Raw genomic sequence first — 56328 nt, forward strand, 5'->3', positions numbered from 1 at the left:
GTTGTAGGACATTGCCCGCTAACTAAGACTCCCCTCGCAAAAGTGACACGCTCCCTTTCTTTCCCGGTTTGATGCACAGTACATCAAACTACAATAAATTGACCAATAATTTTGTATCTTGTAAGACAATTCAAAAAAGTAAGGATAATCAACGCAGATTCAACCAATTTCCTAAATCTTCTACATTAGAAAAATCAAAAATACCCTCCCCTAATGCTTCAATTTCTTCAATATCTAATCCTTGAATTTGCTTTTTTATTTCGGGTTCAATAGTTCCTAATTTCCGTTCGATTAAACGAATCACTAAATTTTTTTCCCTGGTAATTCCTTGCTCAATTCCTTGCTCAATTCCTTGTTGCATCCAACTAGTGACAATTTCCATAACATCCTCTTGTTCTTGGGGTAAAAAAGTTTTTAATTCTGATTAAAAAATGTTTTCTTCAATTGGATTTAAAGTTAGATAAGTATCAATAAATCCTGAAATTAACTGCATTCTAGCTGGATCTAATTTTAATGTTACTAATAACCTTAAACATTGAGCTTTTACTTTAGGTCGATCTTCTTCTGCTATTTTCATTTTAGCCATTAATGCTGATGCAATGGGATTGGTTTGATTGATAAAATCTCGCCAATTAAACTGGTTAAGCTGCACCACACGATAATTAAATTCTAACACTTTAAAATCAGGAAATTCAACTTTGTACTGATTTTCTGCTACTTTTTGAGGATAATCATAGGAGAAAATAACAATGGGATAAATGGGTAAGGCGAACTTTTCATGAAGACGAGCAAAATAAGAGAACATTCGCTTATTAAAATTCCTTTGGGAACTAGATTGTGCTTCAACATGAATCAAGAAAAAAGAAGGCTGGTTTTTAAACTTCACCTGAGCAATTAAATCCGTTTCATATCTTTCCCCTTCTGTGACATCGCTGAAAATTTCTTTATCCAAAAATTTAACAGAACTTTCATCAAGATAGGCTATGATTTGAGGAAAAAATAAATCGATGAATTCAACAAAAAAAGTTGAGATTAATTCCTTGAATAAGCGATCATGATCAATCATTCTATTTAATTTCCTACACGATCTTGTAATTCTTGACTCATATAAGAGCGATCGCCCAATTTTTTTAACATAGGACCGTGTAATCCAAATTGAATGACACTAACCGATGCGGCTAACATATCTATTCGGTCACGATAAAGTCCCAAATCAATACCCAATAAGTGACACAAAATAATTCTAATAGTGGTTTTATGAGAAACAACCAAAACCTTCCCATCAGGATATTTTGTTTCAATTTCCGATATAACCAACATAGCACGGCTACCCACTTCCACCGCCGTTTCTCCATCAGGAGGAGGGTTCCAAGCCGGTTCCGTCATCCAGTTGATATACTCATCTAAATAATGCTCCTTAACCCAGTCACGGCTTTGATTTTCCCATCCACCAAAATTCATTTCTTTGAGTCCATCTTTGAGCTGCATTTCTACACCTATTGCTTCACAAAGAGGTTGTGCTGTTGAAATAGTACGCCGCATCGGACTAACATAAATAGCAGACCAATCAAAAGAACCATAAGCACCAGCAAAAGCTGTTGCCATCTCTTTTCCTTGAGGAGTTAAATCAGGATCAAGGGTTCCACAAAAAGTATCAGTAAAGCTATTTTCCGTTTCTCCGTGGCGCAAAAAATATAACGTTAAACTCATAACAAACAATCCCAATTGACCCAGTGAAAACAATTGTATCCGATTGTTTCAAGGCTAATGCAGATTCCTTATTGTACAGCTTTTCCACAAAAACCTAAAATAGAAATAGTATCTGGTTCTGGATCTTCTTCATATCTAAGTGAATTTGAATCAATGAACTCCCATTATTGACATCTGTATATGGTCAATTAAGTAATGATTCACGCTGAAACAATTGGCTAAAGCAAGAGTTGGGGATAAGTTAGTCAAATTGTTGTTCAAAGAACTCCTTGTAGCTTATGGTAGACATCAGCTTAAATAGCCCCAAAAAAAGGAAGCCATCCGCCTCCCTTGTTGGTGGTTATTTGGGAAAAACAATCATAAAGTAACAATAGATTTTTATAGGGAGTATTGGGTTGTGACCTTTCAAGAGTTTTGTTTATTGTTAGTTTCGGTTCTAACCAGTGCAGTAGGTCAGTTGTTCCTAAAACTAGGGGCTACTAAATTAGGAAAGGTGGACGGTAGTAATGCAGTTAGTCACATTATTAACATCGTCTTAACCCCAGAGCTAATTTTAGGACTATCTTGCTATGGGTTAGGGGCGATCGCTTACATTCTTTTATTAACTCGTGTTAATCTCAGTGTTGCAGGCCCATCGGCTTCCATCATTTATGTTTTTTCTGTTTTGATTGGTTATTTTGTCTTTAAGGAAACCATACCAATTCATAGAGCTTTCGGTCTAGGTTTTATTGTTTGTGGTGTTCTTCTTGTGGTCTGGAAAGGAAATTAATCTTTAGCAGGTGACAAATTCTGGGGTGTGGGGAATATTTTCTGTTTTTGGCCTTGCAAAATCTTTAACAGCTGTGCTATATTAGTTAATCGTTGAGAAGAACAAGGGCTTGTAGCTTAGTGGATTAGAGCGTGTGGCTACGAACCACAAGGTCGGGGGTTCAAGTCCCTCCAAGCCCGTATAAATCAAAAAACATGAGTAATTTTCAGGTTATTCGTACAGAGAATGCTCCTTCCCCTGTTGGTCCTTATAATCAAGCTATTGTGGCTCAGGGGAGACTTATGTTTATGGCAGGACAAATCCCTCTAGACCCCAAAACAGGGGAACTGGTTGGAGACAATGATATCAGTAAACAAACCCTGCAAGTCATGAAGAACATCGAGGCTATTCTAGAAGCCGCCGGAGCGAGTTTGGAAAACGTGGTTAAGACCACGGTTTTTCTCAGTGACTTAGGTAATTTTGCCACGATGAACCAAGTTTACGGTCAATATTTTGATGAAGCAAACGCCCCTGCTAGAGCTTGTGTTGAGGTATCTCGTTTACCCAAAGACGTTTTAGTAGAAATCGAGTGTATTGCTCTCATTCCCTAAATAGTCCCAACCATGAACAAGTTGGGGTTTACTGACCTAGATTAAATCAAATTGATGGCAAATAACCCCACAAACTGCCGCAAAAACTGTGATTCCTAAAGCTAAGAAAGGACTTTGTCCTTGGTGAACTGCAAAAGAGGTAACAACTCCTGCACCCAAACCAGCAGTTAAAGCAGCACTGAGATAGTCTTTGTCTGTATTTTTCTGATACATATACTTTTCGATTTTTTTAATACAAAGGATGATTTCGGCGTTGCTCAAACTTAACATTCTCTGAGAGTCAAAGGTCAGAAAATGTGATTAATCGCAATCAAGCTTTAAGTTTAGTCATATTTCTTAACAATAGCCAAGGTTCATCGAATCGAGATACATTGGATCAAGGAATGCTTATAAACCCTGACGAAAAATATGTCCAATACCTATACTGTTGAGATTCATCATCAAGGAACAACCCAAACCATAGAAGTTCCTGAAGACAAAACCGTGTTAGCTGTAGCTAGAGAAGCTGGTTTGGACTTACCAATTTCCTGCGAAGCTGGGGTTTGTACCACTTGCGCAGGGAAGCTATTAGAGGGGAGAGTCGAACAAAGCGATGGAATGGGTTTAGGTTCTGAGTTACAAGAAGAAGGATATGCTTTATTGTGCGTTTCTCATCCTCTTTCTAACTTAAAAGTTGAAACTGAAAAAGAAGAAGAGGTTTACAGTAGACAATTTCCGCAGCCCTAACTAATCGTATTATTGATAATAAGGGGTTTAATTTTCTTAAACTCCTTAACTATATCAACAAGAGATTAGACTCTATTTCTTGTTTAACTTTTGGGCTAATATTACCCTGTCCCTGTAAACATTCTACTAAGAAAGAATTACCCTCATAAAAGTGATTTAATAGTTCTTTTTCCTGCTCATTTAGTTGCCAATTGTATCCAATTTTACGATAGTAGATCAATAAATTACGAAATTGATAAATCCATTCTTCTCCTTGGGTTTTCCACCAATTAATAATATAGTTTGGTTCTTGTTGAAGGTCAGGAAGTTGTTTCTTAAGCTGTGTAAAATCCTCCAAAAAGTCTTTATCTAACTCAAATTTTTCGTGTATCTCTAAACTTAAACGCAAACTCAGAAAGTGTTTGATGTCAGGTTTTTTTGCTAAATCAAAACTATCTATAAAAGAACGAATTAAACTAGAATCAAGTTGAATTTCTTGGCTCAATTTACTCTGATAAAAGAATTGGGAATCTAGAGATAAAGCTAAGTTAAAATCTCGGCGACTAGATAAGGTGAAATAAAAAGCTCTTGTAGCGGATTTTGAGCAAGACAAATTAATAGACTCGATTTTCTTGTTGAGATATTTCAAATATTCCTTGAGCTTGATATTTTCTCGGCTGAATTTATCTAAGTATGATTTCATTTTTAAGAGTAAAATATCCGCTTGGGGTAGCATCTCAACCGTTAATAAAATAACTTCCCTCCAGGTTGGATTCATGATATTTTCGGCTAAATTAGTTAACTTATTATCTAGATCTTTACCATTGCTGGCTATAATGTGCCTAGAAGTAAAATATTCTTGAAAAGTGAGATGGGAAAAAGAGTATATGTTTTGGGCTTTTTCTACTAATATGCCATGCTGTATCTCAATAGACTTTAAAATAGCTTCACTAGTCAACCATAGGGATTCGAGGTCTTTTTTGAAGTTACAATGATTGCACAGATAATCTTCAATAATTTCTTGAACTTCGCGAGCTTCAAAAAAATAACGACCTTTAGTAAAAGTTACCTCTGCAATTTCACATAATAGTTTTCTCTTGTCCAATAAAGGTAAATCGTGATAAAAATCACTCCGTTCAATTCCTCTAGAACTGTCCCAACGTTGTAATAAAATATCTAATCCCGTTTCGTATAACTTAGCTTTTTGGCGAGGGAATGAAGACTTTTCTTTAAACACATAACATAAGAGATTTAGCAAAATTGGGGTAGTAGCTAATTCTCGAATGGATTGGTTTTCAGGAAGATTTAGTTGCTCTAAAAATTCCTCTGCTTTTTTCTGGCCTTCTGCTGGGGTTTTGCTAATTGCAACAAACCATTTTCCTACAAATTCATCAATATTGTTTTGATCAAAATTTGCCATTTCTACGTAATTGAAACGTTGGAAGTGAAACTGTTGTGCTGATTTTCTGGAAGTTATTACTATGGGATTTCTTGAGAATTTTCGAGAAAATGCTTGAATATTTTTGCACAGTTTCTCCCTATTCTTTTGTGGTACTTCGTCCAAACCGTCCAACAATAAGAAAAATGCTCCCGCTTCCAACAAAACATTACTTTGCTGAGCAGATAACCCATAACACTTTCCATAATCAGTTAAATACTTTTGTAGATTTAGTAACTCCTCTCCTTCTTGTTCCCATTCGCTTCTTAGTTGAATAAAACAAGGAATTAAATCTCTCGGATATTTTTTTTGAACACACTGTAAAGCTATGTATTGTAAAAAAGTGGTTTTTCCTGATCCTGGTTGTCCCAGAATGACTAGCTTATTTTGTTGAGTTACCACTTCCATACCTAATATAGCATCAGAACCTGGTTTAGATAAACGTAAAGTATTGTCCTGATTCAGAGAACCTTCCAAGTCGGATACCTCTAACCAACGTTGATAACTTGGTTCGAGATGTAAACTAGTGGTGGTGTATATTTTTTCTAGAGGAGGTTGACTCACCTGGAAAGAGGACTGTAAAACACTGCACTGTGTTATGATGTGGTCTTTGACCTCCAAGCTCATGGTAGACACTAGCTCAGATATATCAAGACTGTTGGTGATTGCTCGAGAATTTCCTGTGGAAAGAATTTTATCGGGGAGATCAGCGACACTTTCCCAGTCTAAGTTTAATTTAAAGCAAATTTCCTTAAAAACTGGACGAGAAACAGGACGAGCTGATAAAAACTTCCAAATGCTTTGGCGGCTGGATAATCCCACTTCTCCTGCTAAACGTTCTTGAGTCCAACCTTTGGACGCTAGGATTTTTTTCGCCTCCTCTATTCCAGATAAACTAGCTGATAATGATCGATTACTCATTCTAAAGGTAAAGAAACTAAAAAAATATTCTCAAGTTATCGTAAACAAAAAACAAGATCCGAATGTTCCTGCTTATATGACTTTATGATATCTGTTTCGTAGATTACTTAATCAAAACCACTCAATCAATGATCATTATCACTGGAAAATCATGATCTAAACAGTAATGATACTGAGTTATGAACACTGTTGACAGGATAAGTCTTCAAATGACATGGAGGAGTATTTGAAGATTTTGACCACTCACCCCATGAAGAGAAGTCAGTGAAAATCTCAAGAAACTAACGTTACTCGGTTCATAACATAAATTTTTCTATACTTTTATGTATCAGGTGAAAATAACTTTCTTAATTTTTTTTTTAGAAATGCTCTTGATAAAATACCCATTCTTGTGTTAAACAAGTAACTATAGGGGAGATGATATTCCCTAATTTAGTTTAAATCTAAGAAAAAACTGATTAATGTGTTGCTTGTTGATTGTTTATCTATCCGTAAATCACCTCTCAGGGTATATATAGCGTTTCTCGGACTCATGAGGTACACCTAACTTCTGCCTCCTGCCCCCTGCCTTCTGCCTCAAAGAGATAACTTCTGTACCTCACAAGTATGGGAACTGCTATACTTACATCTCCTATGTTTTGAATCTAAAAGTAACCTGAAGTGGTTGATCCTCTGTTTATAATCAAATCTTTTTATTATCCCCTTCTCATTTTGTACAATGCACTACAAAATTTATGTCATCAAATCATCATAAAGGTAAAAAGTATAAAATTTAGCAAATTTCCTCAAATATAAACAGTTATTATTCCCTAAAAACGGTTTTTCTAAATATCAAAACTTTATAAAAGTCCCTAACCTATATATCTGTAATATAATTTTATGAATTTGAGTAACCTTACACCTAATAAAATAACCTTAAGATATTTAGGGTTAACCAGTCTTGGTTTACTCCTAGCACAATTGCTGTTTGGAGTTATTCAGATTCGATGGCGATATTATCAACGAGTGGAAAATTTAACAACTAAGATAGAAGACTTAAGCCAAGAAGTTAGCATTATATCGGAAGATTCTAATTTCCAATTAGACGATGGAACCCTAGAAAGGTTGATGAGACAATCCAGTGTAGGAAAAGATCTACTATATAGTATCGTTGTGAACGAACAGGGAGAACCGACTACCAGCTTTTTTAATCAAGATAATTCCTCTATTGCTGTCACCCTTTCTCAATTTAGAAAAGGTAAAGTAGAATCCCAGTTAGAACCACTTCTCCAAAAACCTCATATTAGAGAAATACGACGACCGATTATTGTTGCTGGACAATCTTTAGGGGAAGTGCGTATTGCCTATACTCTAGAATCAATTCAAGAAAGTAATCTTAAATCAGCCACCAAAATTTTAATCGCTTCGTTTATTGTTAGTGGTGTTTTGATTTTGATTATGTTCGTCATGTTTAGACGAGAAGTACAATTACCATTGGGGCGGTTAGTGAGCAAAACCCAATCTTTGCTACCGAAAGAAAAACGCCCGAAGCTAAACCAATGGGATGAACTGTACCAATTAGAAAAATTAATCGCTAGTGTAGGTGATTATTTCCAGGATATTCAAGACTTACAGAAAAAAATGGCACAGCAAAAAGCTTCAGAAAAAGCTTTAGAAGAACTTAATCTGGCTAAAAGTGAATTTTTATCCATGATTGGTCATGAAATTCGCACCCCTTTAAACGCTGTGACTGGGATGACAGGATTGTTGTTAGATACGCAATTGAACGAGCAACAACAGGAATTTGTGGGAATTATCCGGGACAGTGGCAAAAATTTGTTAACGATGATTAACAATATTCTCGATTTTTCCAAAATTGAAGCCAACAAACTAGAGTTAGAAGAAGCACCTTTTGAACTGGGGCCCTGCATCGAAGAAGTTTTGCGCTTGTTTGTCTCTCAAGCCTCACAAAAGAACCTAGAATTAGCGTATTTAATCGAATCGAATACACCCAATGCCATTGTGGGGGATAGTACCAGGTTGAAACAAATTCTCGCCAATTTGATCGGTAACGCAGTCAAATTTACCGAGCAAGGAGAGGTGGTAATTTATGTCAATGCTACCCCCCTTAACCACACAGAAGAAGAACAAGAAAACCCCAATTATGAACTGAGGTTTGCCGTCAAAGATACCGGGATTGGCATTCCTGCTAATCGCAGTCATCGTCTCTTTCAACCCTTTAGTCAGGTGGACACTTCTACCACCAGACAATACGGAGGGACCGGACTGGGATTAGTTATTAGTAAGCGGTTGAGCAAACTAATGGGGGGAAAGATGTGGGTTCATAGCATAGAAGGTAAGGGTTCAACTTTCAACTTTACCCTTTGTGCCAAAGCTACCCCAAGTTTTTCTCCAGTCACCTCCCAAGAAGGGGAAGGCGCACTAATGGGTAAACGGATGCTCATTATTGACGATAATCTTACCAATCAAAAGATTTTAATTAATCAGGCTCAATCTTGGGGAATGTACACCTGTACCGTGGACTCCGCCGAAAAAGCTCTAGAATGGCTCCGACGGGGTAACTTGTGTGAAGTGGCTATTTTGGATATGAATATGCCAGAGATGGACGGTTTAGAGTTGGCTCGTGAAATTCGCAAACAATCTAAATGTGCTACTTTACCTTTAGTTATGCTCAGTTCTATTACCAAGGCAGAAATGGCCTCTCAAAACAGTCAGGGGGAGTTTGCTTCGGTGCTGATTAAACCAGTGCAGAAATCCCAACTTTACTACGCTCTGATGGATATTTTTGCAGGAACCCCCATTAAAGTTACCAGAAACAAGCCGGAATCTTATTTAGAAGAATCTTTGCTCGGCGAAACTCACCCCTTAAAAATTTTGGTTGCTGAGGATGTAGTGGTTAATCAACAGGTGGTTCATCTACTGTTGGAAAAACTGGGTTATCGCGCAGACATCGTTAGCGATGGACGGGAGGTATTAGAAGCCCTAAAAACTCGTTCTTATGATGTAATTTTGATGGATATTCGGATGCCAGAAATGGATGGATTAACAGCAACTCATTATGTCCGAGAGATTCTACCTCCTGATAAACACCCTTTCATTGTTGCTATGACAGCAGAATCCATGCAAGGTGATCGGGAAAAGTTTTTAGCCGCAGGAATGGACGACTATATCCCTAAACCCATCCGTATCGAAGAGTTAAAAAGAGCTCTTAGTCTTTGTCAACCTTGCTCGGAGTCTGTGGTGATCGATGAGAAAATTTTTGACCAATTACGGAAAATGGCAGGGAAACAGACTAACGAGATTATCGAGGGATACTTACAAGATGCTTCTTTAACCCTTGAAGGGATGAGAAAAGCTGTTGAAGATAAGGATACCGAGCAACTTCGTCAAGCAGCTCATGCACTGCGATCGCCTAGCGGAAGTCTGGGAGCTACTTATTTAAGCGATTTGTGTAAGGAAATGGAGGAAGTTGCCCGTCAGGGAGTCCTTAAGGGATCATCTGATAAAATGTCCAGAATTGCGATCGAATATGACAGAGTATCTGAAGCTTTGCAAAAAGAATTACAGCGAGAATTCACTGCTACTTAACAAACTGTTATTCAAAGAACTCACAGCAGCTTATCCTAAACACAGGGAAAAGTAACCACGAAAAATGTTTACATTAATCTTAAAAAAAAAGCAAGAAATATCAATAAGCCATAAAGACATTGCTTAAATAGAATCAGTGCGACATCACCATAGAGAAACTGTAATAGAAGCATACAGTCTATAAAAACAGACTAGAAGCATATTTTACTGATAAATACTATGGCTAATAACCTTCATATTTTCTGGTTAATAAGTCAATATAGAAAGGTTAGTTACCTATTTTTGTGAACACTTATCGACTCTATTTAACGCCGTGACACCGACTATTAGTGATGCTAACGTAAAAGCCGCTTTAATTGCCATCGAGTCTGAGACAGCTACTTTAGCAGAAAAAGTAGAAATGTTGATAGAAATGGCTACTGAGTTGCAAAAAAAGCCCAAAACTAGCCAACAACTCGAAGACGCTGTTTTACTTTACCGCAGAGGTTTAGAACTATCCCCACCTGATCTGCCTTTGTTAAAAGCTAGATGTTTATCGGGTATGGGGACAGCTTTAAGAACTATTCCTAGCGAAAGCTCAGCATTATTACTGGAAGCTAAAACCGCTTACGAAACCGCCTTACCTATTCTAGGAGAACACGCAGCCCCTGAAGAAATAGCGGAAACCCAAATGAACTTGGGTGTAGTATTGCAGGGTTTGGTAAACTTTGGTGAAGCTACCATGCAAGATGCCATACAAGCTTATCAAAAAGCTACCAAAGTCTTCACAGGTGAGAGTTATCCTCAAGAATTTGCTATTTTGCAGAATAACATTGCGATCGCCTATTTGTCCTTACCTTTAAGTCCCGATCAAGAAAAAATGCGTCAGGGTATGGCAGTACAATCCTTTGAAGCGGCTTTGAAATGGGTGACATTAATCGATCATCCCAGCGAATACGCCATGCTACAAAACAATTTAGCCAATGCTCTACAGTATCTTAATACTTCCCATCCCATCGACAACAATTTGAAAGCATTAGCAGCTTACGATGAGGCCTTAAAGGTAAGAACCCGACAAGATACCCCGATAGAATACGCTAACACTATTGCCAATAAAGCCAACGTTTTATTCAACTTACCAGATGATATTGAACACCCAGAAGTAGGAAACCCTAATAATCTAAAACAGTCTCAGGCTTACTATCAAGAAGCGAGACAAATATTTAGGGACTACGAACAATGGGAACGGGTAGATATTGTCACAGAAATGTTAAAAGATATAGACCAAGAATTAGCAGCCTTATCTCAATAACTCTACAAAATATTGAGGTTATAAAGTTTGTACTCTAGTTAATCTTAGGAGACTTTTCTCTATGCATGATTTGATGGTATACGTCACCAATAATCCAAGTATTCAAGACTTTTTTGCTAATTTAGTCGCTGGAGAAATTACCTTAATTACAGGAATTTTCTGGTTATTATTTGCTGGTTTTATTTCTATGATTGCAGGGGCCGTTGGTGGCATTCTCTTAGCAGGAAAAGATTTAGGCTACGAATTAGCAGGTATTTTAGGTAGCTTATTGGGACCAGCAGGTGTGCTTCCTGTGGCTACTATCGGTTTAGTTGTTCTCAAATTTGTTTAGGAGTTTTTGGTTATGTTAGATTTAGCTTGGTACTCAACAAAGTTATTTTTCAAAGGTAAATTATTCCGTAACCCTGGTTATTTTTATCGTCAATTAACTTTAGGGGTTTTGATTGGTTCTTTGTTATTAGTTGGATTAGGTGAAACAGGATTAAATCTTGCTTTTGTTATTACCATTTCCAGTCTAGTAACAGGTATGATGATGCCATTTTTACTCAAGGATTTGAAAATGCAGTAATTAGTCAAGAGTTGACAGTGAATAGTTATTAGCTATTCACTACAATATTTGAAACTTTAAATAATAAAATAATGACACAATTAACAACAGAAAAAAGACAAAATTTAGACGAACTGATTGCAGAAATTAGTCGCTATGAAGAAATTGTTAATCAATGGGATAAAAATCAGCAAATTGTAGTTGAAAGGTTAAAAGAAGCCATTGAAAGCTTACATAAAGAAGCTTTAACCCGTATTATTAAAACCGTAAAAAAAGAAGCATTACCAGCCTTACGGGAAGCAGTACAAGACGAATTAGTCTATGGAATTCTACGCTACCACGACTTAATTAAACCCCCAAAACCTCCCCTAGAAAAACGTATCCAACAAGCATTAGAAACAGTAAGACCGGGGTTAAAAAGCCATCACGGTGATGTAGAATTAATTGGTATTAAATTACCAGATACTGTAGAAGTTAAATTAATTGGAACTTGTAGCAATTGTCCTGCCTCTACCTTAACGATGAAACAGGGTATAGAACAAGCAATAAAAACATATTGTCCTGAAATTACAAAAGTTGTTTCTGTTAACCATACTGTCTCTTATACAGGGGAGAGAATTGATAGTCCTTTTGCTACTTCTCAAGATCTTGGTTGGTTTGCACTAGCTAGAGTCGATGAAATTCCTAATCTGGGAATTTTACCTCTAGAAATTGAAGGGTTAAAGTTGATTTTAGTCAGAAAAGATAACATAGTTAAAGGCTATCGTAATAGTTGTATGCACTTAGCGATGCCTTTAGATACAGGGGAAGTAGAAAATGGGGTTTTAACCTGTTTACATCATGGATTTAAGTATAATTTAGATACAGGAGAATGTATTACCTCTCCAGGGATATTTCTCGAAGCTTATCCAGTGAAACAGGATGGAGAAAAGGTATTAATTAAACTGGCTTAAATATGAATTGTAGTTTTAAAACAGCCATTTAAAACTGAATAAATTTATATATAATGTCTCTGATTTTCAATCCTTTTTTCTCTTTACAGTAAAGGTTTAATTCCCTAAGAAATTAAACCCTATAGTAATTAGTAATCAGTTGTGAGAAATTAAGTCTGAGGTGTAAGATAATAGTAAGCAACGGTAACTGATAACCGATAAAAAGATATCTCATCAATTATCCCTGATTAGGATATGAACCTACCCCCATCTTTCGATGTTATTTTGGTAGATTTCCTTGAGAATATCGACAACATTATAAGTAAATTCCCAACTAGGATAGTGATTTTTGAATTTTTGAACATCACTAATCCACCAAATATGATCACCAATGCGATTAGTTTCAACATATTCCCAATCTAGTTTTTTATCACTAATAGCCTCACAATGTTGAATCGCTTCTAACATCGAACAATTACTATAACGACTTCCTCCAATATTGTAAACCTCTGCTACTCCAGGGTTTTGATAAAAATGATAAAACGCATTCACCAAATCAAAACTATGGATATTATCTCGGACTTGTTTTCCTTTGTAACCAAAAACCTGATATTTACCCCCTGTCATGGTACATTTCATCAAGTAGGATAAAAAGCCGTGAAGCTTGGTTCCCGAATGACTCGGACCAGTTAAACATCCACCACGAAATGAAGCAGTTTTCATGTTGAAATAACGGCCATATTCTTGGACTAACACATCTGCCGCAACTTTAGAAGCCCCAAACAAAGAATGTTTACATTGATCAATACTCATAGACTCATCTATCCCTTGATTATAGGAATGACTAGAATCGATTTCCCAACGAAATTCTTGCTCTATTAAGGGTAAATTATTTGGGGTATCTCCGTACACCTTATTAGTAGAACAGAAAATAAACACCGCTTCTGGACAAATTTGACGGGTGTGTTCTAATAAGACTAGAGTTCCATTAGCATTGACACTAAAATCCATGTGGGGATCTTTCGCAGCCCAGTCATGAGAAGGTTGAGCTGCAGTATGAATAATTAGCTCGATGTCAGTGCCGTAGGTTTTAAAAATTTCTGCGATCGCTTCTTGATCGCGGATGTCAGCCCCATAGTGGATATAGCGATCGCCATATTCTTCTGTCAGACGAATACGGTTCCACTCAGTTGAAGCATCTTCGCCAAAAAAAACGCGACGCATATCATTATCGATGCCTACCACAGTATAGCCTCGATTGCAAAAGAACTTCACTGATTCAGAACCAATCAATCCGGCTGACCCAGTTACTAAAACGATTTTCATTGCTATTTAATATAAAATTTAGAAAGCGGATGGTTAGCAGTATAGTTGACTTGTGCGAAAATAACAATAATCAACAACCCTAACCTTTTTGGTTAGGGTTGAGAGAAATAATCATCTTGTCATTAATTTAACGAAACATACTACTAACAGAAGTATCCTCATGAATACGCCAAATTGCTTCCCCTAAGAGATTAGCCACAGACAGAACTGTTAACTGTGGAAAACGGTGTTCTTCTGGAATGGGAATGGTGTTGGTAACAATTACTTCCTCTAATACCCCACTGGATAGGCGAGAAATAGCAGGACCTGAAAATACCGCATGGGTAGCACAGGCATAAACTTGTCTTGCTCCCTCTTCACGGAGTAACTTCGCTCCTTCGGTTATGGTTCCGGCAGTATCTATCATATCGTCCACCAAGACGGCGGTTTTACCCTTGACATCCCCAATAACATTCATTACTTCAGCCACATTATGGGACTGACGACGTTTGTCAATGATAGCCAGAGGTGCATCGTCTAATTTTTTAGCAAAAGCTCTTGCTCTGGCCACTCCTCCCACATCGGGAGAAACAATGACAATATCTGAAAGGTCTTTTGTCGCAAAATAATTGAGTAAAACTGGGGTACTGTAAATATGATCAAAAGGAATATCAAAATAACCTTGTATTTGTGCCGAATGTAAATCCATTGCCAAAACCCGATTGGCACCAGATTCTACAATTAAATTAGCCACTAATTTAGCGGTAATAGATTCTCGTCCGGCGGTTTTGCGATCAGCCCTAGCATAACCATAATAAGGAATCACGGCAGTAATTTGCCTAGCTGATGCCCTGCGACAAGCATCAATCATGATTAATAATTCCATAAAATGGTCGTTAACTGGATTACAACAGGGTTGAATCAAATAAACATCGCATCCTCGTATAGATTCTTGAACTTGGATGTATAATTCCCCATCAGCAAAACGTTTACGAATCATCGGCCCAATGTCCATCCCCAAATAACGGGCAACTTCCTGGGCTAGAGGCATATTAGAAGATCCACAAAACAGACTGAGACGGTTATTATCTGACAATGAAGACACCGGCAGATGTTGCATTAATATTGGAGTATGACTCACAGCAGACTCTTGACCCTCAACTCATGGCAATTCTATCATCTCAGGTTTTCCCATTGTCTGAGCATATTTATTACTATTTTAATCATACCTAGATTCCAGTTAGAAGAGAGAAATTACAGAGAAATTTTGGATTTTCTCGAAAATAAGTACAAATGATAATATTCTGGACTAAATCTTAAAAACATCAGTAGTTCATTTCCTGATCACCCTGACCGTCATAGGATAGATTAGTAACCGTCCATTAATTCAATACCATTTTTTTCCCTAACAAACTCATCGGGAGCAATTATAATGACTCAAGCCAATTCTAGTTTAAACGTTGATGAGGCTCTCAAAATTCTCAAAGATTATAGCTGTCTTCAGATTAAAATTGTGGATTTTGAAGCCGATAAACACAAGTTACGTCAAGCGATAAAAGTCGTCTCTAGTCTATGCGAAACAGAAAATATTGGTATTTGTGCTGATAATTTCCAGGAAGGATTTAAAACTCTTGAAAGTTACCTGAAAGCTTTAGACTTATGTCAAAGTCTAGATAAAGCTCCCTCTGTTCCCGACGAAACCCCCGTTTACATTAAATTCAACACAGAAACCATGTCCTACTATGTGGATTACTATAACGGAAGTTATCGAGGGGTGTTAATTTCTTGTCAATCTGATAACCACAACTTAGTAGGAACCTACGGTCATTTTCCTCTCAATTTATTTGAGTAATTTTTATTTGTTTGTCTACCATTCCTAAAGCTTCTCATCTGGAAGTTTGGTATCATTGAATAAAAGGATTATTAGTTAATTTCACGGCAAAAACATGGGAGAAACCATCACTTTATTATCGAAACGAGAGATTGAAAAAATGCGTCGCGCTGGACGTTTAGCCGCCCAACTATTAGATCATTTAACCCCGATGGTTAAACCAGGGGTTAGCACTTTAGACATCAACGATGAAGCGGAAAAATGGACTCAAGCAAAGGGGGCAGTTAGCGCACCTCTCGGGTACCACGGGTTTCCTAAGTCTATTTGTACCAGCGTTAATCATGTTGTATGTCATGGTATTCCTAATGCTAAACAAATTCTCAAAGAAGGGGATATTATTAACATTGATGTCACTCCCATTCTAGATGGTTATCACGGCGATACTTCAAGAACTTTTTTTGTGGGAACCCCCTCTCCCTTGGCAAAAAGATTAGTAGAAGTTACAGAAAAATGTTTGATGGAGGCTATTGAAACAGTTAAACCAGGGTCAAGAATTGGCGACATCGGTGCTGTTATTCAAGAATGCGCTGAACCTCAAGGATTTTCTGTAGTTAGGGATTTTGTCGGTCATGGTGTTAGTAATGTTTTTCATACTGCCCCCCAAATACCCCATTACGGTAAACGGGGAAAGGGCAAGAAATTACGAGCAGGGATGGTATTTACAATTGAACCAATGATTAATGAAGGCACCTGGGAAGCAGTTATCTTAAAAGATGGTTGGACTGCTATTACTAAAGATGGGAAGTTATCGGCACAGTTTGAACACACCATTGCTGTGACAGAAAGCGGTGTAGAAATTTTAACCTTACCCGATTAATTGTTAAAAAACTTAGCTCTGAAACCCCTTAATTTCTTGGGGTTACAGTTAAGAACTCTCAAGAATTTGATTTCATGTAAAAAGATCCCTCGAAAATGAGTGGAGCAATATGGTATATATTCTAACAGAATCGCAGTACGAAAAAGAAGCAGAGCCAATCTTGCAAAAAGTATTTACTCAGAATTATCCCTATGAAGAATGTGTTAATTCAAGCATCGAAGAAAGTTTGATTGTTTTTCCTTGTAGTAGCTATATTGAACCAAACTTAATCGAAGGAATCGTTAAAGCTGCTTCTAGTTTGAAAGAAGAAAACTGTTATTTAACCAACATATTTAGATACCACGAGGTACCAAATCATTATTCTATTTCCTTATCTGAACTATTAGAAGAATATGTAAGCTCACCATCTAACATTCCCTCCGATGGCATAAAATTAAACATGGATGATTGGATGGAATACGTAATCTATTCTAATAAGGGAACTTGGGGTTTAATGATATCTAACGAAGGTCATGGAATACTTGCAGGTTCATCTCAATTCATAAATATTGTACGTCAATCTGTTTCTAATTTAGACGATCAAGTTTATCTTTTCCTAGATAAAATTCGACAGCTTAGTAACGCTCCTAATGCTACATTGGAATGGGTACCAGAATTACTAAATCACATCTATGATAATAGTAAAATTGAACAAATGTTAAAACAAATCAAAATATCATAAATAATTTTATCTGTTAATTTAAGGAAAGCAAATCTGACCTTATTGATGATAACTTCTTATTATGATTAAAGTTCTCCATTTTTCAGATATTCATCTTGGTAGCGGATTTTCTCACGGAAAAATAAACCCCGAAACCGGACTAAATACCCGTTTAGAAGACTTTGTGAGTTGTTTAAGCTTGTGTATTGATCGAGCAATCAATGAACCCGTTGACCTGGTTTTATTTGGGGGGGATGCCTTTCCTGATGCTACTCCCCCACCCTACATTCAAGAAGCTTTTGCTTCTCAATTTCGACGCTTAGCTGATGCCAATATTCCCGCCGTTTTATTAGTAGGAAACCACGACCAACATTCTCAAGGAAATGGAGGAGCGAGTTTATGTATTTACCGCACCTTAGCGGTTCCTGGTTTCACTGTGGGAGATAACTTAATTACCCATAAAATAGCCACTAAAAACGGTGCAATACAAGTTATTACCTTACCTTGGTTAACTCGTTCTTCTCTGTTAACAAAGTCCAAAACAGAAGGTTTATCTCTAGAGGAAATCAACCAGTTATTAATCAAAGCTTTAGAACCTGTTTTAGAAGAAGAAATTAGAAAATTAGATCCTCATATTCCGACAATTTTACTAGGTCATTTAATGGTTAGTCGTGCCAGATTTGGCGCAGAGCAGTTTTTAGCAGTGGGGAGAGGTTTTACCATTCCTCTTTCTTTATTAATTCGTCCTGAGTTCGATTATGTAGCGTTAGGCCATGTCCATAAACATCAGAACCTTAATGCTAATAATAACCCCCCTGTGATTTATCCAGGCAGTATAGAAAGGGTTGACTTTAGCGAAGAAAAAGAAGAAAAAGGCTATGTTGTATTAAACTTAAAAAAAGGAGAAGTTGACTGGAACTTTTGCCCTTTGCCTGCGCGCCCTTTTCTAACTATAAAGGTTGATATTTCTCAAGCAGAAGATCCTCAAACTGAATTAGTGGAAGCGATCAAAAAAAATACCGTTGAAGACGCGGTGGTGAGGGTTAATTATCAAATTCGCTCTGAACAATTAGAATTAATCAACAATAATATAATTAACGAAGCTTTAAAAACCGCCCATAGTTACACTATTCGTCCCGAAACCATTAGTCAATCCTCTCGTCCCCGTCTACCAGAATTGGGAATTGGAAAAAGTTTAGACCCTATCGAAGCTCTAAAAACCTATCTTGATAATCGAGAAGACATCAAAGATATCGCAGATGATATGGTAGAAGCTGCGGAATTGTTATTAAACGAAATATGAGACGATTTTATCTTTGAGTCGGCTCAAGAAGATAACTTATTAAACTTAATAGGTTCAACCTCTCCCACTTTAGTGCCTTGAGTTGCTGATGAAGTAGTTGGAGAAACTGAACTACTTTGACTTACTTCATTGTTGAATCTATAACCCACATTGCGAACCGTTTGAATTAAGCTGGGTTGACGGGGATCGGTTTCAATTTTCTTGCGTAAAGACAAAACATGGGTGTCAATGGTACGGGGGTTATCGATCGCTTCTGGCCAGGCCCTTTGCAGTAATTCTGTGCGACTGAGGGGACTTCCTTCAGCCTGAGCCAACACATACAATAAACTAAACTCTTGAGGGGTTAAATCTACAAAATCCCCCCTAAATTGTACTCGACGCTGTACTAAATCAATTTTAAGGTCGCCATAATCGAGAAACAAAGGTGCCGCCGCTACTCGAACCCGTCTGATTAACGCTTCTACCCGAGCCATAAATTCTTGCATCCCAAAAGGTTTAGTCAAGTAATCATCGGCTCCTGCACTCAATCCCTTGACAATATCTTTTTCCGTGCTTCGGGCTGATAAAATAAAAATCATGGACTGCCGTTGTTGATGAAGCCATCGGCACAATTCTAGAGGATCTCCGTCTGATAGATCGGCATCAAGAATCACTAAGGTAGGTTGACGACGATTAAATACGCTTCTGGCCTGTTGCAGATTAGCACATTGTTGCGCAGTGTAACCTGCCTGTTGCAAATGCCAACCTAATAATGAGCGTAGATGAGGATTTCCCTCCACAATAGCGGTATAAATTAGACTCACCTTAGTTTTTGTCCTTCTAATTTGACAGTCATTAGCCTAGCAAACGTACTATTAAGAGTTTGTAACATCTGCTACGGTGTTTTCGGGCATTTCCTAAGAAAGCATTAAGATTTTATATAATCTGTGCTTGCACTATTCAATTTGCCCATGCAGCGTTCAAATGTATAATACAAGGATAGAATACAAAGTGATGAATTGCTAACATTTTTTTAGTTTTCTTCATCTATCCGAATGTTATAGCTTGTTTTTTCCTAAATGATTTACTAAAATCTAATCATTTATTTTTTACAAAACTCTCTTTTTAAGTCATTTCCACCGATTAATTATGCTACAACATCCCTTGGCAATTCGTTACTATCAAAACCTAACAGACAGCATGGTAGACTTGTGGAATCGAGGTCGTCGCTTCGACGAAATACAGTCTTACATGGAAGGTTATATTTCTTGTCTCCGCCAGGTAGACGTTTTAGAACCTTATTTAATCCATCGTTTAGAAGAAGATGCTTGGCGTTTTTTCCGCGATCCTTCTAATTTTGAATTACCAGCTTTAGAACCAGAAGCCGATTATTACTAACTCCCTGTTTGACTTCTACTTTTTCTCAATAGGTCAAAAAAATGCACTTAACAATCCTAGACTTTTTGGAAATCGTCCTTTAGCCCGCTTATGCGGGCTAGTTTTTTTAAGAAGCTAAAGCTACCTCTACCATTTGCTGTAGATCACCATCTTGGTACATTTGGTAAACAATATCCGAGCCACCAACAAATTCCCCATTGATATAGACTTGAGGAATGGTTGGCCAACTAGAATATTCTTTAATTCCTTGACGAATTTCCTCATCAGCTAAAACATCGACGGTTTCAAAAGGAACGCCAAGAGTGTTTAGAATTTGCACCACATTGTTAGAGAAACCACATTGAGGCATTAACTTAGCACCCTTCATAAAAACCAGTATCTTATGACTGTTAACGAGTTGGTCAATTTTTTCTTTGAGTTCAGGTGTCAGTGTCATACTTACTCCTTGAGGAATTTATTTCATGATAATAGAGTCAGATTTAATTAAAGAAGGTTTAGGAGGTAAAAATAATTAAGAGGTAGTTAATTTTTAGTGTTCTTCCTCCCTTTCTCTCTCCCGACTCCTTATCTCTGGGCAGCCTCCCAGGCTTGAGGGGTATAGGTTTTTAAAGCTAGAGCGTGAATAGCTTCCGATGCCATAGCGTCTTGAAGTGCGCCATAGACTAATTGATGCTGCTTAATCATGGTTTTTCCTTCAAACTCGGCAGAGACAACGATCGCTTCCAGGTGATCTCCCCCACCGGTTAGATCCCTAACTACGACTTGAGCATCTGGGAGTTGAGTTTTAATCATGTTTTCAACTTTTGCAAGTGCAACCATTGGCTTTTTCTATGAAAAACGAATAAAAATACTACAATTAGTTTACAGTCGATTTAATAAAAGAACAAAGAAGATAATGACTATTTGGGTAAACGAACAAATTGATCCTTCCGGAATAATCTACTCTTGCATTGCTTGCCGTGATCGACATTCAGCAGAAGATTGTCATCAAACCTGGTTAAATAACCTCACTGAAACACAAAAACAAGAAGGATGGGTAGCTAGTTTAAGAACGGTGGACTCCTGGGATGAAGTTCCCGTTAACGCACTTAAACTGAATGTATAATCAAGTGAACTTCTGTTTTTAGTCAGTTGATAAAATTACCTCAACAGAACGATTCTTTTCTAGCATCAATCACCAGTCGATCCAAAGCTTGCTGCATTTTCGTCAAAACTAAATCATAACAATCATCCACATAATTGCGATCGCTGGCGGCTTCCCTACCGTAACGTTCAAAGACGATGGGGGGACATATACGGGTGTGGATAGGCATGGGAAGAGGAATATTGGGAGCAGGACCAATACCAATTCCCCAGGGTAAACCAAGGTAAATGGGAAAAACTTCTGGATCGGCTTCATTGGACCAGGGTAAACCCCACTGATGTAGCATTTTCACCTGTTCGTAACAGTCTCCGATCACAAATAGGGTTTCGTGAGATCCCACTGAAATCGCGGGGATGATGGTGACATTTTCCCGTAATGCCAATTTAATAAACCCTTTTCGTCCCGCTAGTTCGATTTTGTGGCGATCGCTATAAGGGCGAAATACATCTTGTGCGCCTCCTGGGTAGACTAAAACACTAGCCCCCTTTTTCAAAGCAGCAACAGCAGTTTTCGGATGGGCCCGCACTGCCCCAACTTTCATGGCCGCCTTCAAGATTGGAGAGTCTATTTGCCAAGCAGACGGGTGCATTAATCCATAGCATAAACGCTCTGTCCCAAACCGACGAACCCAGTCGTATATCATCATAGAGGTGTCCGGAGAAGCCAAACCCCCATTGTGAGACCCCACCAATAAAAGAGGTCCCTCCGTGGGGATATTATGCCACCCGTCGGTTTTTACTCGGAAGTAGTATTCATAAAACCATTTCCAGTAGGGCATCATTTGTTCTATAAATTTGGGATCTCGTTCATCAAGGGACCATCCTAATCCTTGATTTGACGTTTTTGATGATTTCATAGAGTGAATTATGATAGGCTTTGTAAACTTATGTTACAACAATACTCGAATATTTTTCTAGGGGGAAACCTAGTTATAGGTTATTAGTTGTTCCTTTTCCCAATATGGTCAGACTATTTTTTTCTATTTTATATTAGAAAATATTATTTTCATTTTTTATTAATGCCAGCGAAAAATGCTTAAAAAGAATACATTGATTTCCAGATTTATGAGATTTAAAACACTATTTATTATTGATATTTTTCAAATTTAGCAAACTTTATTAGTGCTGATTTTCTTCTTCTCGAATCCTCAAAAGTAAAATATTTTTGTGCTAACTTTTCGTTATGATGTTAAGCTCTTATTAAAAATTAACACTCACCGTAACCTACAGACCATAATAGTTACGACTTCACATTAAACAGAAAAACCTTGAAGTTAAGATTAATTAAGTTAAGATTAATAAAGGGGGATTGGAAACAGTCCCAGTCAGTAGCCTGTGCAATTTTTGCACATTTCCCCAAAAATCATTATCACAGCTAATGTTCCTAGCCGAATCGACCGTTGTTAGCCTGTTACAACAGAGAGCAAGCAACCAACCGCAACAACCAAACTATACCTTTCTAGCCAACGGAGAGACAGAGGAAATTGTCCTCAACTATCAGACCTTGGCCGATAGAGCAAAAGCGATCGCAGCCCAGTTACAAGCAAATAAAATGGAGGGAGAGCGAGCCTTACTACTCTATTCCCCTGGAATCGACTTCATAGCCGCTTTTTTCGGTTGCTTGTACGCAGGGGTTGTTGCGGTTCCTGTGTATCCCCCTCAAGGCAAACAACCCTTATCTCGATTAGAAGCCATCGCCACAGACGCTCAGGGAAAAATCATACTGACAACTAAAGACTTCTTGTCAGATATCCAACAACACTTCAAGGACAAAGCAGAATTTACCTATGCAACCACCGATACTTTAGACGAAAACTTAGCTCAGCAGTGGGAAGAACCCAAAATTAACAGCGATACCATCGCCTTTCTTCAATATACCTCGGGTTCAACAGGGAATCCCAAAGGAGTGATGGTAAGTCACAGAAACCTCCTCAAAAACTCCGCTAATATTTATCAAGGATTCAACCACAATAGGGACAGTCGAGGAGTTATCTGGCTACCCCCTTATCACGACATGGGATTAATTGGGGGTATCATACAGCCTCTGTATGGAGGATTCCCCGTAACGTTGATGTCCCCTAACAGTTTTATCAGAAAGCCTATTCGTTGGTTACAGGCCATTTCCCGCTATGGAGCCACAACAAGTGGCGGTCCCAATTTTGCCTATAAACGCTGCCTAGAAACCATTACCCCACAACAAAAAGCTAAATTAGACCTAAGTAGTTGGCAAGTTGCATTTACTGGGGCGGAGGCCATTTCTGCTCAAACCCTAGAACAATTTGCCGAAGCCTTTGCTGAGTGTGGTTTTCGCCGAGAAGCTTTTTATCCCTGTTATGGTTTGGCTGAGTCCACATTATTTGTAACAGGGAAGACCACGAAATCAGATTTTAAAGAGCCTAACATTTGTCAGATTGATAGCAAAAAACTAGAGCAAAATCGAGGCATAATAGGCAACGAAAAAACCGACCAAACCCAAAAAATAGTTAGTTGTGGTCAGTCCGTTGTAGACGAAAAAGTTATCATTGTTAATCCTGAAACTTTTACCCCCTGTTCCCCAGAAACTGTGGGAGAAATTTGGATTTCTGGTGCTAGTGTTGCCCAGGGTTATTGGGGACAAGAAGAAGCGACAGAGGCTGCATTTTGTGCTTATTTAGCCGATACAAAAGAAGGCCCATTTTTGCGAACCGGGGATCTCGGTTTCCTACACCAAGGGGAATTATTAATCACAGGAAGACTAAAAGATCTGATTATCATTCGTGGTCGGAATTATTATCCCCAAGATATCGAACTTACTGTAGAAAACGTTCATCAATCTTTGCGTCAAAGTGGTTGTGTAGCGACGAGTATAACCGATGAAGAAGGGGAAAAACTGCTGATTATTGCAGAGATAAGACGGAAATTTATAGACAAAATCAACATAGAAGAAATTTTTAGTAAAATACGCTTTGCCATTTCCCAAAAACACGGCATACAGGCAGACGAGATCGTTTTAGTTAAACAAGGTAGTATCCCCAAAACATCGAGCGGTAAAATTCAGCGTCATGCTTGTAAACAAGAATATTTAGCCAACAATCTCCCCGTAATCGAGCATTTAGAACTCGTTGAATCATCTTCTTCCGCTTCTAGTGAACTAATTCAATGGTTACGAGACTATGCCCAAGAAAACATCAACTCCCGTTTAATAGACGAACGTCGCTGCATACCGCCCCATATAGTCCTAGATTTTGGCAATAGAGGGTTGTTAGGGATGCAAGTTCCCCCCGAATACGGAGGCTTGGGTTTGAATAATCAAGAAACCCTGAAGATATTGGAACAACTAGGAGCCATTGACACCACATTATCCTTGTTCGTCGGCTTAAACAATATTTTAGGGATTCGTCCCCTGCTAAAATTTGGTAACCAATCCCTAAAAGAAGAACTATTACCCAACTTAGCCACAGGAAGAGAACTAGCAGCCTTTGCCCTCACCGAACCCAGTGCCGGTTCTAACCCTCAAGCACTCACCTCCTCTGCCGTTTTCCAATCTCAAGACAAATGGTTGCTAAACGGAACCAAAATATGGAGTGGTTCCGCCGCCTGGGCAGGGATAATCAACGTTTTCGTACAACAGAAAGATGCACAAGGGAATTTTCAAGGAATAAGCAGTTTTGTGGTCAGAAGAGGAACCCCTGGACTCAAACAAGGACCCGAAGCATTAACAATGGGAATGCGAGGCATGGTGCAAAACACCGTTTACTTTAATAATGTTCCTGTGGATGCCTCCCAGCAACTGGGAAATGCCGGGGAAGGGATGAAAGTAGCCCAAGATGCCATGATGTACGGCCGGTTAGCCATCGCCGCAGCTAGTGTGGGAGGGATGAAACGTTGCGCCCAATTATGGCACCGTTATAGTTCCCGTCGTCAAATTTCCACAGGCCGTTTATTAGAGAATCCTCTAGTTTTGGCTCGTTTGAACGGATTAACCGCATCCATTACCACCATAGAAACCCTAGTAAACAGCATCGCCCAATGGCTAGATCAAGGGCAAGAAATTCCCCTTGAAGCCTATGCTGTGTGTAAGATGGCCGCCCCCGAATTTTACTGGCAAGCGGCGGACAACTTAGTACAGTTTTTGGGAGGTCGAGGGTACATAGAAACCAATATTGCCCCGCAAATCCTCAGAGATGCCAGAATTTTGAGGATTTTTGAAGGACCAACGGAAACCTTAACGTCATTTCTGGGATCGAGGGTTATTTATCAACCAGAAACCCTCAAAGAATTCTTGTGTGATGCCCTAAGTGCGCCAGAAATCTACGAACAATTGCAACATACTGTAGAACAGGCTCAGTATTATAGAAAATCACCCTTTACCGAGGGTACGAAAACCAAGCATTGGACAGCCATGTTGTGTGGAGAAGTGGCCATGTGGGGAGTTTTATTGGCAGTGTTGAAAGCAAAAGCCATGTCAGTCACATCAGAACCATTAGAAAGAGCGATCGCCTGGACTAAAGAGCATTTTCAGCAAAAAATAGCCCAAAGTTTCAGCCAAACCCCCGACGAACTGGTGATTAGCACTGCTCATAAAACAACGGAATTAATCGCTGATTATGAAAATGCCATTGGTAACCTGGAGCAAACCCTCCCAGGGGAAGACAGAGAATTAGATGAGCTTTTGCGACAAGGAAGCAAGGAACAGATAGATAACGGAGAAAACAGGGAGAATAGTATCTTAGACTTCGCCAGAGAACAGCAATTAGATCATAACTGGGAAACCAGGAGAAATATTGAAGACTGGTTAAGAGAGTGGTTAGGGAAAAAATTAAACCTATCCCCCCAAAATATCGACCCAAAACAAGCATTTGCTGACTACGGAATTGACTCGGTGATGGCTGTAGAATTAGCTCAAGATGTACAAGAATGGCTCGGTTATAGCCAAGAATTAGAAGCTAGTATCGCTTGGAATTTCCCTAATATCAAATCTTTAGCTCAGTATTTGGCAACCATTCAATCCGTCGATGAAACAGTTGATCTAGAATCCAGCAATCACTACAGCAACGGACAATCAAACGACACACCCGAAATGATTTCAGACATTAGTAACTACTCAGAAGACGAACTTCAAACCGCCATTAGCCAAGAAATGGCAGAATTAGAGAGTCTATTGAAGGGACGTTATCAAGAATGAATCAGCCGCTTTCCGACTCCCAGAGAGTGCTTCTTGCCCTCAAACAAGCCCGTTTACAACTAGAAACCCTAGAACGCCAAAAAAACGAACCAATAGCAATTATTGGCATGGACTGTCGTTTCCCAGGAAACGCCAACAGTCCCTCAGCGTACTGGGAACTATTGCGTAACGGCGTGGATGGGATAACCCATATTCCTAGCGATCGCTGGGACGTAGAAACCTACTACGATCCAGATCCCGAAGTTCCTGGGAAGATGTACACCCGTTACGGTGGGTTTATCGAGGAAGTTGACCAATTCGATCCCCAATTTTTCGGCATTTCTCCCCGTGAAGCCCTTAGTCTTGACCCTCAACAGCGACTACTCCTAGAAGTAAGTTATACCGCATTAGAAAGAGCAGGACAACCCTTAGACCATCTAGAAGGGAGCAAAACCGGGGTATTCATGGGGATTTGTTTCGATGACTATTCCCGGTTTACCCTTAACTCCGGCGATCCTACTTTGATCGATGCTTACAGTAGTCTAGGCAATACTCGCAGTATTGCAGTAGGGCGCATCGCCTATGTTTTGGGGCTACAAGGACCGGTTATCCAGTTAGATACCACTTGCTCTTCCTCCCTGTTAGCGGTTCATTTAGCCTGTCAAAGCTTGCGCACAGGAGAATCTAATTTAGCCTTAGCTGGAGGGGTTAACTTGATGCTTTCCCCCGAAGTTACCATCGGGTTTTCCAAGCTAAAAGCCCTCTCTCCCGACGGACGTTGCAAAACCTTCGATGAAAAGGCTGACGGTTACGGAAGAGGAGAAGGTTGCGGTATTGTGGTGTTGAAGCGGTTATCTGATGCCATCGCCGATGGTGATAAAATTTTAGGCACGGTTTTAGGTTCAGCAGTCAATCACGACGGTCAAAGTAATGGTATCACAGCCCCCAACGGTTCCGCACAGGAAACGGTTATCCGTCAAGCATTAGAAAACGCCAAAGTTGACCCCAGTGAGATTCAATATGTAGAAACCCACGGTACAGGAACTTCTTTGGGTGATCCTATCGAAGTATTAGCCTTGAGTAAGGTATTAGGGAGAGAAAGGGGAGAAAATAACCTAATTCATATCGGTTCGGTAAAAACAAATTTTGGTCATTTGGAATCTGCAGCCGGGGTAGCCGGTTTAATCAAAGTTATTCTATCTCTACAACATCAAGAAATTCCCCCTCATCTAAATTTTGAAACTCCAAATCCTTATATTCCTTGGCAAAAATTACCCGTAAAAGTTCCTACTACTCTGACTGCTTGGGAAGCAAGAAACGGTCGTCGTTTAGCCGGGGTAAGTTCCTTTGGAATGAGTGGAACTAATGCCCATATTATTGTAGGAGAAAGTCCAAAAATTGATGCTAAAAATGAACTACCAAAAGTTGAGCGTCCCCTAAATATATTAACCCTATCAGGGAAAACAGAAACAGCTTTACAAGCACAAATAGAACAATACAAAACCTATTTAAATAATCATAAAAATATTTCCTTTGCTGACATTTGTTACAGCGCAAATAAAGGCCGCTCACCTTTTGATTATCGTTACAGTATTATAGCAAGTTCCACAACAGAAGCATTAGAAAAACTCAACCAAGATAACAACAATTTTAGTCAGATAATCTCACCAGATACCATTGCCTTTTTATTTACAGGACAAGGTTCCCAATATGTAGGAATGGGACAACAACTATATGAAACACAACCAACCTTTAAAGCAACAGTAGATTACTGCTGTGATATTATTCAATCTGAACTAGGATGGGATATTAGAAATATTATATTTAACGAAGAAATAAGCAGAGAAAATAAATATAATCTAGACTCAACAATCAACACTCAACCAGCATTATTTATTATCGAATACGCCTTAGCCAAACTCTGGTTATCTTGGGGTATTCAACCCAACATAATGATAGGTCATAGTATAGGGGAATATGTAGCAGCAACCTTAGCAGGAGTATTTAGTTTAGAAGACGGTTTAAAATTAATTGTAGCCAGAGGGAAATTAATGCAAAAACTCCCCGAAAATGGCTCAATGGTAGTAGTATTTGCCACAGTAGAAAGCGTAGAAAAAGCCATAGAAAACGACAATAATCAAGTTGCGATCGCAGCTATTAATCATCAAAAAAATATTGTAATTTCTGGGGAGAAAGAAGCAATAGAAAAAATTGTTACAAAAATGGAATCAGAGGGAATTAAAACCCAACAATTACCAGTATCTCATGCCTTCCATTCTCCCATGATGGAACCCATGTTAAAAGAGTTTGAAACCGTAGCCAAACAAATAAAATATTTATCACCAAAAATAAAAATAGTATCCACAGTAACAGGAAAAATAATCAAGAGTGAAATAGCGACTGCTGAATATTGGTGTCGTCAGATTAGAGAAACAGTAAAATTTAAGCAAGGGATGGAATGTTTAGCAGAGCAAAATATTAAAATATTTCTAGAAATAGGAGCAAAACCAACCTTATTAAACATAGGACAAACAGTTATTGAAAATAGAAACAAAGCAGAGAATATTTCTTGGTTAGCAAGTTTACACCCGAAGCAAGAAAATTGGCAAACAATGTTATTGACATTAGGTAAATTATATGCAGGAGGGCAGGGAATTAACTGGGAAGAATTTGATAAAGATTATTCCAGAAATTATCTCGATAATTTACCAACTTATCCTTTTCAAAAACAACGTTTTTGGTTAGAAAAGCAAGCAGCAAATAAAAGTATTATTGCCAGAGGCAAACAGCATAGTTTATTAGGACAAAAAATAAACTTGGCTGGTTCAAAAAATATCTATTTTGAAAATGAGATTAGTGAAAATACACCCAGTTTTCTTAGAGATCACAGAGTATTTGATACTGCTATATTACCATTAGCCGGATTTTTAGAAATAGCTTTAACAGCAGGAATAAAAATCAACAATTCACTGGAATGTTATTTAGACAATGTAGTTATTCAGCAAGGTTTAGTTTTACCATCCGATACTATCAAAACAATTCAGGTTCATATTATTCCCGAAATAAATAATAACTATCGCTTTGAAATTTACAGTTTAAACAATCAACAAGATCAAGATAATGATTGGGTATTACATACAAGTGGGAAATTGAAACACAGTTCCACAACAAGATCAAATATTGATTTGGAAGAAGAAAAAGAACAATTTGCTCAAGGGGTACAGATAGAGAATTATTACCAGAAATGTCAAGAAAGAGGTATTAGTTACGGTAAACGCTTCCAAGGAATTAAAAACATATATAAATTAGATAAAAAAGCACTAGCTTACATAGAATTACCCCCTGAAATAATTAACAGTTCTGCTTATAATATCCATCCCATATTACTAGATAACTGTTTACAAGTTGCTGGTGTTGTTTTGATAGAAGAGAACGAGAACTCATTAGATACTTATTTACCTGTTGCTTTGGATAGTTTTGTAGCTTATCCTAAAATTCAAGAAATTAATGATTCAAAAGTCTATACCTATGTAGAAATAGATACAGATAAAAATGTAATTGACTTAAAACTATTTAGGGAAAATGGACAAGCGATCGCAGATATCAAAGGACTAAAATTAAGAAAAGCAAGTCCAGAAACACTCCTAGGTAAACAAGAAAGTGATCCTTTAGATAACTGTTTCTATGGAGTTGAATGGGAAAAACAACCCCTCACATCTAAGATTCTAATAACCCCGAAAAATGTAGAAAGTCGATTATCTGAACAGTTACAACAATTGAAGCGACAAAAAGATGTAGTCCAGTATCAAGAACTTTTATCCCATTTAGAAAACATTAGCTTTGACTATGTATTAGAAGCATTTAAAAAATTGGGAATTGAATTTACAAAAGATACCCATTTTACTACCACTCAGTTGCAGAAAAGATTAGGAATTTTACCAACTTATAACAGGTTATGCGATCGCTTACTAAATATACTCGCAGAAGAAAATATTTTGAGAAAAATAGGGGAAGAATGGGCAGTTATTGAGGAGTTTGAGGGAAACAAAAACAGGGAAAATGAAACAAAAATATCAAACAATAATTCTGCCGAACTCGCTTCATTGCAACGTTGCGGTTCCCAACTGGCAGCAGTATTACAGGGAGACTGCGATCCCGTGCAGCTATTATTCCCTGATGGAGACTTAACCCTGACAACACAACTGTATCAGGAATCTACAGGGGCAGAAATGATGAATAACCTGGTAAAACAGGTAATATTAACTTCATTAGACAATAAATTACCTAAAAGTCCCTTAAAAATCCTAGAAATTGGTGCAGGAACAGGAGGAACTACAGCTTATATACTTCCTGAACTCGATCAATTGTCAAGCGAATATGTTTTTACAGATATTTCCCCATTATTCACCGAAAAAGCCCGTCAACAATTCTCTGATTATCCATTTGTAGAGTATCGTGTCTTAGATATCGAAAAAGACCCAAAAACTCAGAGCTTTCCCCTACAAAACTACGACATTATTCTTGCTGCCAACGTAGTACACGCTACCAAAGACTTGCAACAAACCCTTACCCATATCAGACAGTTACTAACCCCTCAAGGAATGCTAGTCTTATTAGAAGGTACTCGTCCTCTGCGTTGGCTTGACCTTATTTTTGGCTTAACAGAAGGTTGGTGGAGGTTCACAGACACTGACTTAAGACCCAACTATCCCTTAATATCACCTTATCAGTGGCAACAACTTTTAGAAAAAAATGGTTTTGTTGAGTCTGCTGTTTTGTCTCCTGACTCCGATGCTAATAGTTTACTTTCCCAACAAGGGGTTATCGTTGCCAGAAACGGAGAAAATATAGAGACTGAGGCAAAAAATTGGTTGATTTTAGGAGATCGCCAGGGTATAACCAGCCATTTAGTGCAAACATTGGAAGAAAAAGGAGAAAACTGTATTGTTGCTTACGCAGATAGTAAGTATCAACAAATAGGAGAGAAAGACCATCATATTAATCCCAAAAACAAACAAGATATATCGAGATTACTAGAAAAAGAGCAATTTGATCAGATTATCTACCTTTGGGGCATAGATGATCCATCAGGAGAGCATTTAACCCGAGAAAACTTAGAAAATGCCTCAGAAAATCACTGCCGTAGTATTTTGCATCTTATCCAGCATTCTTACAGTCACCCTCCCCGTTTCTGGTTAGTGACACAAGGAGTCATGACAACAGATAATAGCGATCGTGTTTTAGGGATCACTCAATCATCCTTGTGGGGACTGGGAAAAGCCATCGCCTTAGAACATCCTGAGTTTAACTGTGTCTGCGTTGATTTAGAGGTTAATGAATCAGTAAAACAACAGGTTAAAGTTTTATTAGAAGAAATTAGGTCAAATTCTCGAGAAAATCAAATTGCATTTCGTCAAAATACCCGTCATGTGGCCAGGTTAGTTCCTCAACAACTTTCTCTAGCAACAACAGAACCCCTCGCGTTAACCATTTCTCAACGGGGAACCCTAGACAACTTGCAATGGCAACCCTTCACCCGTCGTTCCCCCAACCCAGGAGAAGTAGAGATACGCCTTAAAACAACAGGTTTGAACTTTAGGGACGTACTTAACGCCTTAGACTTATATCCAGGGGAACCCGGTCCCGTGGGGTGTGAATGTGTGGGAGAAGTGATCAACAAAGGGATAAACGTTCAGCATTTGAACATCGGTGAAGAAGTTATGGCCATCGCTTCTGGTAGTTTCAGGGAGTATGTCAGCGTTGATGCGGCGATGGTGAGTGGTAAACCAAAGACTTTAACCACAGAACAAGCAACCACTGTTCCCGTTACCTTCCTCACCGCATACTACACCTTACATCATCTGGCCAAGATTAAAAAAGGCGATCGCATATTGATTCACGCCGGTGCAGGAGGTGTGGGACAAGCAGCCATTCAAATAGCCCAAAAAGTCGGGGCCGAAGTATTTGCGACGGCCAGTGAGGGTAAATGGGATACCCTGAAACAGTTAGGGGTACCCCATATTATGAACTCCCGTAGCTTAGACTTTGCAGAAGAAATTTCAGAGATCACAGCAGGAGAAGGGGTCGATATTGTGCTTAATTCTCTTTCAGGGGGATTTATTGCCAAAAGTTTCGCTATTTTGAAAGATAACGGGCGTTTTATTGAAATTGGGAAGAGTTTGAAGTTAGAAGGCAGGAGGCAGGAGTCAGGAGTTAGGAGGCAGGAGTCAGGAGTCAGGAGTCAGGAGTCAGGAGTCAGGAGGCAGGAGTCAGGAGTCAGGAGGCAGGAGGCAGGAGTCAGGAGGCAGGAGTCAGGAGTCAGGAGGCAGGAGTCAGGAGTCAGGAGGCAGGAGTCAGGAGGCAGGAGTCAGGAGTCAGGAGGCAGGAGTCAGGAGTCAGGAGGCAAGAGTCAGGAGGGAGAAGGGTTAGACATTCATTCCCAACTAAAACCCGATGCAGCTTATTTTCAAGTGGATATGTTCCAAGTGTGTCGAGAAGAACCGGAGTTAGTTCAGTCGATGCTATCCCATTTGAGGGAACAGTTGGAGATAGGTGAGTTAAAACCCCTTTCTTATCGAGTTTTTCCCCGAGAAGAAGCTATTTCCGCCTTCCGTTATATGCGGCAAGGGAAACATACAGGGAAAGTTATTATTTCTTATTCCGATAGGGAAAAGAATCAATCTTCATTAAAATTTGATCAAGATGCAACCTATCTCATTACCGGAGGTTTAGGGGGTTTAGGACTATTAGTTGCTCACTGGATGCTAGAAAAAGGAGCCAAAAATTTAGTATTGATGGCACGAAATAAACCAAACTCGCAACAGGAACAGCAAATACAAGCATTAGAAGCTCTAGGAGGCAACATTACCGTCGCTCAAGGAGATGTATCCCACAAAGAGCAAGTAGAAACCGTTGTACAAAGCATCGAAACAACATTCCCTGCTCCCCTAAAAGGTATCATCCACGCAGCCGGGGTATTAGACGACGGAGTGCTGAAACAACTCACCTGGGAACGTTTTAATAAGGTAATGTCTCCCAAAGTTCAAGGTGCCTGGAACCTTCACACCCTAACCCTGGATAAACCTCTAGACTTCTTTATTCTCTTCTCGTCTGGTGCTTCGTTGTTGGGTTCTCCAGGACAAGCTAACCACGTCACCGCTAATACCTTCCTCGATACCTTAGCCCATTATCGGCGATCGCAGGGACTCCCGGCATTGAGCATTAACTGGGGTGTCTGGTCCGATATTGGCGCAGCCGCTAAACGTCAAGTCAAACGTCAAGGAGTTGGGGCGATCGCACCCGATGAAGGAATTGCTATTTTAGAGCAGTTAATGAAAGACTCGTCGACACAAATAGGGGTTGTACCCATTAAATGGTCTGAGTTTTTACCAGTAGATCAAAATATTCCCTTTTTTAGTAACTTCAAACAGAAAAAAGCCACCTTAACCCACAGTGAAAACAATTTTCTGCAACAGTTGCAAGAGATACCCAGAGAGGAAAAAGAGGATTATTTGGGGGATCATATTCGTTCTGAACTAGCGCAAGTTCTCGGTTTCAACCCATCAGACATCAATATGGAAATAGGCTTTTTTGATCTAGGAATGGACTCGTTAACTGCAATGGAGTTCAAAAACCGTTTACAAAACACCTTTGGTTGTACTTTCCCTTCAACCCTTGCCTTTGACTATCCTACAGGAGACGCTTTAGTGACTTACATAGCTAGAGAAGTTTTGAAACTAACAGAAGAAACCCCCGAACCAATAGAAGACGATAACACAGAGAATTTATCTCAAGACGATCTCGCTGACTTATTAGCTCAAGAACTCTTAGAAATACAAGGAGGTGACGAATAATGGCAGAAAATAGAGATTACGCATCTTTAATGCAAGATGCGTTAAAAGAACTGCGTCAAATGCGGGTGAAACTGAAAGCATTAGAACAGGCCAAAAGCGAACCCTTAGCTATTATTGGCATGGGTTGTCGGTTTCCGGGGGCCAATAACCCGACTCAGTTTTGGCAGTTGTTACAACAGGGAAAAGATGCCATTACCTCTGTTCCTTCGGACCGCTGGAATATAGATGAATACTACGATCCTGACCCCAAAACCCAGGGAAAAATCTGCACCCGTTATGGGGGGTTTATTGGACAGTTACAAGAGTTTGACCCGCAGTTTTTTGGCATTTCTCCCCGTGAAGCGATCAGTATCGATCCCCAACAACGTTTACTATTAGAAGTTAGTTGGGAAGCGTTAGAGAATGCCGGTATTGTCCCTAAAAACTTGGCAGGGACTCAAACAGGGGTATTTATCGGCATAAGTAGTAATGACTATTCGCAACAGTTATTAACCCGTGACGTGGACGATATCGATGCTTATTTAGCGACTGGAAACTCCCATAGTGTGGCTGCGGGAAGACTTTCTTTTCTGTTGGGGTTAACCGGTCCCAGTTTAGCTGTAGATACGGCCTGTTCGTCTTCCTTAGTAGCAGTTCATGTGGCCTGTCAAAGCTTACGGAACCGAGAATGCCAAACAGCTATTGTAGGAGGGGTTAATCGCTTGATTTCCCCAGAGTTTAGCATTAATTTCTCACAAGCACAAATGTTAGCCCCAGATGGTCGCTGTAAGACCTTCGATCGCAATGCAGATGGTTTTGTGAGATCCGAAGGTTGTGGAGTAGTTGTCTTAAAACGCCTAGAACAAGCTTTATCCGATGGAGACAACATTTTAGCCCTCATTCGGGGTTCCGCAGTCAACCAAGATGGACGTAGTAGCGGTTTAACGGTTCCTAACGGTCCCTCCCAACAAACAGTGATCCGTCAAGCATTAGAAAACGCCAAGGTTGACCCCTCTGAGATAAGTTATATTGAAGCTCACGGAACCGGAACATCCCTCGGTGATCCCATTGAAATAGGGGCGTTAGGGGCTATTTTTAGTCAAACCCACTCTACACAGCAACCCTTAATAGTGGGTTCGGTGAAAACCAATATTGGTCATTTAGAAGCCGCTGCCGGCATCGCAGGGGTAATTAAGCTTGTGCTATCTTTACAACATCAAGAAATACCACCACACCTGCATTTTGAAAGTCCTAGTCCTTACATGAACTGGGATCAGTTACCTATCAATATCCCTACTCAAAGAACTCCCTGGAAAAACGGAGAAAACCCCAGGTTAGCAGGGTTAAGTTCTTTCGGTTTTAGTGGCACAAATGCTCACGTTATTTTAGGGGAAGCTTTACCCAGAGTTATTAACATACCCGAAAAAGATCGCCCTCTTCATCTATTAACCCTATCAGGGAAAACAGAAACAGCTTTACAAGCACAAATAGAACAATACAAAACCTATTTAAATAATCATAAAAATATTTCCTTTGCTGACATTTGTTACAGCGCAAATAAAGGCCGCTCACCTTTTGATTATCGTTACAGTATTATAGCAAGTTCCACAACAGAAGCATTAGAAAAACTCAACCAAGATAACAACAATTTTAGTCAGATAATCTCACCAGATACCATTGCCTTTTTATTCACAGGACAAGGTTCCCAATATATAGGAATGGGACAACAACTATATGAAACCCAACCAACCTTTAAAGTAACAGTAGATTACTGCTGTAATATTATTCAATCTGAACTAGGATGGGATATTAGAAATATTATATTTAGCGAAGAAATAAGCAGAGAAAATAAATATAATCTAGACTCAACAATTAACACCCAACCAGCATTATTTATTATCGAATACGCCCTGGCAAAACTCTGGTTATCTTGGGGTATTCAACCCAACATAATGATAGGTCATAGTATCGGGGAATATGTAGCAGCAACCATAGCAGGAGTATTTAGTTTAGAAGACGGTTTAAAATTAATTGCCGCCAGAGGGAAATTGATGCAAAAACTTCCCGAAAATGGCTCAATGGTAGCAGTATTTGCCACAGTAGAAACTATAGAAAAAGCCATAGGAAACGATAATAATCAAGTTGTGATCGCAGCTATTAATCATCAAAAAAATGTTGTAATTTCTGGGGAGAAAGAAGCAATACAAAAAATTGTTATAAAAATGGAATCAGAGGGAATTAAAACCCAAACCTTACAAGTATCTCATGCCTTCCATTCTCCCATGATGGAACCCATGTTAAAAGAATTTGAAACCGTAGCCAAACAAATAAAATATTTATCACCCAAAATAAAAATAGTTTCCACAGTAACAGGAAAAATAATCAAGAGTGAAATAGCGACTGCTGAATATTGGTGTCGTCAGATTAGAGAAACAGTAAAATTTAAGCAAGGGATGGAATGTTTAGCAGAGCAAAATATTAAAATATTTCTAGAAATAGGAGCAAAACCAACCTTATTAAACATAGGACAAACAGTTATTGAAAATAGAAATAAAGCGGAGGGTATTTCTTGGTTAGCAAGTTTACATCCAAAACAAGAAAATTGGCAAACAATCCTATTGACATTGGGAGAATTATATGCAAGAGGACAGGGAATTAACTGGGAAGAATTTGATAAAGATTATTCCAGAACTTATCTGGATAATTTACCAACTTATCCTTTTCAAAGGGAAAAATATTGGTTCACAACATCAGCAACAAAAAAGAAAATAAACCAAGTCAAGGAACATCCTCTACTAGGAGATCGATTAATTTTAGCTAAATCTGACACTATTTTATTTGAAAGCGAAATTAGTCAGAACGATCCCAAATTTTTGCAAGATCATCGTGTTTTTAAAAAAGTAATTCTTCCAGGTGCTGGCTTTTTAGAAATGGCTTTGAGCGCAGGAATTAAAATAATGAATAGTCAATCTATTGTTTTAGAAAATGTTACTATTCAAAAACCCTTAATATTAGCAGATGAAAGGGAAATAAAAACGCAAACCTTTTTAACGCCAAAAGAAAATAATAGTAAGTACGATTTTGAAATATTTAGTCAAGAAGAATCTGACTGGATACTTCATGCAAAAGGAAAAATTATATTAGATACAGATAGCCCTAATAAAATTGACTTAAACGAGATAAAAAAAGAATGTGATCGCCCTGTTGACACTACAAACTATTATCAACAATTATCTGAAAGAGGAGTTAATCTTGATACTAATTTTCAAGCAATTAATAAGTTGTGGAAAAATGCACAAGAAGAAGCATTAGCAGAGATTTCTTTACCAGAAAACATAACATATAAAACCAACCCTTACAGTATCCATCCAGTATTACTAGACGCTTGTTTTCAGGCGATCGGAATTACTTTATTAGAAGAAGATCAAAACATAACTTATCTTCCCATTGGATTAGATTATTTTACCCTTCATCAAAACACTTTTGATACTCATATTTGGAGTCATGTTAAACTACGATCTCGTAAGTCTTCTTTGCAACATACTTTAATTGCAGACATAGAAATTATAGACCATCAAGAAAACATTATTGCTACAGTAAAAGGGATACAACTTAGTCCAGTTAGTCCCGAAACCTTATTTGCTAGTTCACAGAGTGCTTACAGCGACTGGTTTTACGAGATTGAATGGAGAGAAAAACTAACCCTAACTCCATCTTGTGAACATTTCCCAACTCCCCAAAAAATAAGCGATCGCCTGATTCCTCGTTTCACAGAATTAATAAATCGTCCTGAAATCATCCAATATCAAGAATTATTGCCTAAATTAGACGATTTAAGCCTTATATACATTGTTAAAGCATTTCAGGAAATGGGATGGCAGTTTACAGAGAATCAACGCTTATCGAAACAATCGTTAACTATTGCCAAGAAATATCATAGATTAACTAATTATCTCCTAAAAAAACTTACAGAAGTAGGAATTTTAAACAAAATAGATGAGCAATGGCAGGTAATGAAAACGCTTCAACCTGAAACCATTGAAAACCAAAAGCAACGTTTATTAACTGAATATCCCTTCGCAGAAACAGAATTAAGTTTACTCCATCGCTGCGCTTCTCAACTAGCACAAGTGTTACAAGGAAACTGCGATCCCATGCAGCTACTCTTTCCCCAAGGAGACTTAACCACTGCTACCCAATTGTATCAAGATTCTCCAGGGGCTAAAATGATGAATACCCTGGTAGAAGAAGTCCTCAAAGTTACCTTAGAAGCATTACCTCAAGGCAGAAAAGTCCGTATATTAGAGATTGGCGCAGGAACCGGGGGAACAACAGCTTATTTATTACCCCATCTGGATGCAACGCAAACAGAATATTGTTTTAGTGATATTTCCCCTCTTTTTACCGAAAAGGCAAAACAAAAATTTGCTGACTATCCCTTTATTAGCTACCAAACCTTAGATATTGAACAAAATCCACAAAAACAAGGATTTTCGTCCGATTATTACGATATCATTATTGCAGCCAACGTTTTACACGCCACAGAAAACCTAGAACAAACCATTAACCATGTTCATCAGTTATTAAGTCCCAAAGGGATCTTACTGTTGCTTGAAAGTACAAGTCCCCTGTTGTGGTTAGATTTGATTTTTGGGTTAACAGAGGGATGGTGGAAGTTTAAAGACGAGACAAGGGTTGATTATCCTTTAATATCTGCCCAAAAATGGCAAGAATTGTTAATTAAAACAGAATTTGAGCATACAGCAATCCTAAAACCCGGACAGAAACAAGCTGAAACAGTTTCACAACAAGGAATTATCTTGGGACAGAAAAAAGCCTCTGCTCCCAAAAATTGGTTAGTATTCGGAGAAAAAGATAGTTTTACAGACAAATTAGTTAACCATTTACAAGAAAAAAGAGAATTAGCTACATATAGCCAAGAAATAGATAATTTAGAGCAGTTTCAACATATTATTTATTTAGGTAATGTAGACAGTTCCGAACCCTCTAACTTAACTACCCAAGACTTAGAAACAGCATCTAAAATGGCTTGTAGTCAGGTTTTGAATCTTGTTCAAACCCTTGCTAACTCATCCACACCAGCATCCCTCTCTATCATAACCAGGGGTGCAGTATGCACAGAAACAGAGAAAACCTTACCAGGGTTAAGAGAAGCATCATTATGGGGACTAGCAAAAGTTATCAATTTAGAGCATCCACAATTAAACTCTAGATGTATCGATATAGATACCCAAATTAACCCAGAAAAACAAATTGAAGCCCTATTAAGAGTTATTGAATCAACAGATAAAGAACCTCAAGTTGCTCTACGGGATAATAAACCTCGGGTGTCAAGATTGGTGCGTCATCCCAAAATCAAGCAAGATAATCTAAAAATACCTGAAAATCAACCATTTAAACTCGACGTATCTCAAAAAGGGACATTAAGTAACCTAAAACTTGTTTCCACGTCACGCCGCTCCCCCGAAAAAGGTGAAGTAGAAATAAAAATAGAAGCCACCGGACTCAACTTTATCGACGTTTTAGACGGGTTAGGATTATTACCTTTTGAGAGAGGATGGTTTGGAGTTGAATGTGTGGGAGAAGTGGTTACTGTTGGAGAAGGAGTCAAAGAACTAAAAAAAGGCGATCGCGTTCTAGCCTTAGCACCTGGTAGTTTTAGTCAGTATGTCACCATAACTGCCCAGTTAGTTACCCATTGCCCCAAAAACTTAACTACTGAAGAAGCAGCTACCATTCCTGCCAACTTTTTAACCGCTTACTACGCCTTACATCGTATTGCAAAAATAAAAAAAGGCGATCGCATCCTCATCCATTCAGCCGCCGGGGGAACAGGTATGGCAGCCCTACAAATAGCTCAACAAAGGGGAGCAGAAGTGTTTGCCACCGCTAGTCCCAATAAATGGAGTTTTCTCGAGTCTTTGGGGGTTAAAAATGTGATGAACTCTCGAACATTAGACTTTGCAGAACAAATTTTGACTATTACCCAAGGAAAAGGGGTTGATATCGTATTTAACTCCCTCTCAGGAGATTTCATTGAAAAAAGCTTCTCCGTATTAAGTGATGCAGGGCGTTTTATAGAAATAGGGAAACGAGACATCTGGACAACCCAACAAGTTGAGAAAGTTAAACCCAATGCATCTTACTTTCCCATCGACTTGCTTACTATTGCGCAACAGCAACCCCAACTTATTCAGTCAATGCTTGTGGAGTTAAAACAACAGTTTGAGGAAGGTTATTTAAAACCCTTACCTCGTAACGTTTTCCCCATCCAGCAAACCATTGAAGCGTTCCGTTATATGCAAAAAGGAAAGCATATCGGCAAAATAGTTGTTTCTTATTCTGATAGGGAAGGGAATAGGGATAACAATCAATCTTCGTTAAAATTTGATCAAGATGCAACCTATCTCATCACCGGAGGGTTAGGGGGTTTAGGACTATTAGTTGCCCGTTGGATGGTAGAAAAAGGAGCGAAAAATTTAGTCTTGATGGCACGAAATGAACCAAACTCGCAACAAAAACAACAAATACAAACTGTAGAAACTCTAGGAGCTAATATTACCGTTGCTCAAGGAGATGTATCCAACAAAGAACAACTAACAACCGTTCTACAAAACATTGAAACCACCTCCCCTGCTCCCCTAAAAGGTATTATCCACGCAGCCGGTGTATTAGACGACGGGGTACTTCTGCAAATGAACTGGGAACGGTTTAATAAAGTTCTGGCTCCCAAAGTTCAAGGAGGTTGGAACCTTCATACCTTAACCCAAGATAAACCCCTAGACTTCTTTATTCTCTTCTCATCTGCCGCTTCCTTATTGGGTTCTCCAGGACAAGCAAACCACGTCGCAGCTAATACCTTCCTCGATACCTTAGCCCATTATCGGCGATCGCAGGGACTCCCGGCATTGAGCATTAACTGGGGCGTGTGGTCCGATATTGGAGCAGCTGCTAAACGACAGGTAGACACACAGATGAAGAGTAGAGGCGTTGGAGCGATCGCTCCCCAACAAGGGTTAGACATTCTAGAACAACTATTTACACAAGAATCTACTCAAGTGGGGGTTGTTCCCATCCAATGGTCACAGTTTCTTGCTTCTGGGGCAACTTCCCCCTACTTTGAAGACTTCGCCCAAACTAGAGAAACTAAACCAAAAGAAACAGCAGAGTTACGACAACAGTTAGCAGACATTTTGCCACAAAATCGTCTTTCCTTCCTCATCAACCATCTACAAATAGAAGTCGCTCCCATTCTTGGACTGAAAACCAAACCCAACCCCCAACAAGGCTTTTTCGACCTAGGAATGGACTCCTTAATGGCAGTAGAAATGAAAAACCGTTTAGAAACAGGTTTAGGTGTAACCCTTCCTTCAACGGTCATTTTTGAATATCCAACCATTAAAGCCTTAGCTGAGTATTTAGTTGAGGAAATTTTTCAATCTGAGTTAGAAGGGACGGCAAAATCAGTGCTTCGCGAGGAACAGGAAACCCCCGTTTCTCAAGCCATAGAGGAAGATATAACCGCCTCTGAAAGCTTAGAGGAAGACAGTGCCATTGCTCAAGAATTAAACGAACTAGAAAATTTATTAAAAAACAGAAAAAATGACTGACACATCAACCTCACAACGTATCCTAGCAGCCCTCAAAGAAGCCCGCAACGAACTCGAAGCAGTGGAACTCGCCCAAAACGAACCCATTGCCATCGTCGGTATGGCCGGACGGTTTCCAGGGGCTAAAAACTTGGATGAATTTTGGGAAAATCTCTCTAATGGGATTAATTCTATCGAATTTCTCTCTCAGGATGAACTATTAGCTAACGGAGTTGATCCTGAAACCGTTAACGATCCTAACTATGTCAACGCCTATTCCAGTTTTGACGGGATAGATACCTTCGATGCCGCCTTTTTTGGCTATTCTCCCAGAGAAGCAGAAGTCATTGACCCCCAACACCGTGTCTTCCTGGAATGTGCCTGGGAAGCCCTAGAAAATGGAGGTTATGACCCCGAACGTTATGGGGGTGCTATCGGAGTGTTTGGGGGTGCAGCACTCAATAGCTATCTGGTGAACTTGTATGGTAACACTCACCTAAGACAGTCCCTAGATAAAACCCAAGTGGTGATCAGCAATGTTATGGGGTTAATGCCGACAAGAGTATCCTATAAACTGAACCTAAAAGGGCCCAGTTGTGGAGTACAAACCGGCTGCTCTACTTCCCTAGTTTCCGTTCATTTGGCTTGTCAAAGTTTGCGCAACCAAGAATGCGACATGGCGTTGGCAGGGGGCGTTACCATTGGAACATTGGGAAAATCAGGCTATCTTTACCAAGAAGATGGTATTGCTTCCCCAGACGGCTTCTGTCGTGCTTTTGATGCCCAAGGCCAAGGCACTGTCTTTGGTAATGGGGTGGGTATTGTGGTTTTAAAGAGGTTATCCGTTGCCCTAGAAGCCGGCGATCATATTCATGCAGTAATTAAAGGTTCTGCCATCAATAACGACGGTTCCCAAAAAGTGGGACTAACCGCCCCCAGCGTGACAGGACAAGCAGAAGTTATCGAAAAAGCCCTGAAAAAAGCAAGAATTGAACCAAAAACAATCAATTACATCGAAACTCACGGTACAGGCACTCCTTTGGGTGATCCCATCGAAATGTCTGCTTTAAATAAGGTATTTCGCTCCAGTAACCAACAAGGAAAGTCCTGTGCCATTGCATCTGTGAAAACTAATATCGGTCATTTAGATGCAGCCGCAGGTATTGCAGGGCTGATTAAAACCGTTTTAGCCCTAAAAAATCAAAAAATGCCCCCCAGTCTCAATTTTAGGCAACCCAACACCCAAATTGACTGGGATAACAGCCCTTTTTATGTTAATAGTCAACTCCAAGAATGGCAACGAAATGGGACTCCCCGTCGTGCTGGTGTTAGTTCCTTTGGTATGGGTGGAACTAATGCTCATGTTGTTTTAGAAGAGGCAGAAGGCAGGAGGCAGGAGGCAGGAGGCAGGAGTCAGAAGGTAGAAGGCAGGAGTCATTTATTATTGTTGTCAGCTAAAACATCAACTGCTTTAGAAACAATAACTAAAAATTTAGCAGATTATTTAAAACAGTATCCAGATATTGACTTAGGTGATGTAGCTTATACTTTGCAAGTAGGAAGAAGAGATTTTGATTATCGTGGTTTCATTGTTTGTCAGGATCACGAAGATGCAATAAAACAGCTAGAATCTTCTTATTTAACTGATTCTTCCCAAAGTTCTACCAATGATCGGGTAACTTTTCTATTTTCAGGACAAGGCAGCCAATATCTAGGAATGGGGAAGAAACTATATGAAACTGAAACAGTTTTTAAACAAGAAGTAGATCGTTGCTGTGACTTGCTTCAAGGATATTTAGAATATGACTTACGAGAGATTATTTTTGAAACAAAACCTTCTGCCTTCTCACTACAATCTACAATATATGCTCAACCTGCTCTATTCGTCATTGAATATGCTTTAACTCAACTTTGGATCTCCTGGGGAGTCCAACCCAATGCTATGCTAGGCCATAGTCTTGGGGAATATGTGGCTGCAACCATAGCAGGTGTATTTTCTTTGCAAGATGCTCTCTATCTGGTGAAAATGCGATCGCAACTGATGCAGGAATGTCCCTCCGGAGCAATGCTTTCTGTTTTTTTATCAGAGGAAAAGTTAACAGGTTTCTTAGCAGAAGATTTAGTTGTTTCAGCTATCAATGCACCAAACTTATGTGTCGTTTCAGGGAAAATAGAAGCGATCGCAACCTTAGAAAACCTTTTAACTGATAAGAATATTCCTTGTCGTCGTCTCCATACTTCCCACGCTTTCCATTCTCCTTCCATGCAGCCCATTACTGGCAAATTTAAGGATATAATTCAACAAATTTCTTTAAATTCTCCCAAATTACCTTTTATTTCTAACTTAACAGGCACTTGGATAACTCCAGGGGAAGCTACTGATCCTGACTATTGGACACAACATATTACTCAACCCGTCCGGTTTCACGATGGTGTCAAAAAACTCTTAGAAACAGGCGATCGCATTTTCTTGGAAATAGGACCAGGACGAACTTTAAGCAGTTTAACTAAACAAAATGGCGCAAATATTCCTGTTTTCACATCTTTACGGCATCCCCAAGAAACTATCTCGGATGACTCATTTATCTTGAATACAGTGGGTAAACTTTGGCAAAATGGAGTAGAAATCGATTGGGAAACCTTCAATCTCCATAAAAGTACCTCTCGCATCCCCCTACCTACTTATCCCTTTGAACGTCAGCGTTATTGGGTGGATCTGTCTCCATCAGAAACGGTTCCCCAAGTTGAGGAAACCTCTCTCACCAAAGATCCTGAGATGGCTAACTGGTTTTATGTTCCTGCTTGGAAACGGATAGCATTACCAAAAAATAGTAAAACAGAGCCTCAAAATTGGTTGATTCTAACGAATGAAAATGAATTTTATACTACTTTGATTAGTAATCTTCAAAAATATCAACAGAATATAACTACAGTGATTATAGGTGAAGAATTTATCAAAATTGATGAAAATAAATACATTATTAATCCTAAGAATGTTGAAGATTACCAGCAATTATGGGATAGTTTGTCTCAAAAACCTCAAAGAATACTTAATTTGTGGCCCATAAAAGCAGTAGAAACCTTTGAAGAATGTCAAGATTTAGGTTTTTATAGCTTGCTGTATCTTTGCCAAACCATAGGACAACAGCAAGAAAAAATAAAAATAACTGCGATCGCTGAAGGTTTACAAGATGTAATTGGGACAGAGACCTTAAATCCTGCTAAAACAACTATTTTAGGGGTGTGTAAAGTCATTTCCCAAGAGTTTCCCCTTATTGATTGCCAAACCATCGATATAACTGCTCATAACATATCCATAAATCCCCTAGTAAACGAACTATTAACCCCCACCGATGATACAATAGTTGCTTATCGCGGTCCCCATCGTTGGGTGCAAACCTTTGAAACCTTACCCCTTACAGAAGTAGAAAAAGAGACTATACCCTTGAAAGAACAAGGAGTTTATCTCATTGCCGGAGATTTTGTAGAAGGGTTAGGACTAGTGTATGCTCAATGGTTAAGACAAACCGTCAACGCTAAACTGGTACTTATCGGACCCAAACACTTACCTCCCCGAGAAGAATGGGATACGTGGTTAGTTACCCATAGTCCCCAAGAAGAAGTAAGTCGCTGTGTACGTCAACTACAAGCATTAGGAACAGGTGGCACAGAATTCCTCTTTTTTAACACCGATTTAAGCGATAAACAAGAAATAGCAACAATTATTGCCCAAGCAATCGAAAAATTTGGTAAAATAGATGGTGTTATCCATGCAGGAACTATGGGCGATCGCTCCAGTTGTCCCCTTCCCAGTCTTACTCCAGAAGAATGCGATCGCCAGTGGAAAACTAAGGTAAAAGGGTTACTGATACTAGAAGAAGTATTACAAGGACAACCCTTAGATTTTTACCTGTTACAATCTTCCTTATCCTCGGTTGTTGGTGGTTTAGGGTTTGCTGCCTACGCTGCTGCTAATATATTTATAGATGCCTTAGCCACCCAACGCAACCAAGCAGGTTCTATTCCTTGGTATAGTCTCAACTGGGATGCTTGTCAGTTAGACGAGGATACATCCTCAGAAAAAACGGGGTTAGCGTTATTGGACTTAGCTATGACACCCCGAGAAGTTTGGGATGTTTCAGAACGAGTATTGGCCTCTGCTTCCCATCCTCAGATTATCGTCTCCCCTGGTGACTTATCAACCCGTATGAACAAGGAGATGGTATCCCCAACAGTTGAAGACACAGAAGCCCTTTCTAGTTACCATAGACCAGCGTTAAACACTCCTTACGAAGCCCCCCGTAACCCCATAGAAAAACAGGTTGCAGAGGCATTACAGGAGTTATTAGGCATGGAAAAAGTCGGCATTCACGATAACTTTTTTGAGTTGGGGGGACACTCTCTACTAGCTATTCAAGCGGTTTCTCGACTAAGAGAGGAGTTTCAAGTTGAGTTACCCATGAGGAAGTTTCTTTTTGAGTCTCCCACTGTTGCCGGTATTGCTAAACTGATCGAGGAAAATCAACCCAGTGAGGACGAGCAACAGGAAATCGCTGATTTATTGGCACAAGTAGAGAATATGTCCGATGAAGAGTTAGGAATTTAGAATTCTTTTCTTTTTCGTTCTACAAATTGGCAAATTTTATTTTAAAACCAAGGAGAAAAATCATGGACTTTAGCTTATTTTACTTCGATGGGGACGGCTCAGTGGCTCAACCCAATAAATATCGCCTTTTACTCGAAAGCGCAAAATTTGCTGATCGCAACGATTTTAAAGCTCTATGGATACCAGAACGGCATTTTCATGCTTTTGGTGGACTATATCCTAACCCTTCTGTGATTAATGCGGCTCTCGCAATGGCCACCGAAAAAGTACAACTGCGAGCAGGTAGTGTGGTGTTACCATTACACCATCCGGTTAGAATTGCCGAAGAATGGGCAGTGGTAGATAATTTATCTAATGGAAGAGTTGCGATCGCTTTTGCCTCCGGTTGGACAATGGATGAATTTATCCTTTCCCGTGAACCCCATACCCACCGAAAACAAACCATGTGGCGTGGTGTAAAAGCTCTACAACAGCTATGGCAAGGAAAAGCAGTTGAGTATAACGATGCTGCCGGAAGAGCCGTAGAAGCCAAAATTTTGCCGAAACCCATACAACCCGAGTTACCTATCTGGATCACTTGTCAGTCCCCAGAAACTTTCATGGAAGCAGGGAAAATGGGAGCAAATGTTTTAACTTCTTTGTTAGGGGGAACTTTAGAAGAAGTTGAGCCAAAAATTAAACTGTACCGTCAATATTTAGAAAAATCAGGTCACGATCCCAACAGTAAAACGGTGACTTTGATGATACATACTTTTTTGGGAGAAGAAACAGAAGCGGTTAAAGAGAAAGTTAGACAACCTTTTTGTCATTATTTAAAAACCCATTATGATCTTTTAGAAAATTTGGCTAAAGGTATGGGTTTAAATGTAAGCTTAAAGAACTTTTCTGAAGATGATCTCGATAGTTTGTTACTATTTGGAGTGGAAGGTTTTATGAAAGGACGCTCCTTAATTGGTACACCTCAAACCTGTGTTCCTTTTATCGAAAAACTCGAACAAATAGGTATTAATGAAGTGGCTTGTTTAATCGATTTTGTGCAAGATTTTGACACAGTAATGGAGAGTTTACCCTATTTACAAAAATTGCATCAAGCAGTTAACCAAAGAGAGAAAGCAGGAGTTTAAAACTCTGGTATTTTCCTAGACTGTTATCGAGGATAACAGTCTAAAAGAGGGATAGATGAATGTTATTCCATTATTAATTCAATTAACTACACCTATAGTCCCTTTAAACACCACCTCAGCAGGTCCGGTCATATAGAGTCGGTTATCCGTTTCTGACCATTCGATAGTTAAACACCCTCCTGGTAACTCCACTGTACAAAAGCGATCGCAGTTTCCCGTTAATACCCCTGCTACCACAGAAGCGCAAGCACCAGTTCCACAAGCTAAAGTAATTCCTGCACCCCTTTCCCAGACTCGCATTTTCAGATAATCAGGGCGAACTACCTCGATAAACTCTGTGTTAGTTCGTTCAGGAAATACCCCATGATGCTCGAACTTGGGGCCAAGAGTTTCTAAGGGGATTTTGTCCACATCTTCTACAAAAGTAATACAGTGGGGATTACCCATGCTCACACAAGTAACTGACCAAGATTGATCCCCTATCTCTAAGGATTGGTTAATAACTTTTTCTTCTGCTTTGGTTAACGTGGTAGGAATTTCCTTGGCCAATAAAAAGGGGGTTCCCATGTCCACTTTCACTTGTCCTTGTTCTTCAAGACGAGGGATAATAGTACCCGCTAGAGTTTGGATACGGTATGATTTCCCAATCGTGTCAGTACCTTCTAAATCAGCCAAAAAACGAGCTAAACAACGAATTCCGTTACCACACATTTGTGGTTCCGAACCATCAGAATTAAAAATTCGCATTGTGTAGTCGTTATTTTTATCTCCTGGTAAGGCAAAAATTATCCCATCGCCCCCAATTCCAAAATGGCGATCACATAATTTAACCGCGTCCTCTGGGGACAATAATGGGGTAGAACTGTGGCGGTTGTCCACCAAAATAAAATCATTGCCTAAACCTTGATACTTAGTAAATTCCATAATCCCTCCCGCAAAAATTATATAAACAATTATCAATTAACCAATAGATAAGAACAAGAGATAGTCGATAATGAGAATAGTGCCCAATACTACTCCAATAAGCTCGAAAAATTGATAAAATAGGCACTATAAAGAGAGAGAAGTCCATCTAAAATTTAATCAATTTTTAATCTCATATCCATAACTTCACCCTCTTTAGCCGTGTATCGAGAGTTAATAGCATAGACCGAGCAGTACTAATATAAATCCTATCCGTTACTCCTAGAAATTATGACTGAATTTGATACAGGGTTGCCCAGTGTTCGACAAGTACAAAAATATATCAAAGATCAACAAAAAATTGTCATTCAGCTAACCACAACAGAAAGCATCACTGGTCAAATTCTATGGCAAGATCCCCAATGTATTTGTGTATCCGACGAATCGAATCAATCCTTGTTAATCTGGCGACACGCCCTTGTTTATCTTAAACCTGCCCCTTAATCTAATCAGATTGCTATTATTTTCCTTCAAAAAGAGACAAATAGCCCCCAGTGCCAACTTTTAGTTCTAATCTGGGTAATCTGAGAATGAACAATATCAACAGACTGCTCCCCTTCTCACTAAACAAAAATCTATGAGCATTCAAAAAATTGTCGAAAACGTACTGAAAGATGGCTATTTGACACCCACAATGGAACAAGAAGTAGGACATTTCTATAAATCCGCTTCAGATTTATCCACAGAAGAATATATGGCAATAGATCGCCTCATGGGAGCGTTATTAGCAGGAGAGGTTAAAACAGTGGCCAGGAAACAGTTTATCAATGTTATGGAGGAATTAGTCTTGAGTGAGGCTATTAACCAGGTAACTCGGCAAGAATCAAAAGAATCCGGTTGCCTCGATATCGGAGATATTGCTGCCTATGCTCTCAACCGTTTACCCCCTCTTTACGCCACCACCCATGAAGGGGCTGACTATCAAAGACAACGAGCTCAAAAAGAATTACAAACTTTGATCGCTCAACAAGTTGCAGAGGGAATTCAACGCTATGTTGAACGTCCCACAATTCCTAACCGCAGACCCCTAGAACAAGAACAACGCAGCCATATTCTACAAAATATGACTGATATGCTGAAATCTCTAGCCCCTGATTAAAAAATCAGTGACAAAATTTAGTCGCAGGGAACCATAATTAAAACTTGTGCGTCTATGGTGATAACGTGAGGAGAACTATGCGCCAGGTAAATTTATGAGTCAAGCAATAACAGGATCTCAGGGACTACTTCGCCAGTGGGGAAAACAATCGGTATTATCCCCAGAAAAGCTCTCAAACTACGACTTGATTGTCAAATGCCAAGAGGGAGCTAAGCCCGATCGTGTGGCATTTGCAGAACTTTTGAATCGCTATCAATCTCATGTAGACAGAATTCTTTACCATCTAGCCCCTGATTGGCAAGACCGTGCCGATTTGGCTCAAGAGGTCTGGATTCGTGTTTACCGCAATATAAAACGCCTTAACGAACCAGTTAAATTTAGAGGTTGGTTGAGTCGTATCGCCACTAACCTGTTTTACGATGAGCTGCGTAAACGCAAAAGAGTTAGCCATCCTATCTCCTTAGATGCCCCCCGTAGGGTTGATGATGGGGAAATAGAATGGGATATTGTCTCGGATTATCCTAGTCCCAATGATGACTTGGCCACCCGTGAGTTTTATGATCGCCTCAAAGTAGCGATCGCAGATTTACCCGAAGCCTTTAGAACCACTATCGTTCTGAGAGAAATTGAGGGTTTAGCCTACGAAGAAATCGCAGAAATGACCGGCGTTTCTCTGGGTACAGTTAAGTCTCGCATTGCTAGAGCTAGGGGTAAGCTGCAAACAGTTTTACAGAAATATATTGATTAGTTGGGATTTTTATCCTCTCAACAATCATTTACGAGTGGTGTCATGAATGTGCTACTGGTAGCATTTGTCTCTTTTCTTGAACTAAAAGTCTTCTTATAATTAGAAGCAAAGGAAGGGTTAATCATGATGTCTGATTTTGAACACAAGCAAGGGTGTTTTCCCACTGATTTAGGTAATATGGATAATCAGTTTGAGCATTTTGAGCTGTTGAGTGCCTACATGGATGGGGAGTTGACAGCCGAAGAACGTAAGCAGGTTCAGCAACAGCTAGATACTGATCCTGAGTTTCACCAATTATATAAGCAATTATTGCGAGTTCAACGGCAAACTACTACTCTTTCGGTTCCAGAGAATTATGCTTCTACAGATGACTTATCCCAAGGGGTTTTTGATACCATTGATAGTCAGGATCGAAGGAAAAAAGGCTTAATCGCTAGTGGTTTAGGGATTGTTGTGGTTCTCATAGGCTCCATCGCCCAAATCTCCTCACAGGATGGGTTATTCCCCCGTTATGCTCGTACCGAGAGCGAAGCCCTAACCATCGCTTTAAACCATCCAGTGGTAGAGATTCCCCCTGATACCTCTCCTTAATAAGTCGGCCGTTAAATATTTTTGGGAGATTGTATGCTTTTGTGCTTGTTGGTTTGAACAGCATTAAAGCATTGAGCATAAAATAGCGATAGGGTTAAGACATCGATCTAGTACAATTAAAGAAATAGAACAATCGATAATTATAACTTAACCACTCAAAAGCACTATGTTTGATGCTCTCGCCGATCGCCTGGAAGACGCTTGGAAAAAATTACGGGGTCAAGATAAGATCACCGAAGCCAATATACAAGAGGCTTTAAAAGAGGTGCGACGGGCCCTCCTCGAAGCAGATGTTAACCTGCAAGTGGTCAAAACCTTTATTGCGGACGTAGAGAAGTCGGCGATCGGTGCAGAGGTTATCGCTGGGGTTAATCCTGGCCAACAACTGATCAAAATTGTCTATGATGAATTAGTCAAGGTCATGGGGGAAAGTAATGTCCCTCTAGCCCAAGCAGAATCAGCCCCCACCGTCATTTTAATGGCAGGTTTACAAGGAACAGGTAAAACCACCGCTACAGCAAAACTGTCCCTATATCTGCGTAAACAAGAGCGAACTTGCTTGATGGTGGCTACAGACATTTATCGTCCTGCTGCCATCGACCAATTAAAAACCCTTGGGGAACAAATAGATGTTCCTGTGTTTGAACTGGGAAACCAAGCTAACCCAGTTGATATCGCCACACAAGGGGTAGCTAAAGCCAAAGAAATGGGTATCGACACCGTTATCATCGATACTGCCGGGCGACTGCAAATCGACGAAGAGATGATGCTAGAATTAGCCCGTGTTAAGAAGGCGGTTAACCCCGATGACACCTTACTTGTGGTCGATGCCATGACCGGGCAAGAAGCAGCCAACCTAACCCGTACCTTCCACGAACAAATAGGGGTTACAGGAGCCATTTTAACCAAAATGGACGGGGACACCAGAGGAGGTGCGGCCCTATCTGTACGGCAAATATCGGGGCAACCCATTAAATTTGTGGGGGTTGGGGAGAAAGTAGAAGCTTTACAACCTTTCTATCCCGATCGCATGGCTTCTCGTATTTTGAGTATGGGAGATGTCCTCACATTAGTAGAAAAGGCACAAGAGGAGATCGATCTCTCCGATGTGGAACAGATGCAGTCGAAAATTTTAGAGGCAAAATTCGACTTTAACGACTTCCTCAAACAAATGCGTCTGATGAAAAATATGGGGTCTTTTGGTAGCATCATGAAGATGATCCCAGGGATGAATAAACTAAGTAACACAGATATTGAGAAGGGAGAAAGCGAACTGAAGCGCACAGAAGCCATGATCAGTTCCATGACCCTAGAAGAACGGAAAAATCCCGACTTATTAGCCAAATCCCCCAACCGTCGCCGTCGTATTGCTAAAGGTTCTGGTCATCCTGAAGCGGAAATCAGTAAACTGATCAAAAATTTCACCCGTATGCGGGCGATGATGCAACAAATGGGACAGGGAGGGATGCCAGCAATGCCAGGAATGGGTGGAGGAATGCCAGGAATGGGTGGAGGAATGCCCGGTCTGGGGGGGATGTTTGGTCAAGGTGCAGCCCCAGGTTTTCGAGGTTATAGCGGAGGGAAGAAGAAAAAAGGCAAGAAAAATAAGAAAAAGAAAGGGTTTGGCAATTTATAGGTTTATCTTGAATGATGGGTTTAAAACTCCCATCTGTATCAACTTGCTGAGTGTTTATGAACTATTTATGCCATGTTGGTTAAGTGTCTATTTTCTAAAAAGTTTTTGTTTAATAAATAGTTATTTTATATTATCAAAAGGGAATCATAAGAATATCGTATAGTTAAAAAACACCTTTATGTTTGATGATTTATTTAAAAATCTGCAAGATGTGGTGGCTTCTAAAGTACAAGAGGCGGCCAAAGACATAGAACACTATTCAGCGTTCCTGAAGCTCAAGAACCCTTTATTCCTATTTACCGATTCACAGTTAACAATCCCACTGTAGAAAAAGATGGAATTACACATATCGACGAGAGTGGTTGGCGAATCGAAGCTTATGGTAATCCATCTGATTTTTTAGCCATCAATCCGTTGCGGAAAGTTGTTTTGTTTGAAGTTGCTGAGCCAAGGATTCCAGAGTGTATTATAGCTTGTCTGTTTAAAGCAAGAGCGTTAAAGACAAAAGACAGCATTACGGTCAAATTAGGTCGAAGTGAAAAGAGTCAACTGGGAACGACGACTCGATACTGGTCAACTAGTCTTTCTGCGAACGAAAATTTTTGCTCCTTTGAAGTTCGCGCACATTTCAAAAAAAATACTAACCCGGCTAAAGTACAGATAGAGATTGAATTTGAAAGCAATGGTATCTTAGAGATTAAGGAGATTGAATTACTACAAGCATCTGTAAAAAATAATTCTTAAAAAGCAAAAATATAACAGAGACAATCTATACAATATACTAAAAGCAAGGGTTTGCTGATCATTCTTTAAAATCCTATACATAATCTCTTTGGCCTCATGATTGTGTCATAAAATTAATGTTCACAATAACAATGACACTAATCAAGCCAACTATATCAACAATTCCCAAACTTCTTGCGAAAACCAGTCAGCTAAATATTTTAAGTTGCTCGAAAGAAAACTTATATTTAATCTAAAAACATCGTAAAAAACAAACATCAGTAAAAAAATATAGGCTAACGTTCTAGTAATATTAGCTAATTACTCCTAACCACACCTCATGGCCCTCAAAACCCTTCCAGGCGAAAGTTATCCCCTTGGTGCAACAGTAGAAAAAGATGGAAAAAAGGGGGTTAATTTTTGTATTTTCTCAAAACAAGCAACTTTTATAGAATTATTATTATTTGCAGAACAAAATGACCCACAACCCTCCCATACTATCCCCTTAGATCCTAAACTAAATCGTACTCATTATTATTGGCATATTTTTGTTGAGGGACTCGAAGCAGGACAAGTTTATGCTTATCGGGTACACGGTCCTCACGACCTTAGCAAAGGCCATCGTTGTAACCCAGAAAAAGTTTTACTAGACCCTTACGCTAAAGCTATTGTTGGGTCTTCTATTTATAATCGAGAAGCAGCCAAACACCCTGGAGATAACTGCGCGCAAGCTTTACGAAGCGTGGTAGTGGATACGGAAACTTACGACTGGGAAGGGGACTGGGAGGAAATACCTCGTCTACGCACTCCCTACTCTAAAAGTGTGATCTATGAGATGCACGTTGGTGGGTTTACCCGTCATCCTAGTTCCGGGGTTCCTTCCGAAAAAAGAGGCACTTTTGCAGGATTGATTGGAAAGGAAAAAATTGCCTATTTAAAAAGCTTAGGAATAACCGCAGTTGAACTATTACCGGTTCATTACTTCGATGTAGAAGACGTGAGACCGGGACTGACAAATTACTGGGGATACAGTACCATCGGATTTTTTGCACCTCACAGTTCCTACAGTTCTGATCAAAGTCCTTTGGGTCCTGTTAATGAGTTTCGGGACATGGTTAAAGCGTTACACAAAGAAGGGATAGAAGTTATCCTTGATGTGGTTTTTAACCACACCGCAGAAGGAGACGAACACGGTCCTACGTTAAATTTTCGTGGTATCGATAACTCCACCTATTACATCTTGGAAGAAGATCATTCTCAGTACAAAAATTATGCAGGTTGTGGCAATACTTTTCGGGGAAATCATCCCATCGTTGGTCGTTTTATCCTAGACTGCTTACGTTACTGGGTTACAGAAATGCACATCGATGGGTTTCGGTTTGATCTCGCTTCTATTTTATCAAGAGATTCTTCCGGAACCCCTTTAGAAGACTTACGAGGAACCACCCCTGATATTTTGTGGGTGATCGAATCTGATCCCGTTTTAGCAGGAACAAAACTGATTGCAGAAGCATGGGACGCTGCTGGATTGTACGATGTGGGAAGGTTTGTAGAATTAGCAGATTGGTTTGCTGAGTGGAATGGTCCTTTTCGCGACGATGTGCGACGGTTTATTAAGGGGGATACGGGGATGGTTCCTCGTCTAGCGAGTCGCATTCTCGGGAGTCCCGATATCTACCATCGTGAAGATGTTGACATCAACCGCAGTATTAATTTTATTACTTGTCACGACGGTTTTACCCTCAATGATTTAGTTTCCTACAACGAAAAACATAACGAAGGAAATGGAGAAAATAATTGCGATGGAGACAATCATAATAATAGTTGGAACTGTGGGGTAGAAGGAGAAGTTAATGATTCAGCAATCGACTCATTAAGACTACAACAAATTAAAAATTTCTTCACCATTCTCTTTTTATCCCAAGGAACTCCTATGATGTTGATGGGTGACGAAATAAGGCGCACCCAACGGGGTAATAATAATGTTTATTGTCAGGATAATGAGTTAAGTTGGTTTAACTGGGATAAAGTAGAAAAAGAATACGATTTATGGTGTTTTGTTCGACGTTTAATTTATTTTATTCAAGGGTTAGAATTATTTAACCAAGAGGAACGATTAGAAGTCGCTGATAATAGTCCTAATCATCCTCATATTAGTTGGCACGGAGTAAAACTAGGGGAACCAGATTGGTCAGATTATTCCCATTGTTTGGCTTTTAGTTTGCGTCATCCCGAAAAAAAAGAGTATCTTCATGTCATGTTGAATGCTTATTGGGAACCCTTAGAATTTCAATTACCTTGGTTAGAAAATGGCGAGCGTTGGTATCGTGTTCTTGATACTTCTTTACCTCTCAATGAAACCTTTTGTGAATTAGAAGTTGCTGTAGAAATTACCACCCAAAACTATACAACTAATGGACGAACTTGTGTCGTTTTAATGGCTAAACACTGATTTTTAAGGGTATATTTTTTATCTCTAGGTATGTCAGCAACATGAAATAACATATCTACAATTTTGTTTTTTCTCTGGAGCAAAAACCATGAACGAACACTCTCAAAACAATATCACTCACGTTGAAGATGATTATCAACAACGTCAGCAGGAAATTCATCTTCAAGAAGAAGAACTAAGATTGCATCAAGAAGAACGTCGTATCGAGCAAGCGCAACGTAATCTGATCGTTAATCGCTTGTTAAAAGGAATGTTTTTCTTAGTTAGTGCCTTAGAAACTTTGCTGGTTTTACGGTTTCTCTTAAAGTTTGCTGGTGCTAATCCTGATAGTTTGTTTTCTCAAGTTATTTATGGATGGTCGAGTCCTTTTGTAGCACCGTTTGTTAATCTATTTAATGATATTAATCTAGGTAATGGTGTTGTGGAAATTACGACTATTACTGCGATGATTATTTACGGACTGCTAGCAAGTTTAGGAGGAAGATTGGTGGAACTTGTGTCAGGTAGGTAGGAGATTCTGCCCTTTAAAGATTTCTGATTGTGTAGGAGATTAATAACACTAATCTCCTACATCAAACAAGATGAAATTTAGTCCTCATTAGGGTTAGTTTTTTGAAAGAATAATTTCATTTTTAGTACTTTAGACTCTAAATATTTGATACCAACTCTGAACTCACCATCACTTACTTTTCGACTCCACATAATTTCGCCTTTCATCGGTTGTATCTTCTCAAAAAGCCAGGGGTCACTCGCTGCGAAAACTTAGGCCAAACA

37 protein-coding genes, 1 tRNA gene and 1 pseudogene are annotated in these 56328 nt (G+C 39.3%); 28 read left to right on the plus strand and 11 right to left on the minus strand.

What is annotated here, in order from left to right; genetic code table 11:
• Positions 1-148: 148 nt before the first annotated feature.
• Positions 149-1066: pseudogene (locus tag P9B04_RS23895) on the minus strand (Rpn family recombination-promoting nuclease/putative transposase).
• A 5-nt stretch (positions 1067-1071) separates the two neighbouring features.
• Positions 1072-1710 (minus strand): histidine phosphatase family protein, encoded by a 639-nt coding sequence (locus P9B04_RS23900; protein WP_342057455.1) that lies wholly within the window; start codon positions 1708-1710, stop codon positions 1072-1074.
• A 397-nt stretch (positions 1711-2107) separates the two neighbouring features.
• Here P9B04_RS23900 and P9B04_RS23905 point away from each other — a divergent pair, with 397 nt between their 5' ends.
• The 3 genes from P9B04_RS23905 to P9B04_RS23915 all read left to right on the plus strand — a co-directional run bounded on the left by P9B04_RS23905 (position 2108) and on the right by P9B04_RS23915 (position 3069).
• Positions 2108-2479 (plus strand): EamA family transporter, encoded by a 372-nt coding sequence (locus tag P9B04_RS23905; protein WP_342057456.1) that lies wholly within the window; start codon positions 2108-2110, stop codon positions 2477-2479.
• Between the two features lie 105 nt (positions 2480-2584).
• Positions 2585-2658, plus strand: a tRNA-Arg gene (locus tag P9B04_RS23910).
• 15 nt (positions 2659-2673) lie between these two features.
• Positions 2674-3069, plus strand: a complete 396-nt coding sequence (locus tag P9B04_RS23915) for a RidA family protein (protein ID WP_342057457.1) — start codon at positions 2674-2676, stop codon at positions 3067-3069.
• Positions 3070-3105: 36 nt separating this feature from the next.
• On the opposite strand, the gene P9B04_RS23920 is transcribed toward P9B04_RS23915, so the two are convergent.
• Positions 3106-3339, minus strand: coding sequence for a hypothetical protein (locus P9B04_RS23920; protein WP_342057491.1), 234 nt, complete (start codon positions 3337-3339; stop codon positions 3106-3108).
• Between the two features lie 138 nt (positions 3340-3477).
• Here P9B04_RS23920 and P9B04_RS23925 point away from each other — a divergent pair, with 138 nt between their 5' ends.
• The gene (locus P9B04_RS23925) at positions 3478-3795 is read left to right on the plus strand and encodes a 2Fe-2S iron-sulfur cluster-binding protein (RefSeq protein WP_342057458.1); all 318 of its coding nucleotides are present in this window, start codon (positions 3478-3480) and stop codon (positions 3793-3795) included.
• Between the two features lie 49 nt (positions 3796-3844).
• Here the strand turns inward: P9B04_RS23925 and P9B04_RS23930 are convergent, their stop codons facing one another.
• Complete coding sequence (locus tag P9B04_RS23930; protein WP_342057459.1) at positions 3845-6133, minus strand: NACHT domain-containing protein; 2289 nt, start codon at positions 6131-6133, stop codon at positions 3845-3847.
• An 879-nt stretch (positions 6134-7012) separates the two neighbouring features.
• On the opposite strand from P9B04_RS23930, the gene P9B04_RS23935 reads away from it, so the two are divergent.
• The 5 genes from P9B04_RS23935 (at position 7013) to P9B04_RS23955 (ending at position 12512) form a co-directional block, all read left to right on the plus strand.
• On the plus strand, positions 7013-9721 hold the full coding sequence (locus tag P9B04_RS23935; RefSeq protein WP_342057460.1) for a response regulator: 2709 nt from the start codon (positions 7013-7015) through the stop codon (positions 9719-9721).
• A 313-nt stretch (positions 9722-10034) separates the two neighbouring features.
• Positions 10035-11012 carry a hypothetical protein gene (locus tag P9B04_RS23940; protein WP_342057461.1) on the plus strand — a complete coding sequence of 326 codons (978 nt, stop codon included), beginning with the start codon at positions 10035-10037 and terminating at the stop codon, positions 11010-11012.
• A gap of 61 nt (positions 11013-11073) precedes the next feature.
• The gene (locus P9B04_RS23945) at positions 11074-11343 is read left to right on the plus strand and encodes a hypothetical protein (protein ID WP_342057462.1); all 270 of its coding nucleotides are present in this window, start codon (positions 11074-11076) and stop codon (positions 11341-11343) included.
• A 12-nt stretch (positions 11344-11355) separates the two neighbouring features.
• On the plus strand, positions 11356-11580 hold the full coding sequence (locus P9B04_RS23950) for a hypothetical protein (protein ID WP_342057463.1): 225 nt from the start codon (positions 11356-11358) through the stop codon (positions 11578-11580).
• Positions 11581-11651: 71 nt separating this feature from the next.
• Positions 11652-12512, plus strand: a complete 861-nt coding sequence (locus P9B04_RS23955; protein WP_342057464.1) for a NifU family protein — start codon at positions 11652-11654, stop codon at positions 12510-12512.
• A 240-nt stretch (positions 12513-12752) separates the two neighbouring features.
• On the opposite strand, the gene P9B04_RS23960 is transcribed toward P9B04_RS23955, so the two are convergent.
• The gene (locus P9B04_RS23960) at positions 12753-13817 is read right to left on the minus strand and encodes an NAD-dependent epimerase/dehydratase family protein (protein ID WP_342057465.1); all 1065 of its coding nucleotides are present in this window, start codon (positions 13815-13817) and stop codon (positions 12753-12755) included.
• 127 nt (positions 13818-13944) lie between these two features.
• A complete protein-coding gene (locus tag P9B04_RS23965) occupies positions 13945-14916 on the minus strand; it encodes a ribose-phosphate pyrophosphokinase (protein ID WP_342057489.1) in 972 nt (323 codons plus the stop codon).
• A 312-nt stretch (positions 14917-15228) separates the two neighbouring features.
• Here P9B04_RS23965 and P9B04_RS23970 point away from each other — a divergent pair, with 312 nt between their 5' ends.
• The 4 genes from P9B04_RS23970 to sbcD all read left to right on the plus strand — a co-directional run bounded on the left by P9B04_RS23970 (position 15229) and on the right by sbcD (position 18507).
• Positions 15229-15648 (plus strand): DUF1824 family protein, encoded by a 420-nt coding sequence (locus P9B04_RS23970; RefSeq protein WP_342057466.1) that lies wholly within the window; start codon positions 15229-15231, stop codon positions 15646-15648.
• A gap of 94 nt (positions 15649-15742) precedes the next feature.
• Positions 15743-16504, plus strand: a complete 762-nt coding sequence (gene map, locus P9B04_RS23975) for a type I methionyl aminopeptidase (RefSeq protein ID WP_342057467.1) — start codon at positions 15743-15745, stop codon at positions 16502-16504.
• Between the two features lie 109 nt (positions 16505-16613).
• A complete protein-coding gene (locus P9B04_RS23980) occupies positions 16614-17225 on the plus strand; it encodes a hypothetical protein (RefSeq protein ID WP_342057468.1) in 612 nt (203 codons plus the stop codon).
• 61 nt (positions 17226-17286) lie between these two features.
• Positions 17287-18507: an exonuclease subunit SbcD gene (sbcD, locus tag P9B04_RS23985; protein WP_342057469.1), complete on the plus strand. Its 1221-nt coding sequence runs from the start codon at positions 17287-17289 to the stop codon at positions 18505-18507.
• A gap of 23 nt (positions 18508-18530) precedes the next feature.
• Here the strand turns inward: sbcD and P9B04_RS23990 are convergent, their stop codons facing one another.
• Positions 18531-19310 carry a response regulator transcription factor gene (locus P9B04_RS23990; RefSeq protein ID WP_342057470.1) on the minus strand — a complete coding sequence of 260 codons (780 nt, stop codon included), beginning with the start codon at positions 19308-19310 and terminating at the stop codon, positions 18531-18533.
• A 325-nt stretch (positions 19311-19635) separates the two neighbouring features.
• Here P9B04_RS23990 and P9B04_RS23995 point away from each other — a divergent pair, with 325 nt between their 5' ends.
• Positions 19636-19884: a DUF6761 family protein gene (locus tag P9B04_RS23995; RefSeq protein ID WP_342057471.1), complete on the plus strand. Its 249-nt coding sequence runs from the start codon at positions 19636-19638 to the stop codon at positions 19882-19884.
• Between the two features lie 106 nt (positions 19885-19990).
• Here P9B04_RS23995 and grxD read toward each other — a convergent pair whose 3' ends face one another.
• Positions 19991-20314: a Grx4 family monothiol glutaredoxin gene (gene grxD / locus P9B04_RS24000; RefSeq protein WP_342057490.1), complete on the minus strand. Its 324-nt coding sequence runs from the start codon at positions 20312-20314 to the stop codon at positions 19991-19993.
• A gap of 134 nt (positions 20315-20448) precedes the next feature.
• On the minus strand, positions 20449-20703 hold the full coding sequence (locus tag P9B04_RS24005) for a BolA family protein (RefSeq protein ID WP_342057472.1): 255 nt from the start codon (positions 20701-20703) through the stop codon (positions 20449-20451).
• 76 nt (positions 20704-20779) lie between these two features.
• On the opposite strand from P9B04_RS24005, the gene P9B04_RS24010 reads away from it, so the two are divergent.
• Positions 20780-20989, plus strand: a complete 210-nt coding sequence (locus tag P9B04_RS24010; RefSeq protein WP_342057473.1) for a glycogen debranching protein — start codon at positions 20780-20782, stop codon at positions 20987-20989.
• Positions 20990-21029: 40 nt separating this feature from the next.
• Here the strand turns inward: P9B04_RS24010 and P9B04_RS24015 are convergent, their stop codons facing one another.
• A complete protein-coding gene (locus P9B04_RS24015; protein WP_342057474.1) occupies positions 21030-21884 on the minus strand; it encodes a lysophospholipid acyltransferase family protein in 855 nt (284 codons plus the stop codon).
• A gap of 521 nt (positions 21885-22405) precedes the next feature.
• Between P9B04_RS24015 and P9B04_RS24020 the strand changes: the two genes are divergently transcribed.
• The 5 genes from P9B04_RS24020 to P9B04_RS24040 all read left to right on the plus strand — a co-directional run bounded on the left by P9B04_RS24020 (position 22406) and on the right by P9B04_RS24040 (position 47342).
• On the plus strand, positions 22406-26191 hold the full coding sequence (locus tag P9B04_RS24020) for an AMP-binding protein (RefSeq protein WP_342057475.1): 3786 nt from the start codon (positions 22406-22408) through the stop codon (positions 26189-26191).
• Positions 26188-34023 (plus strand): SDR family NAD(P)-dependent oxidoreductase, encoded by a 7836-nt coding sequence (locus tag P9B04_RS24025; RefSeq protein ID WP_342057476.1) that lies wholly within the window; start codon positions 26188-26190, stop codon positions 34021-34023. Before P9B04_RS24020 ends, P9B04_RS24025 begins: the two co-directional genes overlap by 4 nt.
• Positions 34023-41633, plus strand: coding sequence for an SDR family NAD(P)-dependent oxidoreductase (locus P9B04_RS24030; RefSeq protein ID WP_342057477.1), 7611 nt, complete (start codon positions 34023-34025; stop codon positions 41631-41633). Before P9B04_RS24025 ends, P9B04_RS24030 begins: the two co-directional genes overlap by 1 nt.
• Positions 41626-46218, plus strand: a complete 4593-nt coding sequence (locus P9B04_RS24035) for a type I polyketide synthase (protein ID WP_342057478.1) — start codon at positions 41626-41628, stop codon at positions 46216-46218. Before P9B04_RS24030 ends, P9B04_RS24035 begins: the two co-directional genes overlap by 8 nt.
• Before the next feature lie 62 nt (positions 46219-46280).
• Positions 46281-47342, plus strand: coding sequence for an LLM class flavin-dependent oxidoreductase (locus P9B04_RS24040; RefSeq protein ID WP_342057479.1), 1062 nt, complete (start codon positions 46281-46283; stop codon positions 47340-47342).
• A gap of 78 nt (positions 47343-47420) precedes the next feature.
• Here P9B04_RS24040 and dapF read toward each other — a convergent pair whose 3' ends face one another.
• Complete coding sequence (gene dapF, locus P9B04_RS24045; RefSeq protein WP_342057480.1) at positions 47421-48266, minus strand: diaminopimelate epimerase; 846 nt, start codon at positions 48264-48266, stop codon at positions 47421-47423.
• Positions 48267-48536: 270 nt separating this feature from the next.
• On the opposite strand from dapF, the gene P9B04_RS24050 reads away from it, so the two are divergent.
• The 8 genes from P9B04_RS24050 (at position 48537) to P9B04_RS24085 (ending at position 56065) form a co-directional block, all read left to right on the plus strand.
• Positions 48537-48749, plus strand: a complete 213-nt coding sequence (locus P9B04_RS24050) for an Hfq-related RNA-binding protein (RefSeq protein WP_342057481.1) — start codon at positions 48537-48539, stop codon at positions 48747-48749.
• Positions 48750-48882: 133 nt separating this feature from the next.
• On the plus strand, positions 48883-49404 hold the full coding sequence (locus P9B04_RS24055) for a late competence development ComFB family protein (protein ID WP_342057482.1): 522 nt from the start codon (positions 48883-48885) through the stop codon (positions 49402-49404).
• Positions 49405-49498: 94 nt separating this feature from the next.
• Positions 49499-50152, plus strand: a complete 654-nt coding sequence (locus P9B04_RS24060; RefSeq protein WP_342057483.1) for a sigma-70 family RNA polymerase sigma factor — start codon at positions 49499-49501, stop codon at positions 50150-50152.
• Positions 50153-50275: 123 nt separating this feature from the next.
• Positions 50276-50743: an anti-sigma factor family protein gene (locus P9B04_RS24065; protein ID WP_342057484.1), complete on the plus strand. Its 468-nt coding sequence runs from the start codon at positions 50276-50278 to the stop codon at positions 50741-50743.
• Between the two features lie 166 nt (positions 50744-50909).
• Entirely contained in the window at positions 50910-52379 is a 1470-nt protein-coding gene (gene ffh, locus P9B04_RS24070) for a signal recognition particle protein (RefSeq protein ID WP_342057485.1), read from the plus strand.
• A gap of 429 nt (positions 52380-52808) precedes the next feature.
• On the plus strand, positions 52809-53123 hold the full coding sequence (locus P9B04_RS24075; protein ID WP_342057486.1) for a hypothetical protein: 315 nt from the start codon (positions 52809-52811) through the stop codon (positions 53121-53123).
• Between the two features lie 319 nt (positions 53124-53442).
• A complete protein-coding gene (glgX, locus tag P9B04_RS24080) occupies positions 53443-55554 on the plus strand; it encodes a glycogen debranching protein GlgX (protein WP_342057487.1) in 2112 nt (703 codons plus the stop codon).
• Positions 55555-55642: 88 nt separating this feature from the next.
• On the plus strand, positions 55643-56065 hold the full coding sequence (locus P9B04_RS24085) for a YggT family protein (RefSeq protein ID WP_342057488.1): 423 nt from the start codon (positions 55643-55645) through the stop codon (positions 56063-56065).
• Positions 56066-56328 lie beyond the last annotated feature (263 nt).

It is taken from the genome of Crocosphaera sp. Alani8 (genome assembly GCF_038442745.1).
Lineage (GTDB): Bacteria > Cyanobacteriota > Cyanobacteriia > Cyanobacteriales > Microcystaceae > Crocosphaera.

Excerpts from the sequence above, each read along its gene's own strand:
- P9B04_RS23920 (WP_342057491.1), bottom strand. The coding sequence starts at position 3,339 with ATGTTAAGTTTGAGCAACGCCGAAATCATCCTTTGTATTAAAAAAATC.
- map (WP_342057467.1), top strand. The coding sequence starts at position 15,743 with ATGGGAGAAACCATCACTTTATTATCGAAACGAGAGATTGAAAAAATG.
- P9B04_RS23950 (WP_342057463.1), top strand. The coding sequence starts at position 11,356 with ATGTTAGATTTAGCTTGGTACTCAACAAAGTTATTTTTCAAAGGTAAA.
- P9B04_RS23970 (WP_342057466.1), top strand. The coding sequence starts at position 15,229 with ATGACTCAAGCCAATTCTAGTTTAAACGTTGATGAGGCTCTCAAAATT.
- P9B04_RS24030 (WP_342057477.1), top strand. The coding sequence starts at position 34,023 with ATGGCAGAAAATAGAGATTACGCATCTTTAATGCAAGATGCGTTAAAA.
- P9B04_RS24010 (WP_342057473.1), top strand. The coding sequence starts at position 20,780 with ATGACTATTTGGGTAAACGAACAAATTGATCCTTCCGGAATAATCTAC.
- P9B04_RS23945 (WP_342057462.1), top strand. The coding sequence starts at position 11,074 with ATGCATGATTTGATGGTATACGTCACCAATAATCCAAGTATTCAAGAC.
- P9B04_RS23925 (WP_342057458.1), top strand. The coding sequence starts at position 3,478 with ATGTCCAATACCTATACTGTTGAGATTCATCATCAAGGAACAACCCAA.
- P9B04_RS24035 (WP_342057478.1), top strand. The coding sequence starts at position 41,626 with ATGACTGACACATCAACCTCACAACGTATCCTAGCAGCCCTCAAAGAA.
- P9B04_RS23930 (WP_342057459.1), bottom strand. The coding sequence starts at position 6,133 with ATGAGTAATCGATCATTATCAGCTAGTTTATCTGGAATAGAGGAGGCG.
- ffh (WP_342057485.1), top strand. The coding sequence starts at position 50,910 with ATGTTTGATGCTCTCGCCGATCGCCTGGAAGACGCTTGGAAAAAATTA.
- P9B04_RS23900 (WP_342057455.1), bottom strand. The coding sequence starts at position 1,710 with ATGAGTTTAACGTTATATTTTTTGCGCCACGGAGAAACGGAAAATAGC.
- glgX (WP_342057487.1), top strand. The coding sequence starts at position 53,443 with ATGGCCCTCAAAACCCTTCCAGGCGAAAGTTATCCCCTTGGTGCAACA.
- P9B04_RS23995 (WP_342057471.1), top strand. The coding sequence starts at position 19,636 with ATGCTACAACATCCCTTGGCAATTCGTTACTATCAAAACCTAACAGAC.
- P9B04_RS24005 (WP_342057472.1), bottom strand. The coding sequence starts at position 20,703 with ATGGTTGCACTTGCAAAAGTTGAAAACATGATTAAAACTCAACTCCCA.
- P9B04_RS24020 (WP_342057475.1), top strand. The coding sequence starts at position 22,406 with ATGTTCCTAGCCGAATCGACCGTTGTTAGCCTGTTACAACAGAGAGCA.
- P9B04_RS24060 (WP_342057483.1), top strand. The coding sequence starts at position 49,499 with ATGAGTCAAGCAATAACAGGATCTCAGGGACTACTTCGCCAGTGGGGA.
- P9B04_RS23960 (WP_342057465.1), bottom strand. The coding sequence starts at position 13,817 with ATGAAAATCGTTTTAGTAACTGGGTCAGCCGGATTGATTGGTTCTGAA.
- P9B04_RS23935 (WP_342057460.1), top strand. The coding sequence starts at position 7,013 with ATGAATTTGAGTAACCTTACACCTAATAAAATAACCTTAAGATATTTA.
- P9B04_RS23955 (WP_342057464.1), top strand. The coding sequence starts at position 11,652 with ATGACACAATTAACAACAGAAAAAAGACAAAATTTAGACGAACTGATT.
- P9B04_RS23915 (WP_342057457.1), top strand. The coding sequence starts at position 2,674 with ATGAGTAATTTTCAGGTTATTCGTACAGAGAATGCTCCTTCCCCTGTT.
- P9B04_RS24085 (WP_342057488.1), top strand. The coding sequence starts at position 55,643 with ATGAACGAACACTCTCAAAACAATATCACTCACGTTGAAGATGATTAT.
- P9B04_RS24040 (WP_342057479.1), top strand. The coding sequence starts at position 46,281 with ATGGACTTTAGCTTATTTTACTTCGATGGGGACGGCTCAGTGGCTCAA.
- P9B04_RS23980 (WP_342057468.1), top strand. The coding sequence starts at position 16,614 with ATGGTATATATTCTAACAGAATCGCAGTACGAAAAAGAAGCAGAGCCA.
- P9B04_RS24050 (WP_342057481.1), top strand. The coding sequence starts at position 48,537 with ATGACTGAATTTGATACAGGGTTGCCCAGTGTTCGACAAGTACAAAAA.
- P9B04_RS24055 (WP_342057482.1), top strand. The coding sequence starts at position 48,883 with ATGAGCATTCAAAAAATTGTCGAAAACGTACTGAAAGATGGCTATTTG.
- dapF (WP_342057480.1), bottom strand. The coding sequence starts at position 48,266 with ATGGAATTTACTAAGTATCAAGGTTTAGGCAATGATTTTATTTTGGTG.
- P9B04_RS24065 (WP_342057484.1), top strand. The coding sequence starts at position 50,276 with ATGATGTCTGATTTTGAACACAAGCAAGGGTGTTTTCCCACTGATTTA.
- sbcD (WP_342057469.1), top strand. The coding sequence starts at position 17,287 with ATGATTAAAGTTCTCCATTTTTCAGATATTCATCTTGGTAGCGGATTT.
- P9B04_RS24025 (WP_342057476.1), top strand. The coding sequence starts at position 26,188 with ATGAATCAGCCGCTTTCCGACTCCCAGAGAGTGCTTCTTGCCCTCAAA.
- P9B04_RS23965 (WP_342057489.1), bottom strand. The coding sequence starts at position 14,916 with ATGCAACATCTGCCGGTGTCTTCATTGTCAGATAATAACCGTCTCAGT.
- P9B04_RS24015 (WP_342057474.1), bottom strand. The coding sequence starts at position 21,884 with ATGAAATCATCAAAAACGTCAAATCAAGGATTAGGATGGTCCCTTGAT.